Annotated in this window: 47 protein-coding genes and 1 riboswitch (2 of these 48 cut by a window edge); of the genes, 19 read left to right on the top strand and 28 right to left on the bottom strand. The window is 70.7% G+C overall.

Annotation, left to right across the window (positions count from 1 at the left end; genetic code table 11):
* The 3 genes from ACGFX9_RS10105 to ACGFX9_RS10095 form a co-directional block, all read left to right on the top strand.
* Positions 1 to 93, top strand: partial view of a thiolase domain-containing protein gene (locus ACGFX9_RS10105; protein ID WP_393468341.1) — the end only. Its footprint begins 1,074 nt before the window's first position; the window shows 93 of its 1,167 coding nt (coding positions 1,075–1,167); its start codon lies off the left edge, out of view; the stop codon is at positions 91 to 93.
* Positions 94 to 200: 107 nt separating this feature from the next.
* On the top strand, positions 201 to 464 hold the full coding sequence (locus tag ACGFX9_RS10100) for a DUF397 domain-containing protein (protein WP_336605706.1): 264 nt from the start codon (positions 201 to 203) through the stop codon (positions 462 to 464).
* Positions 465 to 631: 167 nt separating this feature from the next.
* Entirely contained in the window at positions 632 to 1,561 is a 930-nt protein-coding gene (locus ACGFX9_RS10095; protein WP_393467635.1) for a universal stress protein, read from the top strand.
* Positions 1,562 to 1,603: 42 nt separating this feature from the next.
* On the opposite strand, the gene ACGFX9_RS10090 is transcribed toward ACGFX9_RS10095, so the two are convergent.
* The gene (locus tag ACGFX9_RS10090) at positions 1,604 to 2,335 is read right to left on the bottom strand and encodes a leucine-rich repeat domain-containing protein (RefSeq protein WP_393467632.1); all 732 of its coding nucleotides are present in this window, start codon (positions 2,333 to 2,335) and stop codon (positions 1,604 to 1,606) included.
* A gap of 212 nt (positions 2,336 to 2,547) precedes the next feature.
* Here ACGFX9_RS10090 and ACGFX9_RS10085 point away from each other — a divergent pair, with 212 nt between their 5' ends.
* The 3 genes from ACGFX9_RS10085 to ACGFX9_RS10075 all read left to right on the top strand — a co-directional run bounded on the left by ACGFX9_RS10085 (position 2,548) and on the right by ACGFX9_RS10075 (position 8,524).
* Positions 2,548 to 5,439 (top strand): ATP-binding protein, encoded by a 2,892-nt coding sequence (locus ACGFX9_RS10085; protein ID WP_393467629.1) that lies wholly within the window; start codon positions 2,548 to 2,550, stop codon positions 5,437 to 5,439.
* A gap of 96 nt (positions 5,440 to 5,535) precedes the next feature.
* On the top strand, positions 5,536 to 6,036 hold the full coding sequence (locus ACGFX9_RS10080; protein WP_393467626.1) for a hypothetical protein: 501 nt from the start codon (positions 5,536 to 5,538) through the stop codon (positions 6,034 to 6,036).
* Between the two features lie 106 nt (positions 6,037 to 6,142).
* Positions 6,143 to 8,524: a glycoside hydrolase N-terminal domain-containing protein gene (locus tag ACGFX9_RS10075; protein ID WP_393467617.1), complete on the top strand. Its 2,382-nt coding sequence runs from the start codon at positions 6,143 to 6,145 to the stop codon at positions 8,522 to 8,524.
* An 80-nt stretch (positions 8,525 to 8,604) separates the two neighbouring features.
* Here the strand turns inward: ACGFX9_RS10075 and ACGFX9_RS10070 are convergent, their stop codons facing one another.
* The 3 genes from ACGFX9_RS10070 to ACGFX9_RS10060 form a co-directional block, all read right to left on the bottom strand.
* Complete coding sequence (locus ACGFX9_RS10070) at positions 8,605 to 10,614, bottom strand: N-acetylmuramoyl-L-alanine amidase (protein ID WP_393467614.1); 2,010 nt, start codon at positions 10,612 to 10,614, stop codon at positions 8,605 to 8,607.
* A gap of 213 nt (positions 10,615 to 10,827) precedes the next feature.
* Positions 10,828 to 11,664 carry an alpha/beta hydrolase gene (locus tag ACGFX9_RS10065; RefSeq protein WP_393467612.1) on the bottom strand — a complete coding sequence of 279 codons (837 nt, stop codon included), beginning with the start codon at positions 11,662 to 11,664 and terminating at the stop codon, positions 10,828 to 10,830.
* 188 nt (positions 11,665 to 11,852) lie between these two features.
* A complete protein-coding gene (locus tag ACGFX9_RS10060; protein ID WP_393467607.1) occupies positions 11,853 to 12,992 on the bottom strand; it encodes an aminoglycoside phosphotransferase family protein in 1,140 nt (379 codons plus the stop codon).
* A gap of 234 nt (positions 12,993 to 13,226) precedes the next feature.
* Between ACGFX9_RS10060 and ACGFX9_RS10055 the strand changes: the two genes are divergently transcribed.
* Entirely contained in the window at positions 13,227 to 14,726 is a 1,500-nt protein-coding gene (locus tag ACGFX9_RS10055; protein ID WP_393467598.1) for a hypothetical protein, read from the top strand.
* A 43-nt stretch (positions 14,727 to 14,769) separates the two neighbouring features.
* Here ACGFX9_RS10055 and ACGFX9_RS10050 read toward each other — a convergent pair whose 3' ends face one another.
* From ACGFX9_RS10050 to ACGFX9_RS10040, 3 genes are all read right to left on the bottom strand, one after another.
* On the bottom strand, positions 14,770 to 16,194 hold the full coding sequence (locus ACGFX9_RS10050; RefSeq protein WP_393467595.1) for a PP2C family protein-serine/threonine phosphatase: 1,425 nt from the start codon (positions 16,192 to 16,194) through the stop codon (positions 14,770 to 14,772).
* Between the two features lie 167 nt (positions 16,195 to 16,361).
* Complete coding sequence (locus ACGFX9_RS10045; RefSeq protein ID WP_393467593.1) at positions 16,362 to 17,006, bottom strand: LuxR C-terminal-related transcriptional regulator; 645 nt, start codon at positions 17,004 to 17,006, stop codon at positions 16,362 to 16,364.
* Between the two features lie 13 nt (positions 17,007 to 17,019).
* Positions 17,020 to 18,318, bottom strand: coding sequence for a sensor histidine kinase (locus ACGFX9_RS10040; RefSeq protein WP_393467591.1), 1,299 nt, complete (start codon positions 18,316 to 18,318; stop codon positions 17,020 to 17,022).
* 320 nt (positions 18,319 to 18,638) lie between these two features.
* Between ACGFX9_RS10040 and ACGFX9_RS10035 the strand changes: the two genes are divergently transcribed.
* Positions 18,639 to 20,813, top strand: a complete 2,175-nt coding sequence (locus tag ACGFX9_RS10035; protein ID WP_393467589.1) for an MMPL family transporter — start codon at positions 18,639 to 18,641, stop codon at positions 20,811 to 20,813.
* A gap of 8 nt (positions 20,814 to 20,821) precedes the next feature.
* Here ACGFX9_RS10035 and ACGFX9_RS10030 read toward each other — a convergent pair whose 3' ends face one another.
* The 7 genes from ACGFX9_RS10030 to ACGFX9_RS10000 form a co-directional block, all read right to left on the bottom strand.
* Complete coding sequence (locus tag ACGFX9_RS10030; protein WP_393467588.1) at positions 20,822 to 21,487, bottom strand: response regulator; 666 nt, start codon at positions 21,485 to 21,487, stop codon at positions 20,822 to 20,824.
* On the bottom strand, positions 21,484 to 22,614 hold the full coding sequence (locus ACGFX9_RS10025; protein WP_393467579.1) for a sensor histidine kinase: 1,131 nt from the start codon (positions 22,612 to 22,614) through the stop codon (positions 21,484 to 21,486). The genes ACGFX9_RS10030 and ACGFX9_RS10025 overlap by 4 nt, the downstream gene beginning before the upstream one ends.
* Positions 22,615 to 22,948: 334 nt before the next feature.
* Complete coding sequence (locus ACGFX9_RS10020; protein WP_393467576.1) at positions 22,949 to 24,379, bottom strand: cellulose binding domain-containing protein; 1,431 nt, start codon at positions 24,377 to 24,379, stop codon at positions 22,949 to 22,951.
* Positions 24,376 to 25,941 carry a beta-N-acetylhexosaminidase gene (locus ACGFX9_RS10015; protein ID WP_393467573.1) on the bottom strand — a complete coding sequence of 522 codons (1,566 nt, stop codon included), beginning with the start codon at positions 25,939 to 25,941 and terminating at the stop codon, positions 24,376 to 24,378. Before ACGFX9_RS10015 ends, ACGFX9_RS10020 begins: the two co-directional genes overlap by 4 nt.
* A 43-nt stretch (positions 25,942 to 25,984) precedes the next feature.
* Positions 25,985 to 26,821 (bottom strand): carbohydrate ABC transporter permease, encoded by an 837-nt coding sequence (locus ACGFX9_RS10010; RefSeq protein ID WP_393467571.1) that lies wholly within the window; start codon positions 26,819 to 26,821, stop codon positions 25,985 to 25,987.
* Positions 26,818 to 27,786, bottom strand: a complete 969-nt coding sequence (locus ACGFX9_RS10005; protein ID WP_393467568.1) for a carbohydrate ABC transporter permease — start codon at positions 27,784 to 27,786, stop codon at positions 26,818 to 26,820. Before ACGFX9_RS10005 ends, ACGFX9_RS10010 begins: the two co-directional genes overlap by 4 nt.
* A 45-nt stretch (positions 27,787 to 27,831) precedes the next feature.
* Positions 27,832 to 29,103 (bottom strand): extracellular solute-binding protein, encoded by a 1,272-nt coding sequence (locus ACGFX9_RS10000; protein WP_393467564.1) that lies wholly within the window; start codon positions 29,101 to 29,103, stop codon positions 27,832 to 27,834.
* A 185-nt stretch (positions 29,104 to 29,288) separates the two neighbouring features.
* Here ACGFX9_RS10000 and ACGFX9_RS09995 point away from each other — a divergent pair, with 185 nt between their 5' ends.
* Together ACGFX9_RS09995 and ACGFX9_RS09990 are read left to right on the top strand one after the other, a co-directional pair.
* A complete protein-coding gene (locus tag ACGFX9_RS09995; protein WP_393467558.1) occupies positions 29,289 to 30,140 on the top strand; it encodes a GntR family transcriptional regulator in 852 nt (283 codons plus the stop codon).
* Positions 30,141 to 30,205: 65 nt separating this feature from the next.
* A complete protein-coding gene (locus ACGFX9_RS09990) occupies positions 30,206 to 30,646 on the top strand; it encodes an OsmC family protein (protein WP_393467554.1) in 441 nt (146 codons plus the stop codon).
* A gap of 5 nt (positions 30,647 to 30,651) precedes the next feature.
* On the opposite strand, the gene ACGFX9_RS09985 is transcribed toward ACGFX9_RS09990, so the two are convergent.
* From ACGFX9_RS09985 to ACGFX9_RS09960, 6 genes are read right to left on the bottom strand one after another with little or no spacing between them, the layout of a single operon-like run.
* Positions 30,652 to 33,381, bottom strand: a complete 2,730-nt coding sequence (locus ACGFX9_RS09985) for a fumarate reductase/succinate dehydrogenase flavoprotein subunit (RefSeq protein WP_393467551.1) — start codon at positions 33,379 to 33,381, stop codon at positions 30,652 to 30,654.
* 53 nt (positions 33,382 to 33,434) lie between these two features.
* Complete coding sequence (locus tag ACGFX9_RS09980; RefSeq protein WP_393467547.1) at positions 33,435 to 34,208, bottom strand: ABC transporter ATP-binding protein; 774 nt, start codon at positions 34,206 to 34,208, stop codon at positions 33,435 to 33,437.
* Complete coding sequence (locus ACGFX9_RS09975; RefSeq protein WP_393467538.1) at positions 34,205 to 35,071, bottom strand: ABC transporter permease; 867 nt, start codon at positions 35,069 to 35,071, stop codon at positions 34,205 to 34,207. The genes ACGFX9_RS09980 and ACGFX9_RS09975 overlap by 4 nt, the downstream gene beginning before the upstream one ends.
* The gene (locus tag ACGFX9_RS09970; RefSeq protein WP_393467535.1) at positions 35,068 to 36,423 is read right to left on the bottom strand and encodes an ABC transporter substrate-binding protein; all 1,356 of its coding nucleotides are present in this window, start codon (positions 36,421 to 36,423) and stop codon (positions 35,068 to 35,070) included. The genes ACGFX9_RS09975 and ACGFX9_RS09970 overlap by 4 nt, the downstream gene beginning before the upstream one ends.
* A 14-nt stretch (positions 36,424 to 36,437) precedes the next feature.
* Positions 36,438 to 36,665, bottom strand: a complete 228-nt coding sequence (locus ACGFX9_RS09965; protein WP_393467531.1) for a ferredoxin family protein — start codon at positions 36,663 to 36,665, stop codon at positions 36,438 to 36,440.
* Between the two features lie 50 nt (positions 36,666 to 36,715).
* Complete coding sequence (locus tag ACGFX9_RS09960; protein ID WP_393467523.1) at positions 36,716 to 37,483, bottom strand: GntR family transcriptional regulator; 768 nt, start codon at positions 37,481 to 37,483, stop codon at positions 36,716 to 36,718.
* Between the two features lie 235 nt (positions 37,484 to 37,718).
* On the opposite strand from ACGFX9_RS09960, the gene ACGFX9_RS09955 reads away from it, so the two are divergent.
* A complete protein-coding gene (locus tag ACGFX9_RS09955) occupies positions 37,719 to 38,486 on the top strand; it encodes a hypothetical protein (protein WP_393467521.1) in 768 nt (255 codons plus the stop codon).
* A gap of 31 nt (positions 38,487 to 38,517) precedes the next feature.
* On the opposite strand, the gene ACGFX9_RS09950 is transcribed toward ACGFX9_RS09955, so the two are convergent.
* On the bottom strand, positions 38,518 to 38,997 hold the full coding sequence (locus ACGFX9_RS09950) for a peroxiredoxin (RefSeq protein WP_393468338.1): 480 nt from the start codon (positions 38,995 to 38,997) through the stop codon (positions 38,518 to 38,520).
* A 221-nt stretch (positions 38,998 to 39,218) separates the two neighbouring features.
* Entirely contained in the window at positions 39,219 to 40,250 is a 1,032-nt protein-coding gene (locus ACGFX9_RS09945; protein WP_393467518.1) for a LacI family DNA-binding transcriptional regulator, read from the bottom strand.
* 139 nt (positions 40,251 to 40,389) lie between these two features.
* Here ACGFX9_RS09945 and ACGFX9_RS09940 point away from each other — a divergent pair, with 139 nt between their 5' ends.
* The 4 genes from ACGFX9_RS09940 to ACGFX9_RS09925 are packed head-to-tail and all read left to right on the top strand — an operon-like array spanning position 40,390 to position 45,882.
* Positions 40,390 to 41,697, top strand: a complete 1,308-nt coding sequence (locus ACGFX9_RS09940; RefSeq protein WP_393467508.1) for an ABC transporter substrate-binding protein — start codon at positions 40,390 to 40,392, stop codon at positions 41,695 to 41,697.
* On the top strand, positions 41,694 to 42,644 hold the full coding sequence (locus tag ACGFX9_RS09935) for a carbohydrate ABC transporter permease (RefSeq protein WP_393467505.1): 951 nt from the start codon (positions 41,694 to 41,696) through the stop codon (positions 42,642 to 42,644). The genes ACGFX9_RS09940 and ACGFX9_RS09935 overlap by 4 nt, the downstream gene beginning before the upstream one ends.
* On the top strand, positions 42,644 to 43,462 hold the full coding sequence (locus tag ACGFX9_RS09930; RefSeq protein ID WP_393467502.1) for a carbohydrate ABC transporter permease: 819 nt from the start codon (positions 42,644 to 42,646) through the stop codon (positions 43,460 to 43,462). Before ACGFX9_RS09935 ends, ACGFX9_RS09930 begins: the two co-directional genes overlap by 1 nt.
* Positions 43,459 to 45,882, top strand: a complete 2,424-nt coding sequence (locus tag ACGFX9_RS09925; RefSeq protein ID WP_393467499.1) for a beta-glucosidase — start codon at positions 43,459 to 43,461, stop codon at positions 45,880 to 45,882. Before ACGFX9_RS09930 ends, ACGFX9_RS09925 begins: the two co-directional genes overlap by 4 nt.
* A gap of 90 nt (positions 45,883 to 45,972) precedes the next feature.
* Here ACGFX9_RS09925 and ACGFX9_RS09920 read toward each other — a convergent pair whose 3' ends face one another.
* Positions 45,973 to 46,419: an SRPBCC family protein gene (locus ACGFX9_RS09920; protein ID WP_393467496.1), complete on the bottom strand. Its 447-nt coding sequence runs from the start codon at positions 46,417 to 46,419 to the stop codon at positions 45,973 to 45,975.
* A gap of 111 nt (positions 46,420 to 46,530) precedes the next feature.
* On the opposite strand from ACGFX9_RS09920, the gene ACGFX9_RS09915 reads away from it, so the two are divergent.
* Positions 46,531 to 47,772 carry an amidohydrolase gene (locus ACGFX9_RS09915; protein ID WP_393467493.1) on the top strand — a complete coding sequence of 414 codons (1,242 nt, stop codon included), beginning with the start codon at positions 46,531 to 46,533 and terminating at the stop codon, positions 47,770 to 47,772.
* Positions 47,773 to 47,804: 32 nt separating this feature from the next.
* Here ACGFX9_RS09915 and ACGFX9_RS09910 read toward each other — a convergent pair whose 3' ends face one another.
* Positions 47,805 to 48,677 (bottom strand): endo alpha-1,4 polygalactosaminidase, encoded by an 873-nt coding sequence (locus ACGFX9_RS09910; protein WP_393467491.1) that lies wholly within the window; start codon positions 48,675 to 48,677, stop codon positions 47,805 to 47,807.
* Positions 48,678 to 48,699: 22 nt separating this feature from the next.
* Positions 48,700 to 49,635, bottom strand: a complete 936-nt coding sequence (gene hemC, locus ACGFX9_RS09905; RefSeq protein WP_393467485.1) for a hydroxymethylbilane synthase — start codon at positions 49,633 to 49,635, stop codon at positions 48,700 to 48,702.
* 188 nt (positions 49,636 to 49,823) lie between these two features.
* Here hemC and ACGFX9_RS09900 point away from each other — a divergent pair, with 188 nt between their 5' ends.
* Complete coding sequence (locus ACGFX9_RS09900) at positions 49,824 to 50,300, top strand: GNAT family N-acetyltransferase (protein WP_393467481.1); 477 nt, start codon at positions 49,824 to 49,826, stop codon at positions 50,298 to 50,300.
* Between the two features lie 21 nt (positions 50,301 to 50,321).
* Here ACGFX9_RS09900 and ACGFX9_RS09895 read toward each other — a convergent pair whose 3' ends face one another.
* Both ACGFX9_RS09895 and ACGFX9_RS09890 read right to left on the bottom strand, forming a co-directional pair.
* Entirely contained in the window at positions 50,322 to 51,842 is a 1,521-nt protein-coding gene (locus tag ACGFX9_RS09895) for an MFS transporter (protein ID WP_393467478.1), read from the bottom strand.
* Positions 51,843 to 51,853: 11 nt separating this feature from the next.
* Positions 51,854 to 53,380, bottom strand: a complete 1,527-nt coding sequence (locus ACGFX9_RS09890; RefSeq protein ID WP_393467476.1) for an MFS transporter — start codon at positions 53,378 to 53,380, stop codon at positions 51,854 to 51,856.
* Between the two features lie 106 nt (positions 53,381 to 53,486).
* Positions 53,487 to 53,733, top strand: a riboswitch (cobalamin riboswitch).
* A 137-nt stretch (positions 53,734 to 53,870) separates the two neighbouring features.
* Here ACGFX9_RS09890 and metE point away from each other — a divergent pair.
* Positions 53,871 to 56,216 carry a 5-methyltetrahydropteroyltriglutamate--homocysteine S-methyltransferase gene (metE, locus tag ACGFX9_RS09885; protein WP_393467474.1) on the top strand — a complete coding sequence of 782 codons (2,346 nt, stop codon included), beginning with the start codon at positions 53,871 to 53,873 and terminating at the stop codon, positions 56,214 to 56,216.
* 58 nt (positions 56,217 to 56,274) lie between these two features.
* On the opposite strand, the gene ACGFX9_RS09880 is transcribed toward metE, so the two are convergent.
* Positions 56,275 to 56,688 (bottom strand): VOC family protein, encoded by a 414-nt coding sequence (locus ACGFX9_RS09880; RefSeq protein ID WP_393467471.1) that lies wholly within the window; start codon positions 56,686 to 56,688, stop codon positions 56,275 to 56,277.
* Between the two features lie 265 nt (positions 56,689 to 56,953).
* Between ACGFX9_RS09880 and ACGFX9_RS09875 the strand changes: the two genes are divergently transcribed.
* Positions 56,954 to 57,538, top strand: the start of a protein-coding gene (locus tag ACGFX9_RS09875; protein ID WP_393467468.1) for an ABC transporter substrate-binding protein. It continues 1,026 nt past the right edge of the window; 585 of the gene's 1,611 nt are visible here — the first part of the coding sequence; its start codon is at positions 56,954 to 56,956; its stop codon lies off the right edge, out of view.

Genomic DNA, 57,538 nt, shown 5'->3' with positions numbered 1-57,538 from the left:
GACGGGGCCCGCAGGGCGCTCGGGCACGCCTACGGCGGCGGCTCGCAGTTCTTCTCCATGTGGCTGGTCGGGGCAGAGCCGCCCACGACCTGACGGGTCCGTGGTGCCGGACAGACGGCCGTCCTCCTTCCGCGGCCTGTCCGGCACCGGAACCGAAAGCTAGGCTGGCGGGCGGACGACGCATCGGGAGGAGCACGGACGTGGCCGAAGGCACCATTCAGCAGCATCCGCTCGCAGGTCAGCAGCGCCCGCTCGCGGGCTGGGACAAGCCGGAGCTCGACCTCAGCACCGCGGACTGGCAATCCAGCAGTGAGGGCCGGGGTGACGTGGAGATCGCCTTTGTGGAGGGTTTCATCGCGATGCGCAACGCGGGCCGCCCTGAAAGCCCGTCCCTGATCTTCACTCCGGCCGAGTGGGGAGCGTTCGTGCACGGCGCGCGGGCGGGGGAGTTCGATCTGACGTAGGCCGTGCGGGGTGTTGTGGCCCTCGTCTCCGGCTGTCGCGACAGCCCGCGGCTTCCGCCGTGCTGACCTGGTGACTTCGGACTCCGCCCGAGACCGGCCTCCTGAGTGAGGCCGCCTCCGGACGCGGGACCGGTCGACCTTGGCCAAGGGCCGGAGACGAGGAAGCCATGAGTGACGCCGTGCACGGCGATGCCCCCATCGCGCCGGTCGACGCACCCACCGCGCCGGTCGTGGTGGCCGTCGACGGTTCGGCCGGCAGCGACCACGCCCTGGACTGGGCGCTGACCGCCGCCCGGCTGCGCGGCGCGCGCTTGCGGATCGCGCATGTGCGGCAGTACGCGATGCCGCTGGCCGACGGGCCGCGCATGCCGACCATCGACCACCGCTCCGACGCCGATCCGGTGGTCGAGCGGGTGCGCGCGTCCCTGGTGGGACGTGCGGATCTGCCTCCCCTGGAGATCGAGGTCGTGGAGGGCACACCGGGCCGCGACATCCCGCGCCTCGGCGACGGGGCGCAGCTGCTGGTCCTCGGGTCGCGCGGGCGGGGCGGATTCGCCAGCCTGCTGCTCGGTTCGAACGGCCTCGCGTGTGCGCGGGAGGCGGCCTGCCCCGTGGTGGTGGTGCGGCCCGGCGATGAACCCGCGGCCGGTGCCCGGCCTTCCGTGGTGCTCGGGGTGGACGCCCTCTCCCCGCACGACGAGACGATCGGCTTCGCCTTCGCGGAGGCGGCGCTGCGGGGCGCGGTGCTCCGGGTCGTCTGCGCCTACCCCGGACCGGTACTCGTCTACACGGCCACCGGTGACTTCGTGACCTCGGCGGTCGCCGACGCGGCCACCGCGGCGCAGCACACGGAACTCGTGGGGGAGCAGCTCGCGCCCTTCCAGGGGCGGTATCCGCAGGTGGACGTCGTGAAGGAGGTCCTGCCGGGGGACGCGGCGGCGCTGCTGGTGGAGGCGTCGCGGGACGCCGGTCTCGTGGTGGTGGGGCGGCATCAGCGCAGGATGCCGCTGGGGAGGCTCGTGGGATCGGTGACCAACGCGGTGCTGTTGCATGCGGAGGGTGCGGTGGCGGTGGTGCCGTTCGGGGCCTCTCGATAAGGGCCTCTTGAGGTGGGGAGCCCCGGCCCCGCACCGCACGACTCACCTCAGCACCACGCACCCCCGCCCCTCCAGCCGCCGCAGCAGCTCCTCCGGTACGTCGACGTCGTTCCAGCGCAGGTCGAGCTTCTCCAGCGAGGGCAAGTCGCCGATCCACGGCGGGAGTTCACGCAGACGGTTGGACCGCAGGTCGAGTCTCCGCAGCAAGGGAAGATCGCGCAGCGCCCCCGGCACCGACGTGAACTCGTTCTCGCGCAACTCCAGTTCACGCAGCTGACGGAGGCGACGGACCGAGTGAGGGAGCGAAGTGAGGCGGTTGCCCCGCAGCCACAGCTCACGCAGGGCCGTGAGGTCACCGAGTGAGGAAGGCAGCGAGGCAAGGAGGTTGTGCTGGGCGCGCAGTTCCACCAAGGCCGTGAGCGAGCCAAAAGTGTCCGGCAAGGACGTCAGCCGGTTCTCGCCCACGTTCAGATACGTCAGCCGTCCCAGCCTGCCCAACGAGTCCGGCAACGACGTGAGGTGGTTGTCGTGGACGTAGAGGCATCGGCTCAGCGCCGAGAGGTCGCCCAGCTCGGGCGGGAGCTCGGCCAGCTGGTTGTGTCCCAGGTCCAGCGTGTGCAGCAGGGTCAGAGTGCCGATCCGTGCGGGGAGCCGCGTCAGCGCGTTGTCGGGCAGCAGCAGAGCCTCAAGGGACGGGTGCTGCCACACCTCGTCCGGGATCTCACTCAGCTCGCCGTGCCAGTAGGTGAGTACGTTGCTGACGCCGACCGTCACGTGAGATTCCCTTCGTCCGGAGCAGTTGACCTTAACCACCGCGGAAGCCGGGCGCGGCCGACGGAGCCTCTGTCGCCGAATCGGCTCCCGACCGGCCACACGGGCGTAATCTGAAGTGCCTGAAGGCCAAAGCGCCTGAAGGTCAAAGTGTCTGAAGGCCAAGGCGTGCGTCGCTAAAGCGCCCGGCGCACCACCGTGGCGGGGGGCGACCCATGGTTCAGCACATCACCCACGGCAGGCGGACCCTCTTCGAGCGTGAGAATGAACTCGCGGCAGTGGAAGAGGCGTTGAGCGAGCTGTGCGGTCTCTCGCGGGACGGTTACGAGCCCCCTGTCAGGCCCCGCGGCGCCCTCATCGCCTTCGCCGGGCGCGCGGGCATCGGCAAGACCTCCCTCCTCGCCGAGACGCGACGGCTCGCCGCGGCCAAGGGCTGCACCGTGGCCCTGGCACGCGGCGGCGACCTGGAGCAGAGCGTCGCCTTCCATGTGGCACGGCAGCTGGTGCAGCCGCTGCTCGCCTCGGTGCCGGACGCGGAACTACGCTCCGTGCTGGGGAGTTGGTATGACATCGTGGGCCCGGCCCTCGGCCTGTGCGCGCCATCGGACGGCGCGCCGCCCGACCCGCAGGGACTGCGCGACGGACTCGACTGGATGCTCACCCATCTCGCCGTGCAGCGCGCCCCGTTGGTGGTCGTCGTCGATGACGCACACTGGGCGGACGCCGAGTCGCTGAGCTGGCTCTCCGCCTTCGCGCCACGTGCCGAAGCCCTGCCGCTGCTGCTCGTCGTCGCCTACCGTCCCGAGGAACTGCCCGCCCACGCCGACGAGTTCAGGGGCCTTCCCGGGCGTGCGGGGCAGCGGCCCATCGGGCTCGAACCGCTCAGCGCCACCGCCGTGGCCCGCCTCGTACGCGACACGCTCGGCGCCCGCGCCGACGACGCGTTCTGCCGCGAATGCTGGGCGGTCACCGCGGGCAACCCCTTCGAGGCCGTCGAGCTGACCGCCAAGGTCCGTGACCGCGGGCTCACCCCCGACGAAGCCGGCGCGCATCTGCTGCGCGATCTCGCCGCCGCCGTGAAGGGCAACGGCCTCGTCGCCCGCCTGGAGCGGCTCGGCACCTCCACGGTCCGGTTCGCCTGGGCCTGCGCCGTCCTCGGCACCTCGATCTCCGCGTCGCTCGCCGCCGCCGTCGCCGGAATAGGCGAGCGGGAGTCCGCCGACTGCGCCGACCGGCTGCGCCGCGCCCGCGTCCTGACAGGCGCCGACACCCTGGAGTTCGTGCACCCGCTCATCGCCACCGCCGTCTACCGCGCCATCCCCGGCGGCGTGCGCGTCGCCCTGCACGGCCAGGCCGCCTGGGCCGTCGTCAACGCGGGGCTCGGCGCGTCCGCCGCAGCCCGCCATCTCCTCGAAGTCCACCCCGACGGCGACACCTGGGTGGTGCAGCAACTACGCGCCGCCGCCCGCGAGACCGTCCGCGCGGGCGCCCCCGACGCGGCCCGCCGCTATCTCGCCCGCGCCCTGCGCGAACCCCCGCCCTGGGAGGACCGCGCGGCCGTCCTCTACGAACTCGGCTGCTCCTCCCTCCTCACCGAACCGGCGACGACCGTCAACCATCTGCGTGCCGCCCTGGAAGAGCCCATCACCGACCCGCGCCTGCGCCACGGCATCGTCTACCGCCTCTCCCAGGTCCTCGCCCACGCCGACCGGCTCGAAGAAGCCTCCGACGTGCTCGCCCGCCAGATCCGCCTCACCAGTGATCCGCGGGTACGGATCCGGATGCACGCCGAGCAGTTCATGTGGGACGCCTTCCGTGCCGACGAGCCGGACTCGCCCGCCCGCTCCCGGCGTCTGACCCGCCTCGCCGACCGGCTGCCGGGCGGCGACCTCACCGAGCGGTACATCATCGGGCTCCGCGCCTGGGACGCCACGCTGCGCGCCGAACCCGCCCAGACCGCCGTCCGGCACGCCGAGCGCGCCCTGGTCGGCGGGCTCGGCTGGGCCGAGGAGGACAGGGGCTTCGAAGTGCCCGTCCTCGTCGCGCTCACCTTCCTCTACGCCGACCGGCCGGGCCGGGCCGAGGAACTGTTCGCCGCGGGGATCGCCGACTTCGAACGCCAGGGCTGGCGCGGCGCCCACCTGTCGTTCGGATACACACTCCTCGCGTACATACGCTTCAGGCGTGGCCGCCTCGCCGAAGCCGAGGACTTCGTGCGCGCCGGGCTGCGGATCGCCGAGCGCGTGGGCCCGGGAACGCCCGCGCACTGGTACGCCGTCGGCATCCTCATCGAGATCCTGCTCGCCCGAGGCCGCGTCGCCGAGGCCACCCGCACCGCCGAGGAGTACGGCTTCGGGCCGCCGTTCCCCGCGGCCGTCGTCTTCCCCGACGCACAGGCCGTGTACGGAGAACTGCTGCTCGCCCGCGGCCTCACCAAGGACGCCGAGGCCGAACTCGCCGCCGCCGGCCGCCGCCTCGACCCGCGCGGCATGCGCAACCCCGCCTGGTGCCCCTGGCAGCTCCACCTCGCGCTCGCCGAGGCCGAAGACGCCCCGGAGCGCGCGCTCGCCACCGCGTACGAAGCGGTCAGGCGCGCCCGCAGGTTCGCCACCGCGTCGGCGGTAGGCCAAGCCCTGCGCATCACCGCCGAGGTCGCGTCGGGCTCGGCGCGCGTCAAGCTCCTGGAGGAGTCCGTCAGCCACCTGGAGCGATCGCCCGCCGCGTACGAACTCGCCTGCGCCCTGGTCGCCCTGGGCACCGAGCTGCGCCGCGCGGGCCGCCCCAAGGACGCCGCCGACCCCCTCTACCGCGGGCTCGACGGAGCCGTCCAGTGCGGAGCCGACGGCCTGGTCGAGCGGGCCCGCGACGAGCTGGCGGCGGCAGGACTCCGCCCCCGTCTGCTGCACAGCACCGAGACGGACGCGCTCACCGCCCGTGAACGCAGCGCCGCCGCGCTCACCGTCCGCGGCGAGTCCGCCGCACGCGTCGCCGAGGAACTGCACACCGACGAGCCGACCGTCGTACGGCTGCTGTCCGCCGTGTACCGGAAAGTGGGAACGGATCAGTCAGGTCTCGCCGCCGCACTCGGCACTCCGCGGCCCCACTGACCTCCCGCTGAACAGCTGTCCACCCCGCGGAACGCCCGCCACTGACCGGCGCCGCCCCCGCGCCGACAAGCACCGCGGGCCACGTACCATTGGCGCATGTCCTTCCTCCGCCGCCGCAGCTCCGCCACTCCCGCCGGCCCGGACTTCGATGTCCTCGCCATGGACCCGGGAGACTGGCCCGGCAACCTCGGCGCGGGCCTGCTGCCCGCGCCCGACGGCAGCTGCCAGGGCGTCTTCCTGCGCTACGACCTCTTCGGCGGCCGCGGCCCCGCGATGATCATCGGCAATCTGCCCGAGGGCTCCCCGGCGCGCGAGACGGCCGACGACGAGGTGCCCTTCGAAGTGGCCCAGCTGCTGCTCGCGCTGGAGAACGACGAGGAGGTCACCATCGTCACCACCGAGGACATGCCGGTGATGCAGGGCGACAACCTCCTCATCGTGCGCCGCCTCAAGCTCTCCGAAAGCCGCGTCTCCTGCGTGCAGTTCGACCGCAGCGACGGCGTCCTGGTCACCATCGCCGCCTGGGACCGGCCGATCACCGACGATCTGTACGCCCTCCTGAAGCCGCTGCCCGCGGAGCTCTTCCAGCAGGGCTGAACCACCCGGGACCACCGCGGTCCGCCGACCCACCCCTGATGCCCGAGGGGTGGGTTTTGTCATGCGCCTTGCCAGGCCAGTCATCGGACTTTTAACGTGAGCGGTCATGACTCCCGGGATCTCGCGAAGAACCACGATGAAGTCCGCCGTCGGCGGAGCGGCCGTGCTGGCGGCGGGTGGAGGCGTATTCGCCGACACCGCGTCCGCAGCTGAGAGCAAGGGCGGGGATACGGAAAGCCGAGATACCTCCGATGAATCACGGCTCTGGTATGCGGCGCCCGCCGCCGACTGGGAGCGTGAGGCGCTCCCCATCGGCAATGGCGCACTCGGCGCCATGGTCTTCGGCACCCTCGCCTCCGAGCGCCTCCAGTTCAACGAGAAGACCCTGTGGACCGGCGGCCCCGGCTCCCGCGAGGGCTACGACTTCGGCAACTGGCGCGAGGCGAGGCCCGGCGCCCTCGACGCGGTGCGCGACGAGCTCGACGAGAAGGGCGCCCTCGACCCCGACGCGGTCACGGCGAAGCTGGGCCAGTCGCGCCGTGGCTACGGCGCCCACCAGACCTTCGGCGATCTGCGTCTCGACCTGGCCGACACCCCCGACGCGCCCGGCGCCACGTACCGCCGCGCCCTCGACCTCCGCCGGGGCCTCGCGACCGTCACGTACACCCATGGAGAGGTCCGTCACGAGCGGGAGTTCTTCGCCTCGTACCCGGACGGCGTGATCGTCGGACGCCTCACCGCCTCCCGCCCCGCGAGCGTCACCTGCACCCTGCGGTACACCTCACCTCGCGCGGACTTCACCGCGAAGGCCGACGGCGGCCGCATCGTCGTACGCGGTGAACTCGCCGACAACGGCCTGAAGTTCGAGGCGCAGCTGCGTGTCGTGCACCAGGGCGGCACACGCACGGAGAACGCGGACGGCAGCATCACCGTGAGTGGCGCCGACCACCTCTGGTTCGCGCTCGCCGCAGGCACCGACTACGCCGACACCTACCCCGACTACCGCGGCGACGACCCGCACGCCACCGTCACCCGCACCGTCGACCAGGCCATCGCCAAGGGCCACGGCGCGCTGCGCGCCCGCCACCTGCGCGACCATGGCGATCTGTTCGGCCGGGTCGGTCTCGACATCGGCCAGAGCGCCACCGCCGACGTCCCGACCGACCAGCTCCTCAAGGGCTACGGGACAGGAGCGAGCGCCGCCGACCGGGCCCTGGAAGCCCTCTACTTCCAGTACGGCCGCTATCTCCTCATCGCCTCTTCCCGCGCGGGATCGCTGCCCGCGAACCTCCAGGGCGTGTGGAACAACAGCACCAGTCCGCCCTGGTCGGCCGATTACCACACCAACATCAACCTCCAGATGAACTACTGGCCCGCCGAGGCCGCCAACCTCGCCGAGACCACCGCCCCCTACGACCGCTTCGTCGAGGCGCTGCGCGCGCCCGGACGGCGTACGGCGAAGGAGATGTTCGGCTCGCGCGGCTGGGTGGTGCACAACGAGACCAACCCCTACGGCTTCACGGGTGTCCACGACTGGGCGACCGCGTTCTGGTTCCCGGAAGCCGCCGCCTGGCTCACCGCGCAGCTCTACGAGCACTACCGCTTCGGCGGCTCCACGGACTATCTGCGCTCCACCGCCTATCCGGTGATGAAGGAGGCCGCCGAGTTCTGGCTCGACAACCTCCGCACGGACCCGCGCGACGGCGCCCTCGTCGTCACCCCCAGCTACTCGCCCGAGCACGGCGACTTCACCGCCGGTGACTCCATGGCCCAGCAGATCGTCCACGACCTGCTCACCAACACCCTGGAAGCGGCCCGCGTACTCGGCGACTCGGCCGCCTTCCGCGCCGAAGTGGAGAGCGCGCTCGGCAAGCTCGACCCAGGCCTGCGCGTCGGCTCCTGGGGTCAACTCCAGGAGTGGAAAGCCGATTTGGACTCAAAGACAGACGACCACCGGCACGTCTCCCACCTCTACGGCCTGCACCCGGGGCGCCAGATCAAGCCCGGCAGTAAGTGGGCCGACGCCGCGAAGGTCTCCCTCACCGCGCGCGGCGACGGCGGCACCGGCTGGTCCAAGGCGTGGAAGGTCAACTTCTGGGCGCGCCTGCGCGACGGCGACCACGCGCACAAGATGCTGAGCGAGCAGCTCAAGTCCTCGACGCTGCCCAACCTCTGGGACACCCACCCGCCGTTCCAGATCGACGGCAACTTCGGCGCCACCGCGGGCATCGTGGAGATGCTCCTGCAGAGCCAGTACGACGTCATCGAGGTGCTGCCCGCGTTGCCCGCGAGCTGGCCCGAGGGGTCCGTGCGCGGCCTGCGGGCGCGCGGCGGGGCGCGGCTCGACATCGACTGGTCCGGCGGGCGCGCCACACGCATCGTGCTCACGGCGACCCGGACACGTGAACTCACCGTACGCAGCGGCCTGTTGAAGGGCGGCGAGAAGACCATCAAGGTGCGCGCGGGACAGCGCTACGTCTTCGACTGAGCCCGGCTCGCAAGGGCCGCGCACACGTCGGGGCCGGGCCTGCCTCCACGCAGACCCGGCCCCGACCGCCATCGGCAGCTCTAGGAGCCCGACGACACCACCTGTACGTCGGCCGCCCGCACATACGCCACGCGGTGCCCGAACTGGATCTCGTAGTACATGTCCTTGCCGCGCACCACCTTGTGCGGTGCCGTGTCGAACGTCGGCGCGTAGAAGTACTCGCCCGGCACCTTGTCGCCGATCGCGTACTTCTGACCGGCCAGAAGCTTGTACGGCAGCGGCGTGACCGGCTGTACGGGGACACCCTCCGGGTACGCGGCCTTCTCGGGGTAGGCACGTCCGTACACCGGTACGTCCGCCGCGTCGCCCTTCGGTGTCACCACGGGCCCGGTCGCGTCGACGGCGGTCGGCTGCTTCTTCGGGTTCTTGAACCAGGCCTTCTGGCCGAGATACCAGACGGCCGTCCAGTCACCCTCGCGGCCGGCGACCGCGTACTTCTGGCCGGTGGAGAGCCGCGCGCCGATGTCGTTCACGCCGGTCGTCGAGGCGCCGCCGCCGGGACGCAGGCCGATGTCCTTGATCAGCGGCGCGTCGTCACGCGGTTCGGTGTGCACCCGCACCGCGGCCGAACCGTGCGTCGCGCACGTCTCGCCGGCCTTGACGCAGCCCGTGTACTCCGGGCGATTCTTGGAGTACTCGGGAGCCACCGTCACCAGGCCGCCGTTCGGGCCCGCCGTGCGCTTGAACGGCTTGCCCATCAGCGTGAAGTAGTGCTGCCAGTCCCAGTAGGGGCCGGGGTCGGTGTGCATGCCCGGGATCGTCGACGGCAGCGTGCCCGGGACGTTGTCGTGGCCGATGATGTGCTGGCGGTCCAGCGGGATGACGTACTTCTTGGCGAGATACTTCACCAGACGCGCCGACGAGCGGTACATCGCCTCCGTGTACCAGGTGTCGGGCGCCGTCAGGAAGCCCTCGTGCTCCAGGCCGATCGACTTGGAGTTCACGTACCAGTTACCCGCGTGCCAGGCGACGTCCTTGGCCTTCACGTGCTGGGCGATGTGACCGTCGGTGGAGCGCAGGGTGTACTGCCAGGACACGTACGTCGGGTCCTGCACCAAGTTGAGGACACCCTCCCAGGTGCCCTCGGTGTCGTGGATGACGATGGTGTCGATGCTCTGGCTCTTGGGCCGGTCCGACAGGTCGTGGTTGCCGTAGTCGTCGTTGCCCTGCGGGTCCTTGAACTCCTCGTACGGCGCCGGAATCCACTCGCACGACACGGTCGCCGGGCACTCGGTCTCGCCCGTCGGAGCCTTCCGCAGTCCCATGCTCCGCACCTGCGCGGCGTCCGGCTCGAGGCCGCTGTCCGCGGCGAGCGCCACATGCTGCCCGGAGTCCGTGGTGCGCGACTGCCCGTCATGGATCACGGCGAAGACATCGTTGGCGTAGGTCGCGGCGGTGGCCTGGTCATCGGCGCCGGAGAAGCGGGCGACCGCGCCGTACCAGTCGGCCGGGTCGTCGCTCAGCGGCTTGCCGAGCTTCTTCTGCGCGGCGGCGAGCAGGGCGGCGCCGCCGCGCACGTTGGCGGCCGGGTCGGAGCGCAGACGCTCGGCGGACTGCCCGCTGAGTTCGGCCGCGCGGGGCAACGTCTTGAAACGGGCCGGGATTTGGGAGCTCTCCGGCAGCTTCGCCTCGGCCGGGGCCTTCGGCAGGAGGACACCACGGGAGTCGTCGCCGCGCGGGTCCTCCTTGCCCTCGCTGTGGTGCGGGGCGCCGGCGATGGCGGTGCGCGCGTCGGTGAGGTGCATCGGGCCGTAGCCGCCGGTCACGCTCGGCGCGCCGCCGTGCGCGTCCCAGCGGGACTGCAGATACGAGACCCCGAGCAGCACGCTCTGCGGGACCTCGTACTCGGCGGCGGCAGCGGCGAACGCGCCCTGCAACCGCGAGGGATCGTCGGACGACGACGAGGAAGGGGAGGAAGACGGCGCGGCGCCGAGCAGCGGAAGCAGCAGACCGGCGGAGACAAGGGCGCCCGCGGTTCTGACGGCGCGTCTGCGCGCGGCAGGGGTGCGGGCGGTGACGGATCCTCGCAATGCAGCCTCCTGGGACGGTGATGCGTGATGGGGCGTGCGGGGCCGGGCGGTGCGTCAGTGGTACCGGCTGGCCGACGATCCGTCAATCATGCCCAGGAGAATGCCCAGGAGCAGGAATTTCCCATGTCAGCGCGGGTTCCGGCGGGTTTCGCCCCGAGAGGCCGCACGGCCTGCGACGCGTCACTGGAATGGACCAATGAGCAGCACGAGCACTCAGGCGAACCGGCGTACGAAGGTCAGTGCCGTGTCCGCGACCTCCTGCCAGCGGCCGTCGATCGTCAGGGCGTGGTCGCGGCCGGCCATCTCCTTGATCTCGGTGACCCCGGAGTTGCGCTTCTGCTTCTTGTACGCGCCGTTGGCCAGCGCCCAGGGGATGGCGTGGTCCTTCTCGCCGGAAATGATCAGGAGGGGGCCGCGCGACGGGTTGCGGCAGTCCGCCTTCATCTCCGTGCGGGGGTTGAGGTTGGCCGCCGCCGCCTGGAAGAGCGGGGCGCAGGGGGCCGGGACCGCGTACCTCTCGTAGAGTTCCCTGGACTCCCGCTCGCTGACGGCGTTGGCGTAGGCGTAGCGCCACTGCTCGAAGGTCAGCGACAGCGCACGAGTCCGGTTGGCCGGGTTGCTGATCACCGGGCGCAGCGTACGCAGCGTCGACACGGGCAGCGCCAGGATGCCGCGGAACGGCACCGGGTCGATCGCCACCGACGCGGCGCAGAGACCGCGCCCCGCGAGGATCTGCGTCAGCAGACCGCCGACCGAGTGCCCGACGACGGCCGGCTTGCGGTCCAGGCCGTCGATCAGGCCGGCCAGGTGATCGGCGATCCGCCCGACGGTCTTGCCCGCGAGCACGTCGGGCCGCTCCCTGGCCTCGGCCACCGTCTCCGGGTCGTCGGGCCAGGAGAGGGCGACGGGGGCATATCCGGCGGCCTCGAAGTGGGCCGTCCAGGAGTCCCAGCTGCTGGGCAACATCCATAAACCGTGGACGAACACGACCGGGACGCGGTCGGTCGCGGCGTTGGCGCGGTCGATCTGCTGTGCGTCGGTGAGGGACATAGCCTGAAGTTACGGGCGTGAGTCCCCCTGCGATATAGGGCAGTTCGAGCTATGGCCGGTGTCGCGCGGTGCTTGTCCGGTCTACGCGGAGACCGCGTCACCACGTCATAGTCATCCGGTAGTCGCCGGGGGCATACGAAGGCCCGCAGTGCGCCGCTGTCCAGACGCACTGCGGGCCGTCATCCCCGTCAGCGAGTACCAACCGCCGCGCGCACGGCCCGACGGGCCAGCTGGCAGTCGTCGTGCAACCGCCTGAGCAGCAGCCGCTGTTCCTCACCGGACGGCGCAGCACCGGGGTGGGCCGGGCCCGGTGCAGCCGGGGTCGAGTCGTGCATCGAGCGTTGCACGGCCATCTCGTACGTCCGGATCTCCCGGGTCAGTACGAGCATCAGGTTGACCAGGAACGCGTCGCGCGCCGCCGTCCCCTGCTCCTGCGCCAGCTGACTGATCTCACGCCGCGCCACCGGTGCGTCACCAAGCACCGTCCACAGCGTCGCCAGGTCATAGCCCGGCAGATACCAGCCCGCGTGCTCCCAGTCCACGAACACCGGACCGGCGGGCGACAGCAGGATGTTCGAAAGGAGCGCGTCGCCGTGGCAGAACTGCCACGTGCCGTGCTGCCCGGCCGAGTGCGCGATGCCGTGCAGAAGCTTCTGCAGGTCACCCATGTCCCGGTCGGTGAGCAGGCCCAGCTCATGGAAGCGGGAGATCCGCTTGCCGTAGTCCATGGGCCTGCCGAACAGGTCCTGCGGTGGCCGCCAGTGGTTGAGGTGGCGGATCGCGTTGAGCGCCAACCTCACATCTGCCCGTGGTGGCGGCTCCACGGGATGCCGCGACAGCGCCGCGACGCGGCCCTGCATCCGCTCGATCACCAGCGTGCAGTCCTCGGGATCCGCGGCGATGAGCCGCGGCGCCCTGACCGGAGGACGGTGCCGGACGAACGAGCGGTAGGCCGCTATCTCGTGCCGGATCCGCTCGGCCCACACGGGGGAGTGATCGAGTAAACACTTGGCGATCGCGGTGCTGCGTCCTGTTGTTCCCACGAGCAGTACGGTGCGTCCGCTGCGGCGGAGCACCTGTACCGGATTGAACTCGGGACAGATGCGGTGCACCGAGGCGATCGCGGTGCGCAGTTGCGCCCCCTGGGGGCCGGACAAGTCGAGTCTCCCGCTGAGCGGTTGCGTGCCGGCCCCCGGGACGCGCCGCGGTCGGCCGGTGCCGAGCGACCCGGCCGCGGGACGCGCGGGCTCCAGATACGGGCCGCTGCCGGGCTGGCGGCTGTGCAGTGGCCGGGGCGGGGCGGACACGGAGGACGATGCTGTGTACATGGGCGATACAGATCCCTTCGTGTGCCTGCGAGTTGTTGCGCCTCCCGCCCCGGTCTCCTTGGGAGCACCCTGGGGAATGTCCCGCGGTGGACCGGGTCGGGGTGGCGCATTCCTACCTGACACCCGGCGTCCCCTGGCACACCATGTGGCGCACCCTGGCGAACCCTGGCGAATAGTCGCTCAGCAACTGACAGAGGGTTACTGTCAACTCAGCCGAGAACCTGGGGGCTTGACGTGAACGGACAACCCAACACCCGACTGTCAGACCTTTTCGGCCTGGCAGGCTGGTCAAAAGGGGAGCTCGCGAGACTGGTGAACCGGCAGGCGGCGGCCATGGGCCACCCGCAGCTGGCCACCGACACCTCGCGGGTGCGGCGTTGGATCGACGTGGGAGAGATCCCCCGCGATCCCGTGCCCCGGGTGTTGGCGGCTCTGTTCACCGAGCGTCTCGGCCGTGTCGTGACCATTGAGGATCTTGGTCTGGTCCGGCACGGGCGCGTGGGGAAACGGCGTGGCGACGGTGGTGTGGAGCACCCCGACGGCGTGCCGTGGGCGCCCGAACGGACAGCCGCGGTCCTCACCGAATTCACGGGAATGGACCTCATGCTCAACCGACGCGGCTTGGTGGGCGCGGGCGCTGCGCTTGCCGCAGGCTCCGCACTCAGCAGCGCCATGCACGACTGGCTGCACACCGATCCGGCTCTCGTTGCCGACGCTCCCCGTACCGAACATCCCCTGCACGCCGACCCCGCTGGGTTCGACCGCTATGAGGCCGCCCCCATCGGGTCGCAGGAGATCGAGGAACTGGAGACCTCCGTCGAGGTGTTCCGGGCCTGGGACGCGGCCCGCGGCGGCGGCCTTCAGCGCAAGGCTGTGGTGGGACAGCTCAACGAAGTGGGCGGCATGCTCGCCTACCGACACCCCGACCATCTCCAGCGCCGCCTGTGGGGCGTCGCTGCCAACCTCGCCGTCCTCGCCGGCTGGATGTCGCACGACGTCGGCCTGGAGCCCACGGCACAGAAGTACTTCGTGATCGCCGCGCACGCGGCCCGTGAGGGGGGCGACCGGCCGCGTGCCGGTGAGGCCCTCTCCCGGGCGGCACGCCAGATGGTGCATCTGGGGCGGCCCGACGACGCCCTCGACCTGATGAAGCTCGCCCAGTCGGGCTCGGGCGAGGAGATGCTGCCGCGCACGCAGGCCATGCTCTACACCATCGAGGCCTGGGCACAGGCGTCGATGGGCAAGGGCCAGGCGATGCGCCGCACGCTCGGCATCGCGGAGGACCTCTTCGTATCCGACAAGGGGGATGTGCCACCGCCCAGCTGGATGCAGATGTTCGACGAGGCGGACATGCACGGCATGCAGGCCCTGGCCTACCGCACCCTCGCCGACCACGACGCGACCGCCGCCGACATCGCCCAACGCCACGCCAGGGAGGCGATCGACCTGCGGTCCAAGGGCCGGGACCGGTCGCAGATCTTCGACTACATCTCGCTGGCGTCGGCGTGCTTCATCGGCGACGACCCGGAACAGGCCGATCGGTACGCACGGCTCGCGCTGGTCTCGATGGGCTCGAACTCCTCGCACCGCACATGGGACCGGCTGCGGGAGATGTACCGGCTGACGGCCCAGTACTCGGGCTATCCGAAGATCCAGGACCTGCGTGAGGAGATCAAGATGGCCCTGCCCAGGGCGGCGACCAAGACCGGGGGAGGCAGCCGGGTCCGCGTCTAGGGCCCGGCGGTCCGGAGCGGCCCCGGGGCTGGGTGCGGGTCAGTCAGGAATTCACCCGTGCGATCAACAGGCAGGCGTCGTCCTCGCGTGGGGCCACGCCGAACTCTTCGACGACCTTGTGTACGCAGTCCTGCGCGCCCCGCGTGTCCGTGAAGCGAGGCGCGAGTGCGAGCAGCCGGCTCGTCGCCGCGTCCCGCGCGCGCCGGGGGACCAGTCCATCGGTGTGCAGCAACAGCAGGTCGCCCGGCCGGAGTTGTTCCTCCGCCTGTTCGTACGTGGCTCCGGACGTCGCCCCGAGGATCACACCCTCCGGCGGCGAAAGCGCGCGCCCCGTCCCGTCGCGGAACAGCAAGGGGGCGGGGTGCCCGGCCTGTGCCCAGCTGAGGGTGTGGGAGGCCGGGGTGTACTGACAGCAGATGGCGCTGCCGAGTGCCGGTTGGGCGGTGGTGTCCAGCAACTGGTTGAGCCAGCCCATGAGTTGGCCCGGCCGAACACCGGCGACGGCCATGCCGCGCACGGCGCCGAGCAGCATCGCCATGCCCGAGGTGACGCTGACGCCGTGCCCGGTGAGGTCGCCGACGCTGAGCAGGAACTGCCCGTCGGGCAGCTCCATCGCGTCGTACCAGTCGCCGCCGATCAGCGCGCTCGACGAGGAGGGGAGGTAGTGCGCGGCGAGGTCGAGGGCCGCGGGTCCGCCGTGCGGGAACCGCAGGGAGCCGTGCCACGGCGGCAGCACGGCCTCCTGCAGTTCGACCGCGAGCCGGTGTTCTGTCTGCGCGATGTGCCGCTGGCGCTGCAGCGAGTCACGGGTCTCGCGCACCACTCGCTGGCTGCGGCGCAGCTCGCTGACGTCCCGCAGGACCGCCCACATCGAGGCGGTGCTGCCGTCAGCGGCGAGCACGGGCTCGCCCATCATGTGCACCTGTCGTACGCCGCCGTCGGCACGCACGATACGGAACTCGCCGTCGATCGGCTTTCCGTCGATCAGGCAGTCCGTGACCATGGCCGTCAGCATCGGCTGATCGTCGACGTGCACCAAGGAGGGCAGCTCGTCGAGGGAGAGGGGAGGAGCCTCCGGGGCCCGCCCGAGGATGTGATACAGCTCGCCCGACCAACTCGCCTCGTCGTTCAGGAGGTTCCACTCCGCGCTGCCGACCCGGCTGAGCAGGGAGCCGCGCCGGGGTTCGAGCGGTGCGGGCACGGCCGGAGCGGTGGGCGGCGCGTCCGGCTGCACAGGCCCGTCCCTCAACTGTGCGAGGTGGTCGTCCAGGTCGTTGAGCTGATGGACCGCCAGGTCGCACAGGGCGCGCTGCCAGCGCCCCTGCGGGTCGCCTCCGTCGGCCACGGCATCACGCCGGACGGCGTCGACCTCGCCGCGGAGCCGACGCGTCTGCGTGATCAGCGCTTCGACCGAGCCACGCTCGGGAGGCTGAGCGGCAGGGCGGTCCGCGAAGAGATGGGACGGCATGAGGTGCTCCGTTGAGGATGCGGTGCGACCAAACGGGCGGGGTGAGCCGCTAACGACTTTCGCACAGCCGGGGGTGGCCCGTAAGGGATTTGGCAACACACGACGCGGTGGTGCATCTGGCATATGTCTATGTCCTTCGGAACCGTTCGGTCCGGAAACATCGTTCCTCACCCCCGCAAGTAGCGGATGACGGCCAGGACACGGCGGTTGTGGTCATGTGACACGGGCAGGCCGAGCTTGTCGAAGACGGCGGCGACATGCTTCTCGACGGTGCCTGCGGAGACGAAGAGGCTCTGCGCGATCGCCGCGTTGGACCGGCCCTCGGCCATCAGCGTGAGAACCTGCCGTTCGCGCTCGGTGAGGGGCGCGAGCTCCTCCGTGCGATGCCCGGCCCCGGCCAGCTGCGTGACCACCTCGGGGTCGAGGGCGGTACCGCCCGCGCCCACCCGCTCCAGGGCGTCCGCGAACTCCGCGACGTTGGCGACCCGGTCCTTGAGCAGATAACCGACACCGGCCGACCCGGCGGCGAGCAACCGCGTCGCGTACTTCGTCTCCACGTACTGGGAGAAGAGCAGCACTCCCGTGCCGGGGTGGTCGCGGCGGATGTCGATGGCCGCGCGGAGCCCTTCGTCCGTATGCGTCGGCGGCATCCGGATGTCGGTCACCGCGACGTCCGGTCGGTGCTCGGCGATCGCGGCACGCAGTGCGGCCCCGTCGCCCACCGACGCACAGATCTCATGCCCTCGCTCCGCGAGCATCTGGCCCAGCAACTCCCGCAGTACCGCGGCATCCTCAGCGATCACGACGCGCATGGTCGGCATGTTCTCACGCGTGCAGCGGCAGCTCGACGGTGACCGCCGTCGGCCCGCCCTCCGGGCTGTTGACGTCGATGCGGCCATCGACCGTACGTATGCGCTGCATGAGTCCCGTCAGGCCGGTCCCCGCCTCGGTGTCGGCACCGCCGTGCCCGTCATCGCTGACCTGGAGGAAGAGCCGGCCGTCCAGATGCGCCACCGTGATGGCGGCCCGATCGGCCCCGCTGTGCTTGATGACGTTCGCCAGCAGCTCGGCGGCGCAGAAGTACGCGATGGTCTCGATCGCGGGGGTCGGCCGCTCGGGCACCTCCGTCACCAGGTCGACCGGGATGGTGCTGCGCGCGGTGAGGGTGGCGAGCGCGTCAGGCAGACCGTCGTCGAGGACCGGGGGGTGGATGCCGCGTGCCAGATCGCGCAGTTCGGTGAGGGCCAGGGTGGCGTTCTCATGTGCTCCGTCGACGAGTTGACGAAGCCGCACGACATCCAGCGCGCCGCCGCCCTCGCTCGCCATGAGCCGCTGTCTGATCATGTCGAGGCTCATCGCCACCGCGACGAGGCGGACCTGCGCACCGTCGTGCAGGTCGCGTTCGACACGGCGCAGCAGCGCCACCGCGTCGTCCACGGCGAGTGCGCGCGTCACCTCCAAGTCACGTACGCGAGCGGCGAGTTGGCCCGGACCGAGCAGAGCGCCGATGAGCCTGCGGTCGGCGGTGGTCGTGAGGCGGGTCACCCAGGGTGCGCACAGGAGGGTGCCCACGCCGATGGCCACCGCGAGGAACGTGCCGGCGAAACGGTCCGCGTCCAGTCCGCCGAAGGGGAACGGCGTGAGCACCGGCATGCCCTCGGGGGAGCCGGGCTCGGGGCGCTGCCCGAACACCGCCCACCGCAGCGGCGCGGTGAGGTTGATCAGCCCGACGACCCACCACAGGACGGCGTACGCCCCCTGACAGCTGACCGGCAGTCTGACCAGGGCATAGGCCGCCGACCGCCAGCCGGTCCCGTCCCACAGCCGGGCTTCGAGGCGGGTGACGAACCTCCCGGCGGGCCGCAGCGGGGGCGGCGCGGGCGTCCGGTCTCCGAGCAGACGCGTGGCGAGCCACCGGTGGACGCCGCCCAGCGCGCGGGCCAACTGGAGCCCCGCGATGAGCAGAAGCGCCCCGACGACGACAAGAACCACCGTCACCGTGAAACCCGCCCCCAGCGCGAGCACCACCGCGAGCAATACCCCGCCCGCGAGGCCCAGCGGGAACCCGACCAGGCAGTACGCGGCTTCGGCCCACGCCCGCCGGGTGAACGGGGCGCGCACCACGGCTCGCGCACATCCACGCGCCCTCTCCACCCCGGTCGCTGACCCGGGGTGCCCCGGCGCGACGGCGGTGGTGGCAGCGGCCGCGGCAGCAGTAGCAGAAGCAGAAGCAACAGAAGCGTCAGCAGCGGCGGCTGCCTTCGGGTGTGTGAGGCACATGGCGTCGTCCAGTGTCCTGTCAGGCGGGTGATCGAGGTCGTACTACGGCAGGAGTACAACACCCGCGGTAGCGCGACAGGCATAGAGACGTCATCTGTACGGCGACGCAGGGGAGTTGGCCGACGAGGGTTGAGCGCAACGCTCAACGACTCAAGGAGAAGCAGATGCCAACCGAGACTCCCCGTACGGATGGAGTTCTGGCGCGACTGGCCCGGTTCTGTTACCGGCGGCGGCGCCTGGTCCTTCTGACCTGGATCATCGGGGCGATCGCCGTGGCTTTCGTGGGGTTCGGCTTCGGTGCCGCCTCCGACAACGACTTCTCCGGTGGAGACTCGGGATCCGCCAGAGCGCAGGTCCTGATCGAGAAGCACTTCCCCGAACAGCAGGGGGACACCTTGACTCTCGCGGTCAAGGCAGAGAAGGGGATCGACGCCCCCGCTGCCCGGAAGAGGATCGAAAAGGTCGTCGCGGAGCTGGACGCCTCCTCCATCACAGGGCCGGTGACATCGCCGTACGAGGACAAGAACCTGGTGACGGAGGACCGTCGCATCGCCCGTACGACCATTCCGCTCACCGACAAGAACGTGGACAAGACCGACGTCAAGCCGCTGGTGACCACGGTCAAGGACGCCTCCGGTGACGGCGTGACGCTGGGTCTTGGCGGGGAGAAGGCCGAGAAGGCCGAGACGCCCGAGCAGGGTCCTGCCGAGAGTGTGGGCGTCCTGGCGGCCGCGGTCATCCTGTTCATCGCGTTCGGGTCGCTGGTGGCCATGGGGCTGCCGATCGTGACCGCGCTGGTGGCGATCCTCGGTGGTATCGCCCTGATCAAGCTAGTAGGGCACCTGGTCCCCTCGCCCGACTTCACCGTGCTCGTCGCCGCGTTGATCGGTCTCGGTGTGGGCATCGACTACGCCCTGTTCATCGTGACCCGGTACAAGGAGAGCCTGCAGGAGGGCGACGAGCCGGAGAGCGCGACCGTCAAGGCCATCACGACCGCCGGCCACGCGGTGCTGTTCGCCGGCACGACCGTCGTGATCGCGCTGCTGGGCCTGGTCGCCATGGGACAGCGGCTGATGACCGGTGTGGCCATCGGCGCGTCGGTGACCGTGCTGGTCACGATGGCCGCCGCGGTGACCCTGCTGCCGGCCTTCCTCGGCTTCACCGGCTACAAGATCAACTCGCTGCGCCTGCCTCGCCGGACATCCCGCCGGCGCAAGGCCGCAGGCCCTCAGGTCCAGGAGCGTCGCAGTCCGGCCGAACGCTGGGCCCGGGTGGTGCAGAGCAAGCCGCTGATCGCGGCGGCAATGGCCGGCACGGGCCTTCTGGTGCTCGCCGCCCCCGCGTTGTCGATGCGGCTGAGTCTGCCCGACGCGAGCGTCCAGCCCCGTGACAGGAGCAGCTACACCTCGTACCGGATCGTCTCCGAGGGATTCGGCCCCGGCTACGGCGCTCCGCTGGTCTTCGCCGCCGAAGTGGACTCCAAGGACGCCGATCTGGGCCCGGCGGTCGATGCGGTCCGCAAGAGCGAGGGCATCGCCTACGTCACCCGAGCCCGGGTCAGCAACGACGGGCAGGCGGCCACCTTCATGGCCTTCCCCGAGACCGGATACCAGGACGAGGCGACCGCGGACCTGGTGCACGAGCTCCGCGACGCGCTGCCCCGGACGCCCAGGGGTGCGGAGGTCTACGTGGGCGGCCCGAACGCGGGCGCGATCGACTTCGCCGATGAGACCGGATCACGCCTGCCCCTGATGATCGCGGTCGTCATCGTGATGTCCCTGCTGCTTCTCATCGCGCTGGTGCGGTCGGTGACGATCGCGCTGCAGGCCGCCGTGATGAACCTGCTGTCGATCGGCGCCGCCTACGGTGTGCTCGTCGCGGTGGTGCAGTGGGGCTGGCTCGGCTCCGCCCTCGGATTCCCCACCGAAATGCCGATCACGACCTGGGTGCCGATGATGATGTTCCCGATCCTGTTCGGCCTGTCGATGGACTACGAAGTCTTCCTGATCTCGCGGGTTCGTGAGGAGTACGAGCGCTCCGGCGACACGAGGCTGGCCGTCACCCGGGGGCTCGCGCGCACCGCCAGGGTCATCACCGCCGCGGCCGCGATCATGATCGCGGTCTTCACGACCTCGCTGCTCGGCCCGGATGTCGCGGTCAAGCAGATCGGACTGGGGATGGCCGTGGCGGTGTTCATCGACGCCACCATCATCCGGATGATCCTCGTTCCCGCCGTGATGGAACTCTGCGGCAAGGCCAACTGGTGGATGCCCGGACGCCGGGCCTCCAGGACGACATCGGCCGTCCCTGCCGAGGTCGGGGAAGAAGCCAGGGTCTGAGCCTGCCGCTATGACCGGATGCGGGGCGCCACCAGGCCGGACTCGTACGCGAGGACCACGAGTTGAGCGCGGTCGCGGGCATGGAGCTTGGTCATGGCGCGGTTGATGTGGGTCTTCGCGGTGAACGGGCTGATCACCATGTGGGCGGCGATCTCGTCGTTGGACAGGCCCTGCGCGGCCAGAGCGACGGCCTCGCGTTCGCGGTTGGTCAGCTCCTCCAGCCCGGTGCCGACCTCCGAGTTCAGCGGCTGTGACACGTACCGGCTGATCAGCATCTTCGTGATCGTCGGTGCGAGAAGGGCGTCACCGCGAGCCGCGACGCGTACGGAGTGCAGCAGGTCCTCCGGCACGATGTCCTTCACCAGGAACCCGGCGGCGCCTGCCCGCAACGCGTTGAACACGTTCTCGTCGAGGCCGTAGTTGGTCAGGATGACGACATGCATCCGTGCCAGGGCCGGGTCATCGGCGATCTGCCGCGTCGTCTCTATGCCGTCCATGACCGGCATCCGGATGTCCACGAGGGCGAGGTCGGGCAGGTGTTTCCTGGCGAGGACAAGGCATTCCTGACCGTTGGCGGCCTCGGCCACCACCTCGATGTCGTCCTCGGCGTCGAGAAGCGCGCGGAACCCGCTGCGCAGGAGCGGCTGATCGTCGACCAGCAGGACACGGATCATGAAATCCTCGCCACGGGGAGTTCGGCCTGGACGGTGAATCCACCTTCGGTACGCGGCTCCGCGAGGAGGCGCCCGCCCAGAGCGGTGACTCGTTCGCGCATCCCCACAAGTCCCACCCCGGGTACGAGGGCCGATCCCGGTGTGGCCGTCCCGTCGTCATCGACCCGTATGGCGAGGGTGCCCGGACGGTAGTGGATCCGGATCGACGCGGTGGCCGCGGCGGCGTGCCGGGCGGTATTGGTGAGCGATTCCTGGACGATCCGGTATGCCGTACGGTCCACGGCGTCCGGCACGTCGCGCGATTGTCCTTCGATCGTCAGCGTGGCCTTGAGGCCTATTCCCAGGGCCCGTTCGACCAGTTCCGGGACATGGTCGAGTCCGTGTGGCGGGGGCTCGCTGTCGTCGCGCAGTGTTTCCAGGGTCGCTCGCAGCTCCCGGGTCGCCTCCCGGCCCGCCTGCTGGATCGCCAGCAGGTTCTGCGGCACTTCTTCACCCCGCTTGCGGGCCAGGTGGACGGCGACTTCGGACTGCACCTTGATGATCGAGATCTGGTGGGTGAGGGAATCGTGCAACTCCCGGGCGATGTGCAGCCGTTCCTCGGTCGCACGCAGCAGCGCGGTCTCCTCGCGGGTCCGCTCCGCCTCGTCCGCCCGCCGCTCGGCCTGCCGCAACGCCTCACCCGCGGCAGCGGCGGCGATCAGCCAGGCCAGTTCGAGAACGCCCCGGGCCTGCGCGAAGGCCTCGCTCGCGGGCCCGTCCACGGGAGAGGCCATGACCGCGAAGGGGAGGGTGAGCAGCAGGGCGACGCTGGCCACCAGGGCGCTGATGCGGTGCCCCGACCGTACGGCGGCGTACACGGCGAACAGATAGGCGACGGCGGGTACTTCGAAGCCCACCGCGTTGTACGCCACCGCACACGCCCCGGTGATGGCCAGGACGGAAACGGGTGCCCGGCGGCCGAAGGCCAGCGCAAGGCCGCTCGCCACCACCAGCCCGTAGCCCAGCAACTCCAGGCCCGTCGCCGGGTGCTCCTTGGCCAGCGCGGTGGTCAGCAGCACCCCTGCCACGGAGACCGCGATCACCCAGTCTCTGACGCGGGCCCAGACACCGGCCAGTCCTGTGCTCATAGGCGCACCTTAGACGGATCGCGCCGAAGGCGACCCCGAGTGCTGTGCACCCGCCAGGTTCCGGTCTTCGTCGAAGCGCAGGGAACGCGCCACGCGATGACTCCTCCGCGCCGGAACCTGCTCGCCCCAACGGTCCCGCCCCGCCACCGCCGTAACTTCTCGCCACTGATTCAATACGCAAAGTTACCGAAAATCGGGGGTGCGGGATGCGCTCCCGGCCCGTTGGCGGCAGAGTCTGGGCCACGGCGGCCGTCGGCGGCAGCGACGGCCGCTTGGGGGAGGGGCGCCCACGGGGAGCCCGCGTGTGTGGGGCGCGCGGGCTCCCCGGTCGCGGTCACGCTGACGGCACGGTGTCCTCGAACGCGGTGCCCGCGCTCCGGTAGCCGGTCACCTTCGCCGCTACCTGCGCCGGGGTCAGCACCTGGTCCTTGACGTGCAGGACGTAGTCCACCTGCTGGTCGTAGGAGCGCGGTGTGGTGCTCGGCTGGCCCGCCAGGTCGATCAGCCACTGGTTGAAGTTGATCGACATCGGCCGCTCCGGCAGATACGCGGCGTCGTGCGTGCCGAACGGCTGCCCGTCGATGTAGTAGCGGATGGAGTTGTTGTCGATGGTCACCACCAGGTCGTGCCAGCCCGCGTAGCTCTGCCGGCTCTCCGTGTGCTGGTTGACGGCCTGCCACGGGTCCGGGTTGTAGGTCTCCCAGGACGTCGTGTACAGGATGTTCGATGGCTCGCCCCAGCCGCCGTTGGGCAGGTACTCGAAGTCGTACTCGGCGTAGTCGTCGGCCATCGGTGCCTTGAGGTCGTTGATGGTGAAGAACGTCTGCACCAGGTGGTCGCCGTCGGGTCCGCCGCGGGGTGCGTCGCTGAACTTCACGCGGGCCGCGTAGGTCCCGTTCTTGAACTTCGTCGCCTTGGTGAGGACTTCGGTCTGCTCGGTGCTCGCGCCCGTGCCCGCCGTCGATGTCTCCAGGTTCATCACCGTGTTGCCGCCCGACGACGCGAACGTCACGTTCTCGGGTGCCCAGGTCGCGCCGGGCACGCCGGGGCCACCGGAGTTGGAGCGCACGTTCCATCCGTGGGCCGAGATCTTCGGGTCGTTGTACGCGGTGTAGGTGAAGTCGTCGAACAGCGTGGCGCCTTCGCCGGGCGGGTCGGTCGGGTCGGTCGGATCCGTGGGGTCGGTCGGGTCGTTGCCCTCGGGAGCCGCGCCCCAGACTGTCGCCCCGTCGAGCCGCGCGGTGACCTTCGACCAGTTCGCGTACGAGGACTGCGTGGCGCCGAAGGAGTAGTCGTCGGCCTGGTTCAGGGACTGCCAGTCGGCGCGGTGGAAGCGCAGTTGCAGATCACCGGTGTCGGCGCCCGCCGGGAGCGATCCGGCGCCGGAGGTGAAGCCGATCTCCAGGTACCGGTCGGCGGTGGCGGTCGGGTGGGTGAGCGTCCCGAACGTACCGGTGACGTTGGAGCAGCCCCTGACCGCCCAGGAGCAGGCGAAGCGGTAACTGGGGCTGCCCGCGTCGGACTTGAAGTAGTAGCGGAGCTTGACGCCGCTGAGCGCGACGCTTGAGTTGCCGGTGTTCTTCACCTTCAGCCACGGCTCCGCCTGGTCGCTTCCGGTGGAGCCCGCGTGGTACTGCACGGCCAGATCGCCCGCGGCCGCCGCGGCGTTCGACGGGAGCGCGAGGAGGCCCGCGCAGCCGAGCGCGGCGGCGACGGCGCAGGTGAGGGACCGCTTCGCTGATCGGGTGAGGGACGTCCTTCTCATGGCTGTTCCTTTCCGGAACGGTGGGGGATGGGGGTGTACGGGTCGAGGGCGCCGTGTCGCACGCCCAGTGCGGCGAGCCTGGCGGAGTGCGCCCGCAGCCGACTGTGGACGTCGGGCCAGGGCGCGGCGCCGTGCCAGGCGCGGTCGGCGAGGGCGCTGAGCCGGGGGAAGGCCAGGTAGTCGACGTGCTTGGCCGTGGGGGCGAACTCGGTCCACAACTGCGCTTGCATGCCGCGAAGTTCACCGCCGGCCTCTGTGTCGTCCTCGGCCTCGTGGCCGTGCACCGCGCGCAGGTCGACCACCGGTCCCGGCTGGCCTTGCGGTTCGGTCGGTGCGTAGGACTGGGCGTAGTCGAGATAGGCGGCCCGATGGTGGCAGCTGATGACCGCATGGCCGTGCTTCAGGGCCATGCGGGTGTGCTCCGGGTCGCGCCACGTCATGACGGTGAACTCGGGCGGCAGCCCCTCGCCGGTCTCCGCCCACGCCGTCGGGATGCGCCCGCGCTCGATGAGGTGCGCCCCGATGCGGCCGAGGAACCAGCCGCGCAGCGCGTCGGTGCCCGGCAACCCCTCGGCGGCCACCCTGGCGCGCGCCGCCGGGCTGGCCGCCCACTCGGTGGTGGGGCACTCGTCGCCGCCGATGTGCACATGCGGGGACGGGAAGACGTCGAGGACCTCGTCGAGGACGGTGCGGCAGAAGTCGAGCACCGGATCGCCGACCCCGAGGACGGTGTCGCACACCCCCCAGCGGGTCCACACGTCGAGCCGCCGCCCTGGAACATTGCCGAGTTCCGGATACGCGGCGAGGGCGGCCCGAGCGTGCCCCGGCATCTCTATCTCCGGCACGACCGTGACGCCACGCGCGGCGGCGTACGTGACGAGTCCGGTCAACTCGCCCCGCGTGTACGCCCCTTGATGCGGGGCACCGTCGAAGACAGCGCTGCCGCTCGGAACCACCATCGACTCGGTGCGCCGTCCGCCCACCTCGGTGAGCCGTGGAAACGCGGCGACCGGCATCCGCCAGCCCTGGTCGTCGGTGAGGTGGAGATGCAGCACGTTCAGCTTGTGCAGGGCGAGCAGATCGACGTACCGGCGCAGGAAAGAAGCCGGTTGGAAGTGCCGCGCCACGTCGAGCATGAAGCCGCGCCAGGCGTGCCGCGGAACGTCGGTGATCTCGACGCAGGGCAGCTGCCACGGCGTAGCAGACCTTGGCCGGTCCGACAGTGCCTCCACGGGGAGGAGTTGACGGAGCGTCTGGACGCCCCGGAGTAGACCGGTGAGGTGCGCCGCCCGCAGGAGCAGCGCGTCCGGGGCGACGGTCAGGCCGTACCCCTCATCCCCCAGGCCGCGCAGCTGGGGGTCGAGCGCGAGGACGAGAGCTCCGTCGGGCGAGGGCGGCAGAGGCAGTCCGGTGGCCGGGGCCAGCAGCGTACGCAGCAGGGCGGCGGCGGGCTCGGCGCCCGGGGCCGCACGGACCGTGGTGTCGGGGGTGAGCGTGAAGTGGCCCGGACGCCAGGCGAGTTGGGCGGGCCGGGGGAGCAGTGAGGGGCGGGGTGCGGGCACTGCGGACCTCCAGAAGGCGGACGGGTCGGACCTGCGCGGTGGGTCAGCCCTTCACGGCTCCGGCCGCGAAGCCCGACGTCACCTGCCGCTGAAGCAGCAGGAAAATGGCGAGAGCGGGCAGCGCGAACAGAGTGGAGGCGGCCATCGTGGCGCCCCAGTCGGTGCCGAACGTGTTGTGGAACGAGGACAGCCACACCGGCAGCGTCCGGTGGTCCTGCTGCTTGATGATCAGGAAGTTGGCGTACGCGAACTCGTTCCACGCCGTGATGTAGCCGAAGAGCGAAGTCGCCATCAGGCCCGGCGCGAGGAGCGGAAACGCCACGTGACGGAAGGCGCCGAACCGCGTACAGCCGTCGACCTGGGCCGACTCCTCAAGCTCCGGAGGGATCGTCGCGATGAAGCCGCGCAGCACGACGATCGTGAACGGCAGCGTCATCATGAAGTACACCAGCGTCAGCGTCGGCAGCCGGTCCAGCATGTCGGTGTCCCGGGAAATGATGTACACGGGAATGATCAGCGACTCCCACGGCGCCATCTGCGCGACGAACACCATCAGCATGAACTGCCGCCGCCCCCGCCAGCGCATCCGCGCCACCGCGAACGACGCGCCGAGCGCCACCAGCAGCGCGAGTGCCACGGCGCCGAGCGTGACGAGCACACTGTTGCGCCAGAAAAGGCCGAACCCGTCCGCGTCGATGGCCCGCCGGAAATGGTCGAGCGTCCAGCTCCGCGGCAGCAGTTGGGGATGGTCCGACTGGATGTCCCGGGACGGCTTGAAGGCCGTGGTGGCCATCCAGTAGACGGGGAAGAGACACACGATCACCGTGAGGGTCGCGGCGATGCGCAGGGGCAGATGGCGAAGGGCGCGTGGCGGCGTCACAGTTCGGCCTCCTGCCGGAACATCTGCCGGAAGTAGAAGACGAGCACACCCGACATCAGCAGGACGGTCACCATCGAGGCCGCGGAGCCGAGGTCGTAGTGCTGGCCCGACAGGGCTGTCTGCACCGCGTACACCGGCAGGATCGTCGTCGCGTCCCCCGGCCCGCCGCGTGTCATCACCCAGATCTGCACGAACGCCTTGAACGTCCAGATCACCTCAAGTGACAGCACCAGCATGAAGATCGGCCGCACGATGGGCAGAGTCACCGACCGGAAGACGCGGGACGACGAAGCGCCGTCGATGCGCGCCGCCTCGTACAGCTCGGTCGGGACGGTGGTGAGCGCCGAGTACAAGGTGATCGCGGCGAACGGCACCGACTGCCACACCACCAGGGTGATGAGGATCGCGAAGGCGGCCGGGCCATGCGCCAGCCAGGGGTAGCCCTCGAACGACGTGAACCCGAGGCCGGTCAGCGCGTGGTTGACGATCCCGAACTCGGAGTGGAACAGCCACTGGAAGACGGTCGTCGCCGCGACCACCGGCATGGCCCAGGCGAGCACCAGCGCGCTGAGCACCGCCGCCCGCCCGAACCTGCCGAGCCGCTCCACCATCAGGGCCACCAGCGTCGCGAGCACCATGATCAGTACGACGTTGATCGCCATGAAGAGGAAGGTGCGGCGCACCACCGTCCAGAAGCGGGCATCGGACAGCAGGGTCGCGTAGTTGTCGAGCCCGGTGAACCGGGCGTCCCCCAGGATGAGTTGACGTAGTCCGAAGTCCTGGAAGGAGATCAGGACGGCCCGTGCCAGCGGGTAGAGCAGCAGATACAGCATGCCGAGCACGGCCGGCGCCACCAGCAGGTAGGGCCAGAGACCGGACGCGGTGGCGCGGCGGGAGGGGCGTGGCGGGCGCCGGGGCGGCCGGGTGAGAGGGCGGGGCGTGGTCCGCTCGTGGACGACCGACACGGCGCACACTCCTTTCGTGACCGTAGAAGGGGGGGGCGGTGCGGCTCAGGAACCGGACTTCATCGCCGACGTGATCGCGTCGGACGCCTTGTCGGCCTCCCGCGCCGGATCCCCGCCCGTCAGGACGGCCGTCATGTAGTCCTTGACCGGGTTCTTCGCCTCGACGGCGGCCCAGCCCGGAGTGTTCGGCGTGGCATGCCCGACGGCCGCGCCGACCGCCATCGTCGAGGCCCCGGGGTCCTTGTCGACCGCGCTCGCGAGCGTCGTCTTGTTGGGTACGTAGCTCATCGCGACGGCGAGCTTCTTCTGCCAGGCGTCGCCGGTCAGCTCCTTGACGAAGGTGTACGCGGCGTCGTGGTGCTGCGAGGCGACCGGTATCACCAGGTCGGAGCCGCCGGTGAAGACCGCGCCCGGTGTGCCGGCGGTCTTGCCCGGGATGGGGAAGAACCCCAGCTTGTCCTTGAGGTCGGCGTTGTTCTGCGCGATGACGTTGGCGCCGCCGGGCACGCTGACGATCTGTGCCACCTGCCCCTTGGCCATCACCTCGGCCTGGGGCGGCTGCGCCTCGTCGGAGTCCTCGGGGCCCTTGCCGAGCGCCTGGAGCTTCTCGTAGAAGGCCATGGCGCGCAGGGCCTCGGGGGTGTCCAGGGAGCCTTTCCAGGTTCCGCCCGACTCGGTGGCCAGGTCGCCGCCCTCGTCCCAGATGAAGCCCGAGAGGGTGTACCAGTTCTGGCCGGGCAGATAGATCCCCTGCTGTGCCCCCTTGTCGAGCTTCTTCGTCGCCGCGATCCACTGCTCCCGCGTCTTGATCGAGGAGGCGTCGATGCCCGCCTTCTTGAAGAGGTCCGTGCGGTAGATGACCACGCGGTTCGCCGCGTAGTACGGGATGCCGTACTGCTTGCCTTCGTACGCGCCCGGCTCGGCGAGGCCCTTCAGCCAGTTCTTCCCGCCGAGTTCGTCCTTCTTGTCGCTGAGGTCCAGCAGGCCGCCGCTCTGCGCGAACTGGGCGACCTGGGTGTTGCCGGTCTCGATGACATCCGGGGCGTCATTGCTGGCGAGCGCGGCGGTGACCTTCTCGCCGATGCCGTCCCACTCCTGGATCTGCACCCGGGCGTCGATGTCCGGGTGCGCCGCCTCGAAACCCTTCTCGAAGTCCTTCTGGAAGGCGGCCGAGACGCTGTCGCGCATCAGCCACACGTCGATCGTGGTCCGCCCGCCGTCCTCGGACACCCCGTCACCGGAGCCGGACGAACTGCAGGCACTGAGCCCGGCGGCCGCGACGAGCGCGGACAGGCCGGCGAGCAAGCGGAGCTTCACGCGTCACCTCTGGGAGTCGGACCTGACCAGTTGGGTAACTGGTCAGGTGACCTCTGGTGATGGAGAAAGGTGGCATAGACCAATGGGGGCGTCAACCCCCTTGTGAATGCTGGTCAGTTGTCGATCTACGTGGCCGTGTGGTCAACTGGTCAGGTAACTGGTCGTACGGCGCAAGGGGGCGGGCGGTGAACGCCGACGCGAACAGGAAGGCACCCGGAGCGGTGCTCAAGCGGGAGCGCGTGCGCGACCACATCCTCGAACTCATCGAGTCACAGCGCCCCGGAGACCCCATCCCGTCCGAGCGCGCCCTCTGCGCGGACCTCGGTGTGTCCCGGCCGACCCTGCGCGCCGCCGTGGACGAACTCGTCGCCGCGGGTCTTCTCGTCCGCGAACACGGGCGCGGCATGTTCGTCGCCCCCGAGAAGATCACCCAGGAACTCGTCGCACGGGAACAGGCGCTGGCCGTGCCCCCGGCCTCCGGCGCCTGGTCCAGCAGGCTCCTGGAGTTCACCACGATCCAGGCCGGCGCCCGCGTCGGCCGCAAGCTGCGCATCTCACCCGCCGCGGAGATCGTCTACGTGGCCCGGCTGCGACTCGTCGACGGATCACCGATGGCCATCGAGCACCTGCACATCCGCGCCGAACTGGTGCCCGGGCTGAGCGCCCAGGAACTGGAGAGCGGCGATCTGTACGAGCATCTGCGCGAACACCACGACGTACACGTACGCGAAGCGGTGCAGGCCATCGAGCCGACCGTCGTCACCCGCGCCGAGGCCGAACTCCTGGACGTGCCGGAGCTGTCCCCCGCGCTGCTCTTCGAGCGGCTCACCTCGGACACCTCCGGGATGCCCGTCGAGTACGTCCACTCCCTCTACCGCGGCGACCGCTACCGCATCGTCTCCCGGCTCACCCTCGGCCCCGCCGCGACCGCCGCCGAACCCCTGCCCGGCCACCACCCCGGCATCCCGCCCGGCGACTTCGCGCACCGCGACACCGTCGCCTCCTCCACCCGCGGCGATGTCCAGCAGGGTTCCTGAGAGCCCCTGACACACCCCGGTCCGGCCTGCGCGGTGACGGGCCCGCCCATGGATACCGTTCCGCCATGGCCGACTACCGCATCGAGACCCTACGCAATGGCGAACGCGACTGGACCGTCCGCAACGACCGGGGCGCCGAGGTCCGCGTCGCCGCCGCCGACAACCCCGACGCCCAGCCCTCCTTCACCCCCGTCGAACTGCTCCTCGCCGCGCTCGGCGGCTGCGGCGGGCTCGTCGTGGACCGCACCGCACGCACCGTCGACCACGACGGGCTGCGCATCGTCGTGGAGTCGGTGTCCCGGCCTGAGGACGACGGCCGCGTCGGAGTCGCCCGGGTCACCTACGAACTCGACCTGCCCGAGGGCGACACCCGCGCCGCGGAGGCGCTCGAGCGCGCCATCCGGCTGACGCACGAGAAGTACTGCACGGTCAGCCGCACCGTCGAACACGGCGCGCGCGTCGAGGCGAAGGGGCCGGACGGGACCACACTCTTCGCGGGGGGATGACCGGGTCAGGAGGTGGCGCGGGCGGCGTAGGAGCGGACGTCCGCGTCGGAGTCGGCGGTCGCGGCGGCGAGGGCCACGCGGGCGTCGGGTTCGGCGCGATGGGCGAGGAGCGACAGGACGGCGGCCTTGCGGACGTCCGCGTTGGGGTCGGCGGACGCCTCGGCGAGGGCGGGAACGGCGGGGCCGGGCGGCGCCGTTCGCAGGGCGGTCGCGGCACCGGCCCGGACCTGCCAGGCGGGATCGCCGAGCGCGGTCGCGGCCCGTTCGGCGTACGGGAGCGGGCAGCCGGTGGCGGCGAGCGCGGTCAGGGCGGCGGCCCTGACCAGGGGATCGGTGTCTTCGATGAGGGGGCCGAGGGGGCACGGCGTCGGGTCGCGCACCGCCGCGAGACCACGGGCCACCGCCACCCTGACCTCGCGGGCCGGATCGCCCGCCGCCGCTGCCAGGTGAGCGACCGCGTCCACCGAGACCAGAGCCCGCACGGCATGGATACGTACGTCGATGTCGGTATCGGAGAGCGCGGCGGCATACAGCGGGGCGTCGCCGAGCCGCAGCGCCCGCAGGACGTCGAGCGCGGCGCCCCGCCCCGCCGCATCCGTCACGCCCATCGCGGCACGCAGCGCTGACCCCAACTCCGGTTCGGCGGGCAGTACTTCGACCAGCTCACGCAGGGCCCCCGCGGCGGCCTCCCGGACCTGGGGCGCGGTGTCCCGCAGCCGTGCGGCGAGCGCGGGCCCGGTCCCGGCGGGCACCGTCTCGGCGACGACAGCGACGGCGGCGGCCCGCACCGCGGGGTCGGCGTCCGCGAGGTAGGGGGACAGGGTGTCCATGTCGGGGGACTCTTCGGCGAGGGCCAGAAGGCTCAGGAGCGCGGGGCTCGCCGAGGGCGGCTCGGCGGCGGGGGCGGTCACCCCGGCGCTGGACGCGAGGGATGCGGACGCGTGGGCGGTCTCGCCCGGACCCGCAGTCGCCACCGACACCAACTCCACCGCGCCCAAGTCCCGTTCAGGCCCCGCCAGCGGGTCGAACTCCGGCACCGGAACGACGTACGGCTCGACCGCTCGCGCCCTGAACTCCATGGCTCCCGAAGGGGACTTGTACAGGTCGAGATGGTGCAGCCAGCCCGCGTCGTCCCGCTCCGGGTGGTCGAGCCGCTCGTGGTAGAGGCCCCAGCGGGACTCGGTCCTGGCCAGCGAGGCGCGCGCGGCCATCTCCGCGCAGTCACGGATGAACGACACCTCCGCGCACCGCATCAGCTCATGGGCGGTCCGCGCCCCCATGGCCGCGATCTCTCCCGTCATCCGCTCGAAGGCCTCCACCGCGAGGGACAGCTTCGCCCCGGCCTTCGGCGGCGCCACGTAGTCGTTCACGAACCGGCGCAGCTTGTACTCGACCTGAGGCTGCGGCGGCCCGTCGGGATGGCGCAGCGGCCGGTAGACGAGTTCGTGGGCGGCGGCCAGCTGCTCGCCGGGCAACTCACCTTCGTACGGGCGGAATTGAGAGGCATCCTCCCCGGCCAGGTCTCCGAAGACGAACGCGCCGATCATGTAGTTGTGCGGTACGCAGGCCAGGTCGCCGGCCGCGTAGAGGCGGGGGACGGTGGTGCGGGCGTGCGCGTCGACCCGCACCCCGGACGCCGAGTGCCCGCCGCACAGCCCGATCTCCGAGATGTGCATCTCGATGTCATGCGTGCGGTAGTCGTGGCCCCGGTTCTCGTGGAAGGTGGCGCGCGTGGGCCGCTCCGTGGTGTGCAGGATCGACTCGACGGCGCTGATGGTCTCCTCCGGCAGATGGCTGAGCTTCAGGTACACCGGAGCCCGGTCGGAGGCCAGTTCGGCCGCGAACTCGGCCATCATCTGCCCCGACCAGTAGTCCGACTCCACGAACCGCTCGCCGTGCCGGTTCACCTGGTAGCCGCCGAAGGGATTGGCGACGTACGCGCACGCGGGGCCGTTGTAGTCCTTGATGAGCGGGTTGATCTGGAAGCACTCGATCCCGGTGAGCGCGGCCCCCGCGTGGTACGCCATGGCGTATCCGTCGCCCGCGTTCGTGGGGTTCTCGTACGTCCCGTACAGATAGCCCGATGCGGGCAGGCCGAGGCGGCCGCAGGCGCCGGTGGCGAGGATCACCGCGCCTGCCCGTACGGTGACGAACTCTCCGGTGCGGGTGTTGAATCCGGCCGCTCCGATGGCCCGTCCGTCGTCGGGATGGGTGAGCACTCGCACCGGCATGATGCGGTTCTCGATGCGGATCTTCTCCCGCATCTCGCGGCGCCGCAGCTGCCGGTAGAGGACCTTCTTGACGTCCTTGCCTTCCGGCATCGGCAGCACGTACGAGCCGGAGCGGTGCACCTGGCGCACCGCGTACTCGCCGTGCTCGTCCTTCTCGAACTTCACGCCGTACGACTCCAGGCGCTTGACCATGGCGTAGCCGCGGGTGGCGGTCTGCCGGACGGTGGACTGGTCGACGATGCCGTCGTTGGCGCGGGTGATCTCCGCGACGTAGTCGTCCGGTTCGGCCCGGCCGGGGATGACCGCGTTGTTGACGCCGTCCATGCCCATGGCGAGGGCGCCGGAGTGCCGCACGTGGGCCTTCTCCAGGAGCAGCACGTCAGCGCCGCTCTCGGCGGCGGTCAGGGCGGCCATGGTGCCCGCGGTGCCGCCGCCGATGACGAGGACGTCGCAGGAGAGTTCGGTCGCGTCGGAGAGGACGGGGATGGCCAGGGGAGAGTCCACGGGCGGCCTTTCGGAGGGCTGTGACTTGGACGCTTGCCGGAGATGGACGCGCGTCAGAGGGACGTGAGGATGCGGCGGCGGAGAGTGGTGGTGGCGGGTGCGTTGCGTGCGTCCCGCTGCCGGGGGTGCGGGACGTCCAGGACCTCTCCGGAGGAGAGCAGGGCGATCCGGTCGCCGAGGTAGAGGGCCTCGTCCACGTCATGGGTGACGAAGACGACGGTCGCGCCGGTGCCGCGCAGGATGTCCACGAGCAGGTCCTGCATCCCGGCGCGGGTGTGCGGGTCGAGCGCGCCGAACGGCTCGTCCATGAGCACCGCACGGGGCCGCCCCGCAAGCGCGCGGGCCAGCTGGACGCGCTGGCGCTGACCGCCGGACAGCTGACGCGGCAGCTTGCGGGCGTGCCCGTCGAGACCGACCCGCTCCAGCCACTCGTCGGCGGCCCGGCGCCGCTCGGCCCTGGCCACCCGGCGGATGGCCAGGGGGAGTTCGACGTTGGCGCGGACGTTTCGCCACGGCAGCAGGGCATCCTCCTGGAAGACCAGCGCCCGGTCGGCGCCGGGCCCCACGATCGGCGCCCCGTCCTGGGTGACCCGCCCGCCCAGCGGGGGCAGCAGTCCGGCGAGGGTGCGCAGCAGCGTGGACTTGCCGCAGCCGGACGGGCCGACCACGGCCACGAGCTCCCCCGGCGAGATCCGCAGCCGCACGGTGCCGGGCAGGGCCTGGCCCTCGCGGTGGCCGAGCCGTACGTCGTCCAAGGTCAGCTCGGCGCCCGGCCGGTCGGGGCCGAGGCTCGCACTCGCGGGGCTGGCAGGGCTGGCAGTACTCATGCGACGGGTTCCTTCTCGGGTGCCGGAGCGGGGAACGGGACCGCCGGGGGAGGCGTGGCGCGGACGACGCGGCGTACCGCACGGGACGGCGCCCGCTCCGGCGGGCGCGGCAGCCAGGCGGTGGCGCGGCGGCCGAGGAACTCCACCGCGGTGGAGGTGAGCCAGCCGAGGGCGCCGATGGTGGCCATGCCGACGAAGACGCCGGGGTAGTCGACGACCGTGTAGTCCTGCCAAGTGCGGTAGCCGACCCCGTACTCACCGGAGATCATCTCCGCGGAGATCACACAGATCCAGCCGACGCCGATGCCCACCGAGAGCCCGCCGAAGATGCCGGGCAGCGCGCCCGGCAGCACCACCGAGAACAGCACCCGCAGCCGGCCGCCGCCCATGGTGAGCACGGCCTCCTCCCACACCGGGGTGAGGGCGCGCACCGCGTGCCGCGTCGACACCAGGACGGGGAAGAACGCTGCGGTGAAGGTGATGAACACGATGCCCTGCTCATTGGTGGGCAGTAGCAGGATCGCCACCGGGACCAGGGCGATCGCCGGTACCGGCCGCGCCACCTCCACCAGCGGCCCGAGCACATCGGCGGCCCACCGCGACCGGGCGATCGCCGTGCCCGCCGCCACGCCGATGACCGCGGCGAGCAGGAACCCGATCACGATGCGGCGCAGGCTGTGCACGAGGTCCTGCCAGTAGGGGGTGGTGCCGACTCGGTCGCCGAAAGCGGACGCCACCTCGCCGACCGTGGGGAACTGCCCGAAGCGCAGCCATAGTTCGACGTCCAGGGACGTCAGCAGCTGCCACAGGCCGAGGGCCGCGGCGAGCGAAGCCGCACGGACCAGCCAGCGGCCCGCGCTCATGCGGCGCGCTCCACGGCGTCCGCGTAGCTGATGACGCGGGCGCCGGAGTGCCGCCCGACGTACGTCTTGGCGTGGCTCGGGGTGACGAAGGCACGCAGGTCGGAGCCGTCTGCGACCCACACCGCCTTGTCGGCGAACCACAGGGTGCCGGTCAGTGAGTCCGGTACGTAGGCGGCCCGCACCTCGGCTCCCTTCACGGCCTTCAGGAGCGCTTTCGGGCTGTCGAAGGTACGGGTGGTGTCGCGGCCCTTCAGCCACAGCTCGGACTTGGCGGCGCCCGCCTTCGGATAGGCGGGGGCTTGCGCGGCCCGCTTCAGTGGCTCGGGGTCGACGAAGGAGTCCACGTCGACGTCGCCCACCAGCTTGGCCGCCTTGAGGATCGGTACGTCCTTCTTCAGCGCGGCGATCAACTCCGGGCGCAGGGCCGGGTCGAAGGTGGCGATGCCGTGGGCGCCGTTGTAGAGATAGACCGCCTCGGCGGGCAGGCCCGTCTCCTTGGCCACCGACTCGGCGCTGGCCACCGGCTGCTCGCGCAGATGGTCGGTGGCCCGCCGCTGTGCCTTGAGGAAGTCGTCCAAAACTCCGGCGCGCTCCTTGGCGAACTCCTCCCGGACGGTGACGCCGTGGAAGGTGGGCAGATTCAGGTCCGCCCCGTCGTACAAGGCCTTAGCCTTGTCCTCGTACGCCAACTGCCCTGGCCAGGCCACGAATTGGGACAGCGCGTCGACACTGCCCCCGGCCAGGGCGGAGGCGCCCACGCTCGGCTGCTGGTTGAGCTTGCTGACTCCCGTGTCCGGGTCGATCCCGGCCTTCTTCAGGGCCCGGATCAAAGTGCCGTCGGCGGCCGAGCCGACGCTGGTGGACACCTTCTTGCCGCGCAGATCCGCCAGCGACCGCAGGGACGAATCAGGCGCGGTGACCACGGTGTTGAGACCGCCGCGCAGGTTGTAGCCGGTGACCGAGACGAGCCGCGTCGGCTGCTTCAGCTGCTTTCCCCGGGCCGCGTTGATCAGCAGCGGAAAGTCACCCATCGACCCGATGTCGATCTTTCCCGTGGTCATCTGGGCGGTGATCGGGGCGCCCGTGGCGTAGTCCTGCCACTTCACCTTGTAGGTCTTGCCGTCCTTCTTGCCGCGGGCCGCGAGCTCCTCCTCGAAGTAGCCGAGGGAGCGCAGCAGGGTTCCGGCGGTGACGGTGTTGATGGTCTTGGACTGGTATCCGACGGTCACCGTGACGGTCCGGGAGTCCTCGGCCCCCGCCTCTCCACCGCACGCCGTGGCCAGGGGCAGCAGCAGGGCGAGGGGGAGGTGCCGGGCGAGGAACTGTTTTCGGGCTTGGGGCTTGGCTGGCATGGGAGTCGTGCCTTTCACCGGAGCAGGTAGGGCATGTTGACGGTGACCGCACCGGTGGGACACCGGGCCGCGCAGGGGCCGCAGTACCAGCACTCGTCGACGTGCATGTACGCCTTGCCGTTGTCCTGGCGGATCGCGAGAGAGTCGAGCGGACACATGTCGACGCAGAGCGTGCAGCCGTCGATACACCGGGACTCGTCGATGGTCACGGGTACGTCGGCGCGCTGCGGGACAAGAGGCATGGCTGTCTCCAGGGAGGGGGTGAGCGAGATGGCCCCCGGCCGGGCCGGGGTCAGACGGAGCGGTGCAGGAGGCCGCTCATGGTGATGCGGTCGCCGCGGAAACGGATGAACTCCAGGTCCACGGGCCGCCCGTCGGGCAGATGCGTGAGCCGCTCCAGCATCAGAACGGCACTCCCACGAGGAGCCTCGAGGACCGCGGCGGAGTGCGCGTCGGCGTTCACGGCTTCGAGAGTGATCTCGGCATGGCCCAGCGGGGCGCCGGTCAGCGTCTCCAGTAGCCGGAACACATCGGTGTTCTCCAGATCGCAGCCGAGCAGTTCACCGCCCACGTCCATGGGCAGATACGACAGGTCCAGGGAGAGAGGCAGTCCGCCAAGGCGGCGCAGCCTCTCGATACAGAGCACGTCGGTGTGGTCGGCCAGACCGAGCCGGTGCGCCACCGGGCCGGGGGCGCTGACAGGTCCGACGGTGCGTACCTCGTTGGTGACCCGGCCGTGCTCGTGCAGGGTCTCGGCCAGGCCCTGCAGCCGGTCCAGGCCGTGGCTGTACTTCTGGCCGACCACGACGGTGCCGACGCCCGCCTTGCGGTCCACGAGCTGCTCGCCGCGCAGCAGGTCGAGGGCCTGGCGTACGGTGTTGCGGCTCGCCCGGTAGTCGGCGGCGATGACGTCCTCCAGGGGGAGGACGCCACGAGGGAATCCGCCCGACAGAATCTGGTGGCGCAGCAGATCGGCGAGTTGCCGGGCCTGGTCCGCACGCAGCCGCCGACGCCGCGCGGCGGCGACGGGAAGCGAGGCGGGGATGCGTTCGGCTGCCATGGCAGGAAAGTACCGGCGCGGTGGCTCCGGTGGTGTTGCGGCAGCATTGCGCCACCTGACGGCTCCGGACACACCACTCTGACCTGCTGATTCGACGAACACGGACGAAGATCCGCCACCCGGCCGCCCATAACGTGGACAGTTCGCCCGCTTCCCGCCGACCCGTGGAGCGGCCCCCGCGTCCTGATCGTCTAGCGTGCCGTGCAGGAAAGAACTACGGGGGAGTGAAACGCACATGAGCACGACTACGACCGTCATGCGCCGGCCGGCGCGGATCCTGGCCGTCGCCGCCGCCTTCTCACTGCTGACGGCGTGCGGCGGTTCGGGATCGGACGGGGACAAACCGGAAGCGAGCGCCGGCGTTCCGTCCGGGACGCTCACCGCAGGGCAGCTCGCCACCGCCGTGGTCGACGGCAGCGACGTACCGGACCACCAAGTGGGCGCCAGGGCGGCGGCCGACCGCTACAAGGACTCCGAGGTGGGCGCGGGCCAGCCGGAGTGCGTGGTGCAGGCCAAGGTCGCCCTCGGTATGACGGTCGGCGACCCCGCGTCCGTCGAGCAGCGCACCGCGATGGGCAGGCCGCCCGGAGCGCAGGCCGCCGGGACGGACCTGATCAAGACGACGGTGACCCTGGCGTCGTACAAGGGCAAGGGGAAGAGCAAGGGCGAGGAGAAGGTCCTGTACGACCTGGGGCTGGCCAGTACGGCGTGCCGACAGGGCTTCACCCTGACCGTCCGCGGCAAGGAGACCCCGGTGCTCTCCCCCGCGCAGGAGGCGAATCCGCAGGGCCTCGACTTCGCCGACGAGTACACGTGGTTCACGCTCACCGGCCCACCCGGTATCAAGGCCCTCACACGCAGGGTGCTCGTCGTGCGCTCGGGCCACACGCTCGGCTTCTTCAGCCGGACGTATCCGGGTTACGCCACGGACGCGTCGCAGACGAATATGCCTTTCCCCGTCGACGTGGCGCGCGCCCAGTGGAAGAAGCTCGCCGCCCGGTAGAAGCGCTGGTGCCAGGCTCGGGCGGCGGTGATCAGGCCGCCCGGAGGGCTGCGATACGGCTGGTCAGTTTGTCCGTCGCCTGGAACGTGGCGCCGACAAGGCCCACGTGCTTCCAGTCGAGGGTGGAGTCGGAGTCGATCACGAACACCGATCGCCGCACCCCGAGCAGCGGCGCGGCCACACCGAACATCCGGGCCACCGAGCGGTCGGTGTCGGCGAGCAGGGGCATCCGCAGCGAGTGCTCCCGGGCGAAGTCCTCGTGACTGTCCAGACCCTGCGGGCTGACGCCCCAGACGTCGGCGCCCAGGTCCTGGAAGGCGTCAAGGCCGCTGGAGTAGGAGCACAACTGGCGTGTGCAGACAGGGGTGTTGTCGCCCGGGTAGAAGGCCAGGACCAGCGGGCGGCCCCGCTGTGCGCCCAGCGTGTAGTCGCGCCGCAGAAAGTGCCCGTCGGCGAGCCGCCCGCCGGGAAGGGTGAAGTCGGGTACGCGCTGACCGGGTACGAGGGGAATGGCCACCGGGGGCTCCAGTCGGATCGGGGGTGCTGAACGGGACGGCGCGGGTCACGCGGGCCCACTCGTGCGGTTCGGGCCCGGCGCCGACGCATTGCGTCCCGACCATCTGACCAGATCACCCCCGGCGCCTCGTCACCGCGGGTGCCCCCCGGGGGGGCTTGATGTGGCGGGCAGCCGGGCAGCCGGGCAGCCGGACCGCGGCGCAGGTAGGGCGGGCTTCAGGCCTCCAGCGGAGCCGTGCTGTTCCTGATGACCAGGCTGGTGGCGAGCTCCAGCCTGGTCGTCGTCACCGTCTCCTCCGCGCGGATCCGCAGCAGCATCTGCACCGCTTCCTCGGCCATCTGCCGCAGCGGCTGGTGCACGGTCGTAAGCGCCGGGCTCGACCAGCGGGCGAGAGGTACGTCGTCGTAGCCGACCACGGACAGGTCGTGCGGGACACGCAGGCCGCTCACGCGGGCCGCCTCGAGGACGCCGAGCGCCTGCAGATCGCTGCCCGCGAAGATCGCGGTGGGCGGCTCGTCGAGGGAGAGCAGCTCCATCGCCCGGTCGTAACCGCCCTGGACGTGGAAGTCGCCGAACGAGACGAGGTCGGCGTCCGCGCTCAGGCCCGCCATGCTCATCGCCGAGCGGTAGCCGTCGAGGCGGGCCCGTGAGCAGAGCATGTCCTCGGGGCCCGTGATGATGCCGATGCGCCGGTGGCCGCACTCGATGAGGTGCCGGGTGGCGGCCAGGCCGCCGTTCCAGTTGGCCGAGCCCACCGAGGGCACGTCGGGGTCGGGGTCGCCGGCCGGATCGATGATGACGAACGGGATGGAGCGGGACCGCAGTTGCTCCTTGACCTCCGCCGGGAGGGCGGAGAAGACGAGGACCACGCCGAGCGGCTGGCGCTGCAGCACACCTTCGATCCAGTCGGGCCCCGGCGCGTGCCGCGTGCCGCTCTCCGTCAGGACCACGCTGGCCTGGTTGGCCTTGGCGATGTTCTCCACGCCCCGGATCAGCTCCATCGCCCAGATGCTGTCCAGTTCATGGAAGACGAGCTCGATGAGCGGGGCCTCGCGGGCCGACCGTGTGGTCCGCCGGTAGGAGTGCGTCTCCAGGAGGCGCTCCACCTTGGCCCTGGTCGGCAGGGCCACGTCCTGTCGGCCGTTGAGAACTTTCGAAACTGTCGAAATGGAGACACCGGCCTGCTGTGCCACCTGAGCCAGGGTGATCCGGGCCGTCCCTTCGTCATCGCGCATGGTGAGGAGCATAGAGCACCGCCCCTCGGTGGGCGGGCGTAACGCTTTGGTAACTCGAGGAGTGAGGGTTGACCCCCTTAAGGTCCGCGCCTAGCGTCCCGACTCACAAAGTTTCGGTGATTTTACTGAAAGTGTTTCGAGAGGCGAGACGATGAAGCTAAGCGCACGGTTCCCTCGAACCGCCGCAGGGGGCGCGGCTCTCGCGCTGCTGCTCACGTTGTCGGGGTGCGGAGGTGGTGGCTCCGGCTCGGCCGGCGGGGACGACGGCAAGATCCACGTACTGGTGTACGGCGACGCGGCGAACAAGGTCGAGAAGGAGCTCGTCGCGACCTTCAACAAGACGTCCGAGGTCAAGGCGGTCCTGGACACGATCCCTGGCGCGGACTACCAGGCGAAACTGCAGACCATCATCAGCAGCAAGCAGGCGCCCGACGTCTTCTTCAACTGGGGCGGCGGCAGCATCAAGCCGTTCGTCGACGCGGGCCTTCTCCTGCCGCTCGACGACTTCATAGCCAAGGACCCGGCACTGAAGTCGAAGTTCCTGCCCTCGGTGTTCAACAGCGCGACGGTCGACGGGAAGTCGTACGGCATCCCCATGCGGGGCACCCAACCGGTCATGCTCTTCAACAACGGGAAGGTCCTGAAGGAGGCGGGCGTCAAGCCGCCCAAGACCTGGGACGACCTCCTCGACGCGGTCAAGGCCCTGAAGGCGAAGGGTGTCACGCCGATCGCGCTCGGCGGCGGCGACCAGTGGCCCACCCAGATGTGGTTCCAGTACATCTACGACCGCGTGGCCGGACCCGAGCTGTTCCAGAAGGCCCTCGACGGCGACAAGAGCGCCTGGGAGAGCGCCGACAGCAAGAAGGCCCTCGGGATGATCAAGGAGTTGGTCGACACGGGCGCGTTCGGCACCAACTACGACTCCGTGAAGTTCACCGACCAGGGCTCGTCCACCCTGGTCGCGACCGGCAAGGCAGGGTTCGAGCTGATGGGTTCCTGGGTGTACTCGACCCACCAGGAAGCCCACCCGGCCTTCGCCAAAAAGGACCTCGGCTACAGCGCCTTCCCGTCCATCGAGGGCGGCAAGGGCGACCCGGCCAACCTCGCGGGCAACACCAACAACTTCTACTCCGTGCTGAAGAAGACCGAGCACCCCGAAGCGGTCGCGGAGTTCCTCAAACTCCAGTACTCGGACAAGTTCGTGAAGGCGCAGCTGGGCATCGGCAACCTGCCCACGACCACGAACACCCCCGACTTCCTCGATGAGGCGGCCAGCCCGAAGTACGCCAAGTACCAGTACGACCTGGTGAAGAAGGCTCCCGCGTTCCAGCTCTCGTGGGACCAGGCCTATCCGCAGTCGGCGGCCACCTCGCTGCACCAGGCGATACAGCAGTTCTTCAACGGGTCGATCGACGAGGACGGATTCATCGCGGCGATGCAGGCCCTGCCGACCTCATGACCACTACCGTCACGCCCGTCATCAAGGAGAGCCGCACAGCGCCGCGGCCCGGCCGCCCCGCGCGCCGGACCGGCAGCAACGTGAGCCGCCCGGGCTTCGCCTGGGCGGCACCCGCCGCCGCGTTCTTCGGCCTCTTCGCCTTCGTCCCGCTGGTCCTCGTCGCCGTCCTCTCCTTCGTCAGCTGGAACGGCCTCAGCGACCCGGAGTTCGCGGGGTTCGACAACTGGACCAAGCTGCTCGACGACCCCGTCATGCTCAAGAGCCTGTGGCTGAGCGTGCTGCTCACCGTGCTCGGCGTCGCCGTCCAGACCCCCCTGAGCATCCTGCTCGGCGTCTGGGCCGCGGGGCCCCAGCGCAACCGGGCGGTCCTTTCCGCCATCTACTTCGTCCCGCTGCTGCTGTCCGCGGCCGCCGTGTCCGTCCTGTGGCGCGCCGTGCTCGACCCGAACTTCGGCGTACCGGCGCAGGCGCAGTGGCTCTTCGGCGACGGCAACCTGTTCGGTGAGCAGAGCACCGCCATCGGCGTTCTCGTATTTGTCGCCACCTGGCAGTTCACACCCCTGCACACGCTCATCTACCAGGGCGCCGCCCGCGCGATCCCGCAAGTCCTCTACCAGGCGGCGCAGATCGACGGGGCAGGCACGGTGCGGCAGTTCTTCCACATCACCCTGCCGCAGCTGCGGAACGCGGTCATCACTTCCATGATCCTCATGGTGGTGGGCGGACTCACCACTTTCGACGCCGTGCTGATCCTCACCCAGGGCGGCCCCGGCACCGACACGACCGTCAGCGCCTACTACATGTACCAAAAGGGCTTCAAGAGCTTCGACTTCGGAGGCGCTTCGGCCATCGGCCTGCTTCTGGTCCTGGTGGCCACGCTGATCTCGCTGATCGTCGTACGCCTGTCGGGCTACGACAAGATGCGCAGCACCATGGAGGGCCTGTGATGAAGAGCCGCCCCAACTTCCTCGCGGGATTCGGGTCGTTGATCTGGCTGTTCCTGGTAGGCCTGCCGCTGTACGTGATGCTGGTCGCCACCTTCCAGTCACGCGCCGACTACGCGGGCAACGGACCCTTCGCCCTCCCGAAGAACATCACCTTCGCCAACTACGCCGACAACCTCGACAGCGGCTTCGGGGAGTACTTCCTCAACACCGTCATCGTCACCGTGAGCGTGGTGGGCATCGTCCTGCTGCTCGTGCCGCCGCTCGCCTACGCCATCGTGCGCAGCCGGGGGCGGCTGACGACGGGCGTCTTCCGGCTGTTCCTCCTCGGCCTCGCGATTCCCTCCCAAGCCGTGATCGTGCCGATGTTCTACGTCGTCAGCGAGGCGGGCCTCTACGACAGCCTCATCGGCGTCATCCTGCCGACCGCCGCCTTCGCCATGCCCGTATGCGCCCTGATCCTCACCGGCGTCATGCGTGACATCACCCCTGACCTGTACGAGGCGATGACCGTGGACGGCGCCTCCGCGCGCCGGATCTTCTTCCGGCTCGTGGTGCCGCTGTCCAAGAGCGGCCTCTCGACGATCGTCGTCTTCTCCGCTCTCCAGGCGTGGAACGGCTTCCTCTTCCCCCTGGTCCTGACGCAGTCCGCGGACGCCAAGGTGATCACCATGGGCCTGTACGACTTCCAGACGGAACACGGAGTCGACATGCCGGGGATGCTCGCCGCCGTCGTCCTGTCCATGCTTCCCATCCTGATCGTGTATCTGTTCGCCCGTCGCGCCCTGGTCCAGGGCCTGATGGGAGTCGGAGGAAAGTGACCGACCACGTGGCCGCACAGACGCAAAAGACCGCAGACGCCGGGAACAACCAGCTCTGGAGGGACCCGGCGCGCGACCCCGCCGAGCGGGCCGACGCCCTGCTCGCGGAGATGACGCCGGCGGAGAAGATCGCCCAGCTCTACGGAGTCTGGGTCGGAGCCTCCGACGAAGGCGGCGAAGTCGCCCCGCACCAGCACGAGATGGAGGCGCCGGTCGACCTCGACGAGTTGCTCCCACAGGGCATCGGCCAGCTGACCCGTCCCTTCGGCACCGCGCCCGTCGACCCGGCGCTCGGCGCGCTGTCGCTGCTGCGCACCCAGCGCCGCATCGCCTCGGCGAACCGCTTCGGCATCCCCGCCCTGGCCCATGAGGAGTGCCTCGCGGGATTCGCCGCCTGGGGCGCCACCGCCTACCCGGTGCCGCTGTCCTGGGGCGCCACCTTCGACCCTGGCCTGGTACGCGAGATGGCCGCCGCCATCGGACGCGACCTGCGTGCGGTCGGCGTGCACCAGGGCCTCGCACCGGTCCTCGACGTCGTACGCGACGCCCGCTGGGGCCGCGTCGAGGAGACCATCGGGGAGGACCCCTACCTCGTCGGCACCATCGCCACGGCGTACGTCCAGGGCCTGGAGTCGGCGGGCGTGGTCGCCACGCTCAAGCACTTCGCGGGCTACTCCGCCTCGCGGGCCGGACGCAATCTCGCGCCGGTCGGCATGGGCGTCCGCGAGCGCGCCGACGTCATCCTGCCGCCCTTCGAGATGGCCGTACGCGACAGCGGGGTGCGCTCCATCATGCACGCGTACACCGACACGGACGGCGTCCCCTCCGCCGCTGACGAACGCCTCCTGACCGGACTGCTCCGCGACGTCTGGGGATTCGGGGGAACGGTCGTCGCCGACTACTTCGGCATCGCCTTCCTCAAGACCCTGCACGGTGTGGCGGGCACCTTCGGAGAGGCAGCCGGGGTCGCGCTCGGCGCCGGTGTCGACGTGGAGCTGCCCACGGTGAAGACCTTCGGCGAACCGCTGCGCGAGGCGATCGCCGAAGGCCTGGTGTCCGAGGCGCTCGTGGACCGGGCCGCACGTCGAGTCCTGGTGCAAAAAGCCCAGTTGGGCCTCCTCGACAAGGACTGGGACCCCGTCCCTTCGGCCCTCACCGGGGCGGACGAGCACTTGGACAAGCTGCGCGGAACCGTCGACCTGGACCCGGAGGCCAACCGCGCCCTGGCCCGCCGCGTCGCCGAACAGGCCATCGTCCTGCTCCACAACGACGGGACGCTGCCCCTGCGCGGCCACGGTTCAAAGGGCTCCGGTCCGGCGCGGATAGCCCTCATCGGCCCGAACGCCGACGTGCCCACCGCGGTCCTCGGCTGCTATGCCTTCCCGGTCCACGTGGGGAGCCAGCACCCCGAGACTCCCGCGGGCATCGAACTCCCCACCCTGCGCGAGGCGTTGGCGGCCGAGTTCCCCGACTGCGAGGTGGTCACCGCGTCCGGTGCGAGCATCGACGGCGGCCACGGTGACAGTACGGCCGGTTTCGCCGCGGCCGTCGAACTGGCGCGCGGCGCCGACCTGGTGATCGCCGCCCTCGGTGACCGGGCCGGGCTCTTCGGCCGCGGTACCAGCGGCGAGGGGTGCGACGCGGCGTCCCTCGCGCTGCCCGGCGTACAGGAGCAGCTGCTCGACACGCTGCTCGACACCGGTACGCCGGTAGTCGTCACGCTGATCTCCGGACGCCCCTACGCGCTGGGCAGGGCGGCGACCGAGTCCGCCGCCGTCGTGCAGACCTTCTTCCCCGGGGAGGAGGGAACGGCCGCGGTCGCTTCCGTCCTCAGCGGGCGGACCAGCCCCTCGGGCCGGCTTCCCGTGAGCGTGCCGGGCGGGGCGGGGGCCCAGCCCTCGACGTATCTGGCGGCCCGGCTAGGCCACCTCAGCGAAGTCTCCAACATCGATCCGACCCCGGCCTTCGGCTTCGGCCACGGCCTGACGTACACCACCTTCGGCTGGTCGGACCTCGTGGTGGAGAGTGAAGTGGCCGCCACCGACGGCGAGTTCGAGCTCTCCTGCACCGTGCGCAACACCGGGATGCGTGCGGGCACGGAGGTCGTCCAGCTGTATCTGCACGACCCCGTCGCCTCGGTCGTACAGCCCGTGCAGCGGCTCATCGGCTACGTGCGCGTCGACCTGGCCCCCGGACGCGGTGCGCGGGTACGGGCGCGCGTCCCCGCGGACCTCGCGTCCTTCACCGGCCTCGACGCGACGCGCATCGTCGAACCGGGGGAACTGGAGCTGCGGCTGAGCGCGTCCAGCACGGACCCGCGCCTGACCGCCCAGGTGCGGCTCACCGGTCCCGTCCGCGCGGTGGACCACCGGCGCGAGCTGTACGCGGACTTCGATGTGGTGCCGTACGAGGAGGGCTGACGTCGAAAACCGGGGACGGCGCGATCGAAACAATTTCGCCGCGTCCCCGGGCTCGGACGGGGGGCTCTGACGGGGGCTCGGACGGGTGGTTCAGACGTTGCGGCCGTGCTCGCGCACCGCGATCTGAGCCAGCTTCGTCAGCATCATTCCGTTGCGGACCCCGACGATGTAGTCGACGGGAAGCCCGTGCATCCGGGTGCCGGGGCCTCGCAGCGGGTGCCAGTCGAGGGTGACGAGGGTGTGCTCGTGCCAGGGGATCAGACGCATGGCGATGCGGGCCGCGCCGAAGGGATCCGCCTTCGCCTCCAGCTCCAGTTTGTGCTGCGGCTCGCAGATACGGACGACGCAGGTGTCCTCCAGGCAGAGCGGGCCCAAGCCGACCCGGACCCGCAGGCGGGCACCGACTTCCGGCCACCGCGGGTCGGCGGTGAGGACCTCCTGGGTTCCCGTGACCCACTCCCCGTAGCGTCGGCCATCGGAGAGCAGGCCCCAGACCTCGGACGGCGAAGCAAGGATCAGGCGTCGGTTGCGGGCCATATACCCAAGCGTGCGGGTGCCGGGGCCGGAGCGCACCTCGACCGGGCGCACACCGTGTCAGGACGCGAAGAGCGTGTCAGGGTAGGTGGATCATCGAGCAAGGGGAGCAACATGACTGACCCGGCCGCTGTCGCCCGCCTCACCCGCGACCTGACCTCCGCGGTGAAGTCAGGCAGCCTCGCGGACCTCTACCAGGATCTGCACCGCGTGCCCGAACTCGCCTTCCAGGAGCATCGCACGGCGGGGCTGCTCGCCGAGCGGCTGAGCGCTGCCGGATACGCGGTGACCGGCGGGGTCGGCCGCACCGGCGTGGTGGGCGTCCTGGAGAACGGCGACGGTCCTGTGGTGTGGCTGCGCGGCGACATGGACGCGCTGCCCGTCACGGAGAAGACCGGCCTTTCCTACGCGTCCACGGTCGAGGGCGTCATGCACGCCTGCGGCCACGACATGCACGTCACCTGGCTCACCGGCGCGGCCGAGGCGATGGCCGCCGCCCGCGACGCGTGGTCCGGGACGCTCGTGGTGATCGGGCAGCCCGCGGAGGAAGGCGGCGGCGGGGCGGCGGCGATGGTCGCCGACGGGCTTCACGACCGCTTCCCCCGGCCGGACGCAGTCTTCGGGCAGCATGTCGCCCCGGGCCCCGCGGGCCTCTACTCCCATACGCCCGGGCTGATCATGTCGGCCTCCGACGACGTCCACATCACGGTGCCCGGAGTCGGCGGGCACGGTTCGCGGCCCGAGGCGTCCGTGGACCCGGTGGTGACCGCCGCGCACATCGTCACCCGGCTGCAGACCGTCGTCTCGCGCGAGGTGTCAGCGGCGGAGTCCGTGGTGCTGACGGTCGGCGAGTTCCACGCCGGTCAGCGCCCCAACATCATTCCCGCCGAGGCCCGCCTCGCACTGAACCTGCGCACCCAGAACCCGAAGGTGCGCGAACGCGTGCTGGCCGCCATCCGGCGCATCGTCGAGGGCGAATGCCTGGCCGGCGGCTGCCCGGCCCCCGCCGAGGTGACGATGGGCGCGGGCTTCCCCGCGACGGTCAACGACGCGACGCTGGACGAGCAGGTCACCGCCGTGCACCGGGAGGTCTTCGGCACGGCAACCGTGATCGACTTCGGCCCCGCGATGGGCAGCGAGGACTTCTCGCTCCTGGTGCCCGCCCAAGTGCCGTACGACTTCTGGTTCGTGACGTCCACTTCCACGGAGGCCTGGCAGGCGGCTCCGGGCGACGAACTCGGCGAGAAGCTCGACGCGGTGCCCAGTAATCACAGTCCCCTCTTCGCGCCCGACCTGTCCGTACTCGTGCCGGGCGTGCAGACGCTGGCAGCCGCGGCCCTGAGCCGGTTCGCCTGAGCTCTGCGACCCTTCGCGGAGCCGCTCAAGCTTCAGCAGTGGTCGAAGACGTGATCCTTCGTGCCCTTCGGCAGGACGTCGCGGTCGCGCAAGGTGACGGACAGACGCGGGCCCCAGGAGTCGCAGGCGGTGTCGTAGTCCTTGCGCGTGTACTCGACGGCGAAGACCTTGTCGTCGTAGGCGTCCGCGAAGGCACCGCACTCCTTGTACGCGGCGCACTCCTCGACGACGGCGAAGTCGAACCCGACGCGTTCGCGCTGGGGCAGAATATCGGTGGTGTTCTTCTGTGCGATGGCCAGACCGCGGCTGTGGGCCCGCTCGGCGAGCAGCTTGGCGAAGGCGGCCGCGTGCCGGGGAGTCAGCAGGTCGTCGGAACGCTCGTAGGAGTCCAGGTTGTCGGGCTCGACGGCGTCGTATCCGGCGTCGGCGCAGCCGTCGATCCAGGGCCCGACGACGTCCATCAGCTCCTTACGCTTGCCGGAGGTGGAGATGTCCAGGAGGGGCTCTTCCCAGTCGGTGTCGATCACCAAGGAGCCGTCGTCGTCCTTGAGGAGCAGATCCGGGTGCTTCTTCTTCCACCAGGTGGCGGCGTCGCCGCCCGGCTGCGTCTGGAAGGCGTTGACGTAGCACACGTTGTAGAGGCCCTTGGCCGGCTCGGCGGAGCGGTCGCGTGAGACCGCCCGCACCGCGCCGTCCGGCGGGTAGGCGCCGCCGAGTTGATAGTCGAAGACGGCGTCGGCCTCAGGAGGCCGCACGGTGCCGGACGGTTTCGGGGCGGAGGTGTCCTTGTCGTCGCCGGTGGCACAGGAGGTGGCCATGAGCAGGGCGGCGAAACAAGCGGTCAGACGGCTGAGACGCGAGCGGTTCGGACGGTTCAGGCGGTTCGGGTGGTACGGGTGGTGCATGGGTCGCTTTCGTCCGTCCGGCTCAGTGCGCGATGGAGTCGATGAGTTCGCGCGCGCCCTGGCGAAGCAGCGTGACCGCCACCGACGTGCCGAGCGTCGCGGGGTCGAGGGGCCCGGCCCACTCGTGGGCGTTGAGGACCGTCTTGCCGTCCGGGGTGAAGACGCGGGCGCGCAGCGACAACTCGCCGCCCCGCTCGCAGCGCGCGTACCCCGCGATGGGGGAGTTGCAGTGCCCCTGGAGGACGTGCAGGAACATGCGCTCGGCGGTGGCCTCGCGCCATGTGTCGGGGTCGCCGACGCCCGACACGGCCTCGATGGTCGCCGTGTCGTCCTCGCGGCACTGCAACGCCAGGATCCCCGCACCGATCGGCGGGCACATCGTCTCCACGGAAAGGATCTCGCTCGCCACGTCCATCCGGTCGATGCGCTCAAGACCCGACACGGCGAGCAGCAGCGCGTCCGCGTCGCCCGCGGCCAGCTTCTCCATCCGGCGCCCCGCGTTCCCGCGCATCGGCACGCACTCCAACTCGGGGTGCGAGGAGGCGAGTTGAGCGATGCGGCGGACTGAGGAGGTGCCGATACGGGTGCCTGCCGGCAGCTCGTCCAGGGTCAGCCCGCCGGGGTGGATGAGCGCGTCGCGGATGTCGTCCCGCTTGAGGAACGCGGCGAAGGTGGTGCCCGCGGGCAGCGGCCGGTCCGCCGGGACGTCCTTGACGCAGTGCACCGCGAGGTCCGCCTCACCGGCGAGCAGCGCCGCGTCGACCTCCTTGGTGAACGCCCCCTTGCCGCCGAGCTTCGCGAGATCCCCCATCCACTTGTCACCGGAGGTCGTGACCGGCACGACCTCGGTACGGATGCCGGGGTGCAGCGCGGCGAGTTCGGCGCGTACGCGCTCGACCTGGGCGAGCGCCATGGGCGAGGAACGGGAGACGATGCGGATCAGCTCAGGAGCGGACATGCGCACCACGATAGAGGCTCGCAACGGCCGCCCGGTAAAAGGCTCCCGCGTCACCGCGGCTTCGCGCGCCACCGGTGCCGGATCGTCCTGGCGTGCGCCACGCACCGCCTCCTCATAGCGTGAGAGGCAAGTCGGCCACCGTCCACGCGTCCCTGTGCAGGTCACCGGCGTCAGCCCCGGGAGGTCCCATGTCCACCGCCGCGCACCAGCGGTCCCCGATCGTCCTCGAACAGATGGCCCCCACCCATCTGGCCGACGTCCTCGCTCTGGGACGCGAGCTGTACGACACCTCGGTGAAGCCGTACACGTCGTGGTCCCTCTCGGCGATCGCCCGGCATTTGGACGCCGACGCGTCCGCCTGCTGGGTCGCGGTCGACGGCGGCGCGCTCGCCGGGTTCGTATGCGGCTCGATGGGGTTCGACCAGCGCCCGGACTGGGGGAACCTGGAGTGGATCGCCAGCGCCCCCGCCTACCAGGGCCAGGGCGTCGCGAGCCATCTGGTGCAGGCCTGCTGCGCGACGCTGACCGCCGCGGGCGCCACCGCCGTCGTGACCGACGTCGAGTCGCGCAACACCGCGTCCGCCGCGCTGATGCGGCGCAACGGCTTCGAGGAGGGCGTGACGGTCACACTCTTCGTGCGCGACACCTCCGAGGCGCAGGCCTGACAGCCCCCACCCCGCGCATCCTCACCCCGCACAGTCCTTCCCCGGCTCCAACGGCGGTGAACTGACGCCCAGATGGGAGGTGCAGCGCGGTGTGTTCCCCGGGTCCTCGTGCCACGCGGCCGGGCGCGGGCGGATGAAGACCCCCGCCGCTGCCGCCGCGAGGACGAAGAGTCCCGCGCAGCCCACGACCGCCTTGCCGAACGCCGTGTTGAGCGCCGCCGGATCCGCGTACGCCGTACCGGAAAGGCCCACCGCAAGCGGCAGCGCGGCGACCACCAGCATCTGCGCGACCCGCGCCGCGGTGTTGTTCACGCCGCTCGCCAGGCCCGCGCGCCCGGCGTCGACCGAGGCCAGGACCGTCGCCGTCAGCGGGGCCACGAACACGCTCATCCCCAGGCCGAGCACCACGACGGCCGGCAGGACGTCCGTGACGTACGAGGCGCCGGGCTCGATCCGCAGCATCAACAGCGCCCCGGCCCCCGCGATCAACGGCCCCGCCACCAGCGGAAGCGTGGGACCCACCCGCCGCGACAGATCGCCCGCGGCAGCCGAGAGCAGCAGCATCAGAACCGTGATCGGCAGCGTCGCCGTCCCCGCCCGCAGCGCGTCGTAGCCCAGCGTCGTCTGCAACTGCACCGGCAGCATGAACAAGAGCCCGCCGATGGCCGCGTACAGGCACAGCGTCATGACGTTGGCCGCGCTGAACAGACGGGAGCTGAAGAGCGAGAGCGGCAGCATCGGGTTGCGGCGGCGGTGCTCGACCACGACGAAGGCGACCCCCGCCGCGAGCCCACCGAGCCCCGGCAGGACGGCTGCCGCCGCCGACCCTTCACCCGAGGCGCCGATCAGCGCGAAGCTGATCCCCGCGAGGAACAGCGCCGCCAGGCACGCCCCCGTCACGTCGAACGGCTTGTCGGCGGCGCCCCGCGCGCGGCTCTCCGGCACATGCCGGACCGCGAAGAGCACGAGCGCGGCCAGCGGCACATTGATCAGGAAGATCCACCGCCAGCCGGGCCCGTCGATCAGCCAGCCGCCCAGGAAGGGCCCGATCGCCCCCGCGACCCCGCCGAGCCCCGACCACGCGCCCACCGCACGCGCCTGGTCCTCGGCCCTGAACGACGTACGCACCAGGGCGAGCGAACCGGGCGTGAGCAGCGCCCCGCCGATTCCCTGCAACGCCCGCGCCGCGATGAGCATCCCCGCGTCCTGCGCGAGGCCGCACAGGGCCGACGCCACCGAGAACCACACGATGCCGATGATCAGCGTCCGCCGGCGGCCGATGCGGTCACCGAGCGCACCGCCGAGCAGCAGCAGCGCGGAGAGCGTGAGCATGTAGGCGTTGACGACCCACTGCAAAGACGCGATCGACGTGTCCAGTTCGCGGCCGAGCGTCGGCAGGGCGATGTTGACCACCGTGCCATCGAGCATCGCCATGCCCGACGCGAGGACCGCGCAGGCAAGGACCCAGCGGCCCCGCGCGGACGCCAGCGCGACACCGCCGTCGGCGCTGTCCTTCGCGGACGCCTCCGAGGTGGACGTCATCCCTCACCGCCTCACATGTGCACCGCGCCGCCGTCCGCGTCCGAGTGGACCGGCGCGCCGCGTCGGTAGAGCACGACCGTAACGAGGAGACCGACCGCGAAGAAGACCGCCGACCACCAGTACGCCGTCGAGTAACTCTCCATGGCTGACTGCGCCTTCACCGCCGGCGACGGCTGCCTGCCCACGAGATAGTCGGCCGCGGCGCTGGTCGCAAGGGAGTTGAGCAGGGCGGTGCCGATCGAACCACCCACCTGCTGGCTGGTGTTGACCATCGCCGACGCCACTCCCGCGTCGTGCGAGGCGACACCCGCCGTCGCCATGCTCATCGCGGGTGCGAAGACCAGACCCAGACCGAGGCCGGCCACGAGCAGCGGCGGCAGCACATGTGCCGCGTACCCGCTGTGCACGTCGAGGGCGGTGAGCCAGGCCATCGCGGCCGCCGCGAGGCCCATGCCGAGCGGCACGATCGGCTTCGCGCCGAACCGCGGCACGAGCCAGTTGGTCGTGACGACCGAGATGACCACCATCACGCCGACCATCGGCAGGAACGCGAGACCGGTCTTCACGGGCGTGTAGCCGAGGATCTGCTGGAGGTAGTAGGTCAGGAACAGGAAGACACCGAACATGCCCGCGCCGGAGATGAACATCGCGAGGAACGACGCCGCGCGGTCCCGGTCGAGCACCACCCGCAGCGGCAGCAGCGGATGCGAGGCCCGCGTCTGCCACCAGGCGAACGCCGCCAGCAGGACGGCGCCGACCACCAGGAAACCCCAGGTGTCGACATCGCTCCAGGCATGCGTCTCGGCGTTCGAGAAGCCGTAGACGATGCAGAACAGGCCCGCGGAGACCAGCACCGTTCCGGGGACGTCCAGCTTCGGCCGGTCCGCAGGCCTGCCGCCGTGCAGCAGCCGGGCGCCGCCCAGCATGGCGAGGACCGCGAAGATCAGGTTCACGTACAGGCACCAGCGCCAGTCCAGGTACTCGGTCAGTACGCCGCCCAGGAGCAGGCCGACCGCGCCGCCCGCGCCCGCGATGGCGCCGTAGATGCCGAACGCCTTGGCGCGTTCTTTGGGGTCCGTGAACGTCGTGGTGAGCAGGGACAGCGCGGCGGGCGCCAGGAGCGCCCCGAACACGCCCTGCAGCGCGCGGGCCAGCACCAGCATGGTGAAGCTCGTCGCCGCACCGCCGAGCGCCGAGGCCAGCGCGAATCCGCCGAGTCCGGCGAGGAAGACGACCTTGCGGCCCACCAGGTCGGCGATCCGGCCGCCGAGGAGCAGCAGGCTGCCGAAGGCGAGTGCGTACGCCGTGACGATCCACTGGCGGTTGCCGTCGCTGAACCCGAGGTCCTGCTGGGCCGATGGCAGCGCGATGTTCACGATCGTCGCGTCGAGGACCACCATGAGCTGGGCGATCCCGACGACGCCGAGGATCAGCCAGCGGTGCTCGTGCCGCCCGCCGCTCTGTGGTGGGGCGGCGGAGGCCGTGGGGCCGGTGGCCTGCACGGCTTCGAAGGGCTCCGGCGCGGGTGAGCGGTCCATCGGTGGCCTCCAGACACCCCCGGTCGCACAAGGCCCCCGTCACACCGTAGGCGCGCCTCCCCGAGCCCGCGACCGGGGCCCGGTGGGGCCCCGTACCCGCTACGGCTAGGCTGACCCCGCAGCTGGTTCGCCCCGTCCGCCAGGCGGGATGCGTCGCAAGAGGGAACCCGGTGGGAATCCGGGACTGCCCCGCAGCGGTGAGTGGGAACGAACGCCGTCACCCGCACTGGATCCGGTCCCCGGGTCCGGGAAGCGACGGCCAGTAGATGCCTGACGCGCACGCCTTCACATGAGGCGTACGCGGCCTGGCCCGCCCACGAGTCCGAAGACCTGCCACCTGCCCGCACGCCACCACGGCGCGCGGTAACTCGGTGACCTCGAGGGCGGGTCGGCGGACCAGGCAGGGTGCTCGGCATCCGTGTCTGTGCTGTCCCTTCGCGTCCTCGTGCGGCATCGAGTCCGACCGCTCGACTCGCGAAGGAGAGTTGACGTGACTGACCCCACGCCCACCGCACGGCCCGTCGCCACAACCACCGCACGGCCTCTCGCCACGGTCCACGGCTACCCCCGGCAGGGCCCCGACCGGCAGTTGAAGAAGGCCATCGAGGGCTACTGGTCCGGCCGCACCACCGCCGGCGCCCTGCACGAGACCGCGGCCCGCCTGCGCCGCGACACCTGGCGTCTGCTCGCCGACGCCGGGATCGGCGAAGTGCCCACCGGTGACTTCTCGCTCTACGACCACGTCCTAGACGCGTCCGTGATGCTCGGTGCGATCCCCGACCGGCACCGCGAAGCCGTCGAAACCGACCCGCTCGACGGGTACTTCGCCATGGCGCGCGGCACGCAGGAGGCGGCGCCGCTCGAAATGACGAAGTGGTTCGACACCAACTACCACTATCTGGTCCCCGAGTTGGGCCCGGACACCGTGTTCCGCGCCGACTCGGGCAAGCAGGTGCGGGAGTTCACCGAGGCGCGCGCCCTGGGTCTGACGGCCCGGCCCGTCCTCGTCGGCCCCGTCACGTTCCTGCTCCTGGCCAAGCCCGCCGCGGGCGTCGACCCCGGCTTCGAACCGCTGACGCTGCTCGACCGGCTGCTTCCGGTGTACGCCGAGGTCCTCGCCGATCTGCGCGCGGCGGGCGCCGACTGGGTCCAGCTCGACGAACCCGCCCTGGTGCAGGACCAGCCCGCGTCCGTGCTGAGCGCCACCGGCCGCGCCTACCGCGACCTCGGCGCACTCACCGACCGGCCCAAGCTGCTCGTCGCCTCCTACTTCGACCGGCTCGGCGCGGCCCTGCCCGTCCTCGCCCAAGCACCCGTGGAGGGCCTGGCCCTGGACTTCACGGGCCCGGCCGCCGCCCACCTCGACGCGCTGGCCGCGGCGGGCGGACTGCCCGGCAAGCGCCTCGTCGCGGGTGTCGTCGACGGACGCAACGTATGGATCAACGACCTGGAGCGGTCCCTGTCGACGCTCGCCACCCTGCTCGGCCTCGCCGACCGCGTGGACGTGGCGCCCTCCTGCTCCCTGCTGCACGTCCCGCTGGACGCCGCCGCCGAGCGCGACCTCGATCCGCAGGTGGCCCGCTGGCTCGCCTTCGCCCGGCAGAAGACCGACGAAGTCGTCACGCTGACCAGGGGCCTTGGCGGCGGAGCCGACGCGATCGCGCCCCAACTTGCAGCGAACAAGGCGGCGTTGGCGTCTCGCGCCGGATCCGCCCTCACCCACGACCCGGCCGTACGCGCCCGCTGCGCCGCCGTCACCGCCGAGGACACCCGCCGACCCCAGGCCTACGAGCAGCGCGCGGCGGCCCAGCACACCCGCCTGGGCCTTCCGCCGCTGCCCACGACCACCATCGGCTCCTTCCCGCAGACCACCGAACTGCGCACCGCGCGCGCCGACTTGCGGGCGGGGCGGATCGACGCGGCGGCCTACGAGGAGCGGATCGCCGCGGAGATCCGCGAAGTCGTGGCGTTCCAGGAGAAGGCGGGCCTCGACGTCCTGGTCCACGGGGAGCCCGAACGCAACGACATGGTGCAGTACTTCGCCGAGCAACTCACCGGCTATCTGGCCACCCGGCACGGCTGGGTCCAGTCGTACGGCACCCGCTATGTGCGGCCGCCGGTCCTGGCGGGCGACATCTCGCGGCCGAAGCCGATGACGGTGCGCTGGACCTCGTATGCCCGCTCGCTCACGGACCGTCCCGTCAAGGGCATGCTGACCGGGCCCGTGACCATGCTGGCCTGGTCGTTCGTACGGGACGACCAGCCGCTCGGCGAGACGGCACGGCAGGTCGCGCTCGCCCTGCGGGACGAGGTCGGCGACCTGGAGGCCGCCGACACCGCCGTCATCCAGGTCGACGAACCCGCCCTGCGCGAGACGCTGCCCCTGCGGGGCGAGGACCGGCCCGCGTATCTGGCGTGGGCCACGGAGGCCTTCCGGATCGCGACCTCGGGGGTCCGCGCCGACACGCAGATCCACACGCACATGTGCTACGCGGAGTTCGGTGAGATCCTCGCCGCCATCGAGGATCTCGACGCCGATGTGATCAGCCTGGAGGCCGCGCGGTCGCGGATGCAGATCGCCGACGAGCTGGCCGAGGCGCGCTATCCGCGTGAGGTCGGCCCCGGGGTGTACGACATCCATGCCCCGCGTGTACCGGCCGAGCGTGAGCTGACCGACCTGATCGACCGCGCCCTGAAGGCCGTGCCGAGCGGGCGGCTGTGGATCAACCCGGACTGCGGTCTGAAGACGCGGGGCTGGGACGAGGTCCGTCCCGCCCTGGAGCGGATGACGGCCGCCGCGCGCAGGGTGCGGGGCAACCTTCCCGCCGAGGGGTAGCGGAATCGGCCCCGCCGGAAGCGTGATGCGCGCTTCGCGCTTCCGGCGGGGGCTTCGTTCAGCCCTGCTGCTGGACGATGTTGACCATCCAGGGGATGCCGAAGCGGTCCGTGCACATGCCGAACACGTCGCCCCACATCTGCTTCTCCAGGGGCACGGAGACCGAGCCGTCGGCGGACAGCTTCTCCCAGTAGCCGCGCAGCTCGGCGTCGTCGTCGCCGCTCAGGCTCACCGAGAAGTTGTTGCCCGGGGTGTGCTCCGTGCCCGGCGGGTTGTCGGCGCCCATCAGGGTGAAGCCGCTCGGGGTCTCCAGCATGGCGTGCATGATCTTGTCGGCGTCCGGAGTGCCCTGGTGGCCGGCTTCACCGTAGGTGTTGAGGTTCAGCGTGCCGCCGAGAACCTCCTTGTAGAACTCCATCGCCTGCCGGGCGTCGCCGTCGAAGCTGACGTAGGGGTTGAGGCGCGAGGCCATGAAAACCTCCCAAAATGGGGTAATGCTCAGGTGCGCGCACAGTAGCGCGAGGCACTGACAACGGCCTGCCGAGGCGTCCTTTGCATGCGGGCGTCCCTTGCGTGCCCCTTGCACGCGCTTTGTCGCGCCCGGTTATTCAATCTTCATCAAATCCGGTCCGGCATGCGGACGGACCTCTTGTGTGCGGACTGTATGCGAAATACGTTCTGCCGTATTCCTTGATCGTCCACGATCAGCCCGGAACCACTGGCGGAGGTACTTCCCCGTGCGCCGAAAAGCGGTTGCCCTCGCGGCAGTTGCCCTGGTGATGTCCACGACCGCGGCCTGCGGCTCCTTGCAGTCATCGGCCACCGAGGTCGGCGGTGAGCGCATGACCGACGACCGTCCCGTCCGGGACGGCGGCACCCTCACCGTCGCCCTCAACGCCGACCCGGACAAGCTCGATCCGACCCTCGCGCAGACGCTCGTGGGCCGCACCGTCTTCGCCGGGATGTGCGAGAAGCTCTACGACATCGACGAGCACGGGACCGTGATCCCGCAGCTCGCCACCGCCCTGCCCAAGACGTCGAAGGACGGCCGCACCGTCACCATCGGCCTGCGCAAGGGCCTGACATTCAGCGACGGCACGAAGCTGGACGCGGCGGCCGTCGTCACCTCGCTGCACCGGCACCGTGACCTCCCCGGGTCGGCGCGCGCCACCGAACTCGCCCCGCTCACCAAGGCGGAGGCGACCGGGACGTACACGGTGAAGCTCACGCTCAAGCAGGCCTACGTCCCGCTCACGGCCGTCCTCGCGGACCGCTCCGGGATGGTGATGTCACCCACCGCGCTCAAGAAGTACGGCAAGAAC

This window comes from Streptomyces sp. NPDC048436, assembly GCF_043200355.1.
In the GTDB taxonomy this organism is placed as follows: Bacteria; Actinomycetota; Actinomycetes; order Streptomycetales; family Streptomycetaceae; genus Streptomyces.
Note: the sequence above shows the minus strand (reverse complement) of the source record. Positions and strands in the feature narration are given on the sequence as shown.

Coding starts and splice junctions, on each gene's coding strand:
- ACGFX9_RS10095 (WP_393467635.1), top strand. CDS start 632: ATGAGTGACGCCGTGCACGGCGATGCCCCCATCGCGCCGGTCGACGCA.
- ACGFX9_RS10085 (WP_393467629.1), top strand. CDS start 2,548: ATGGTTCAGCACATCACCCACGGCAGGCGGACCCTCTTCGAGCGTGAG.
- ACGFX9_RS10080 (WP_393467626.1), top strand. CDS start 5,536: ATGTCCTTCCTCCGCCGCCGCAGCTCCGCCACTCCCGCCGGCCCGGAC.
- ACGFX9_RS10075 (WP_393467617.1), top strand. CDS start 6,143: ATGACTCCCGGGATCTCGCGAAGAACCACGATGAAGTCCGCCGTCGGC.
- ACGFX9_RS10065 (WP_393467612.1), bottom strand. CDS start 11,664: ATGTCCCTCACCGACGCACAGCAGATCGACCGCGCCAACGCCGCGACC.
- ACGFX9_RS10060 (WP_393467607.1), bottom strand. CDS start 12,992: ATGTACACAGCATCGTCCTCCGTGTCCGCCCCGCCCCGGCCACTGCAC.
- ACGFX9_RS10050 (WP_393467595.1), bottom strand. CDS start 16,194: ATGCCGTCCCATCTCTTCGCGGACCGCCCTGCCGCTCAGCCTCCCGAG.
- ACGFX9_RS10045 (WP_393467593.1), bottom strand. CDS start 17,006: ATGCGCGTCGTGATCGCTGAGGATGCCGCGGTACTGCGGGAGTTGCTG.
- ACGFX9_RS10035 (WP_393467589.1), top strand. CDS start 18,639: ATGCCAACCGAGACTCCCCGTACGGATGGAGTTCTGGCGCGACTGGCC.
- ACGFX9_RS10030 (WP_393467588.1), bottom strand. CDS start 21,487: ATGATCCGTGTCCTGCTGGTCGACGATCAGCCGCTCCTGCGCAGCGGG.
- ACGFX9_RS10025 (WP_393467579.1), bottom strand. CDS start 22,614: ATGAGCACAGGACTGGCCGGTGTCTGGGCCCGCGTCAGAGACTGGGTG.
- ACGFX9_RS10020 (WP_393467576.1), bottom strand. CDS start 24,379: ATGAGAAGGACGTCCCTCACCCGATCAGCGAAGCGGTCCCTCACCTGC.
- ACGFX9_RS09990 (WP_393467554.1), top strand. CDS start 30,206: ATGGCCGACTACCGCATCGAGACCCTACGCAATGGCGAACGCGACTGG.
- ACGFX9_RS09980 (WP_393467547.1), bottom strand. CDS start 34,208: ATGAGTACTGCCAGCCCTGCCAGCCCCGCGAGTGCGAGCCTCGGCCCC.
- ACGFX9_RS09975 (WP_393467538.1), bottom strand. CDS start 35,071: ATGAGCGCGGGCCGCTGGCTGGTCCGTGCGGCTTCGCTCGCCGCGGCC.
- ACGFX9_RS09970 (WP_393467535.1), bottom strand. CDS start 36,423: ATGCCAGCCAAGCCCCAAGCCCGAAAACAGTTCCTCGCCCGGCACCTC.
- ACGFX9_RS09965 (WP_393467531.1), bottom strand. CDS start 36,665: ATGCCTCTTGTCCCGCAGCGCGCCGACGTACCCGTGACCATCGACGAG.
- ACGFX9_RS09960 (WP_393467523.1), bottom strand. CDS start 37,483: ATGGCAGCCGAACGCATCCCCGCCTCGCTTCCCGTCGCCGCCGCGCGG.
- ACGFX9_RS09955 (WP_393467521.1), top strand. CDS start 37,719: ATGAGCACGACTACGACCGTCATGCGCCGGCCGGCGCGGATCCTGGCC.
- ACGFX9_RS09945 (WP_393467518.1), bottom strand. CDS start 40,250: ATGCTCCTCACCATGCGCGATGACGAAGGGACGGCCCGGATCACCCTG.
- ACGFX9_RS09940 (WP_393467508.1), top strand. CDS start 40,390: ATGAAGCTAAGCGCACGGTTCCCTCGAACCGCCGCAGGGGGCGCGGCT.
- ACGFX9_RS09935 (WP_393467505.1), top strand. CDS start 41,694: ATGACCACTACCGTCACGCCCGTCATCAAGGAGAGCCGCACAGCGCCG.
- ACGFX9_RS09930 (WP_393467502.1), top strand. CDS start 42,644: ATGAAGAGCCGCCCCAACTTCCTCGCGGGATTCGGGTCGTTGATCTGG.
- ACGFX9_RS09920 (WP_393467496.1), bottom strand. CDS start 46,419: ATGGCCCGCAACCGACGCCTGATCCTTGCTTCGCCGTCCGAGGTCTGG.
- ACGFX9_RS09915 (WP_393467493.1), top strand. CDS start 46,531: ATGACTGACCCGGCCGCTGTCGCCCGCCTCACCCGCGACCTGACCTCC.
- ACGFX9_RS09910 (WP_393467491.1), bottom strand. CDS start 48,677: ATGCACCACCCGTACCACCCGAACCGCCTGAACCGTCCGAACCGCTCG.
- hemC (WP_393467485.1), bottom strand. CDS start 49,635: ATGTCCGCTCCTGAGCTGATCCGCATCGTCTCCCGTTCCTCGCCCATG.
- ACGFX9_RS09900 (WP_393467481.1), top strand. CDS start 49,824: ATGTCCACCGCCGCGCACCAGCGGTCCCCGATCGTCCTCGAACAGATG.
- ACGFX9_RS09895 (WP_393467478.1), bottom strand. CDS start 51,842: ATGACGTCCACCTCGGAGGCGTCCGCGAAGGACAGCGCCGACGGCGGT.
- ACGFX9_RS09890 (WP_393467476.1), bottom strand. CDS start 53,380: ATGGACCGCTCACCCGCGCCGGAGCCCTTCGAAGCCGTGCAGGCCACC.
- ACGFX9_RS09880 (WP_393467471.1), bottom strand. CDS start 56,688: ATGGCCTCGCGCCTCAACCCCTACGTCAGCTTCGACGGCGACGCCCGG.